The organism is Nocardia aurantia, from assembly GCF_009604425.1.
Lineage (GTDB): Bacteria > Actinomycetota > Actinomycetes > Mycobacteriales > Mycobacteriaceae > Nocardia > Nocardia aurantia.
This window is the reverse complement of record NZ_WEGI01000002.1, coordinates 55,741-112,434: the sequence shown is the minus strand read 5'-3', so window position 1 is coordinate 112,434 and position 56,694 is coordinate 55,741. Positions and strand designations below refer to the sequence as shown.

Here is a 56,694-nt window from a genome sequence, read left to right as displayed (position 1 = left end):
AGGCGATGCCGGAGGACTATCTGACCGCGGTGGCCGCGGCGGTGGCCGACCCCGAGGTCGACGCGCTGATCGTGATCTTCGCGCCGCCGGTGCCGACGGCCGTGCCCTCGTTCGCCGAGGCGATCCGATCCGGTGCGCAACCGGGAACCAAACCGGTGCTCACCACCTTCGTCGCCGGGCAGGGCATGTCGAACCTGTTGACCGCGCGCGGTTCCGGGGGCACCGTCGAGCACGGGTCGATCCCGTCCTATCCGGATCCGGAGCGTGCCGCCCGGGTACTGGCCCGGGTGCGGCGGTACGCCGATTGGCGCACCCGGCCGGTGTCGCCGGTGGTGCGACCGCCGGGAATGGAGACCCAGCGGGCCCGGGATCTGGTGGCGCGCTGGACGGATCGGGCGCCCGGTGGCGACTGGCTGGGCGATCTGGAGGCGGCGGAACTGCTGGGCTGCTACGGAATTCGGGTCGTGGAGTTCCGTGAGGTGCACGACGAGGAGTCCGCCGCCGCGGCGGCCGCCGAGCTCGGCTATCCGGTGGCGGCCAAGGCGACCGGCGAATTGTGGCGCAACCGGCCGGATCTCAACGGGGTGCGGCTGGATCTGTGGCGCCCCAGCGAGATTCAGCGGGCGTACACCGATCTGGCGAAGGTGTCCGGCAACGAGATCGTGCACATCCAGAAGATGGCGATCAAGGGCGTCGGCTGCGTGCTGCGCGTGCAGGACGATTTGTCGTTCGGTTCGGTGATCAGTTTCGGCCTGTCCGGCACGATCATCGACCTCCTCGGCGACCGGGTGTATCGCGCGCTGCCGCTGACCGAGATGGAGTCCGTGGAACTGATCGATGCCCCGCGCGCCGCTCCGCTGCTGGACGGCCGGACGAGCGCGGCGGGCCGGGTCATCGGCGAACCGGTCGACAAGCGTGCCCTCGCCGAACTCGCACAACGCATTTCGGCGCTGTGCGACGACCTGCCCGAGGTCCGCGAACTCTCGATCGAACCGGTCCTCGCCGCACCGCAGGGCGCCGCGATCCTCTACGCCCGGGTCCGCATCGGCCCCGAACCGAGCCGCTTCGACATCGGCCCCCGCCGCCTCGCCTGAACCCGGTCCGGAACGGCGCTCGAAATACTTGTCCCACAACGGGTTCGCGCGACGCTACCGGGCCCGAGCATCGGCGGCGTTCGAATCGCTTGCCGCACTACGGGTTCGACCGACCACAGCTCGGCCTGCCAGGACGGCATCGGTGCCGGGTGAGTCGTTGCGAGCCGAGCGTTTCGAAGTGCCGGGCGTTCCGGTCGGGCGAGGCAGTTCGGATCGTCCGCGAGCAGGGGCGCGGTGGCGCCCGGCTGGGAGGGGGAGGGGGCGAAGTCCGCCGGCGTCTCCGGCGAGGTCCACACGGTCATGGTGACGATGATGCGGCCGTCGCCGAAGGCGCGGATCGCGCTGGCGTCGCCGTCCTCGGTCTGCAGCCGCCAGACGAATCCGGGGGCGGAGTCGGCGAGGGCGTTGATCTCGTCGAGCGTGGCGACGAATCCGGCGAGACGGGCCGAGGTGAGCGGTTCGAGCGGGAGAGCGATGTCGATCTGAGCGAGCTGGTGGTCATTCACACGAGGAGCGAATTGAGCAGATCTTATCGTTTAGCCGGAATCGGTTGGTGTCAGATCGCGCGAGCGGTCGCGATGTGCCCGATACTGGGCGGTATGCGCGAAGATCAGATCGAGGCGGCGACCGCGCCCCTGCGCGACGACATCCGATTTCTCGGCGCGATCCTGGGTGAGACGATTCGCGATCACGAGGGAACGGAGGTGTTCGAACTCGTCGAACGGGTCCGGCGCGAGGCGTTCCGGGTGCGGCGGTCCGAGGTGGACCGCGGGGCCGTCGAGAACATGTTGCGCGGCATCGACATTCGCGTGGGCATCCCGTTGATCCGGGCGTTCAGCCACTTCCTGCTGCTGGCCAATCTGGCCGAGGATCTGCAACGCGACCGGCGCCGCGCGGCGCATCTGGCGGCGGGGGAGCCGCCGCAGGACTCCAGCCTGGCCGCGACCTATCGCAAACTCGACGCCGCCGGCCCGGACACGGCGGTCGTCGCCGATCTGCTCACCGACGCGCTGATCGCCCCGGTCATCACCGCGCATCCGACCGAGACCCGCCGCCGCACGGTGTTCGACGTCCAGACCGGCATCACCGATCTGATGCGCCGCCGCCAGCGGTACACGCCGAGCGAACCGGAGTACCCGGAATTCGAGAAGCAGATCCGCCGGCAGATCCTCACCCTGTGGCGCACCGCCCTGATCCGCTTGGCGCGCTTGCGCATTCAGGACGAGATCGAGGTCGGCCTGCGCTACTACGAGCGGACCCTGCTCGCGGTGATCCCGCGGATCAACACCGAGGTGCGCGCCGCGCTGCGCGACCGCTGGCCCGGCGCCGAACTGCTGCCCCGCCCGATCCTGCGGCCGGGCTCCTGGATCGGCGGTGACCGCGACGGCAATCCCAATGTCACCGGCGAGGTGGTGCACCGCGCGACGCACCGAGCCGGTGAAGTCGCCTTCGGGCACTATCTGGCCGAGTTGGAGGAGCTGGAGAAGTCCCTGTCGCAGTCCTCGCGGCTGGTGACGGTCTCACCGGAACTGGGCCGGCTCGCCGACGCCGGTCACGACGACTCCCCGCAGCGGGCCGACGAGCCCTATCGCCGGGCCGTCCGCAGCATCCGGGCCCGGCTGCACGCGACCGCGCAGCGCGCGCTGGCCGATGTGCCGTCGGTACCGGCCGCGTCGCCCGCGACCCGGGCCGGCACCGACAGCCTCGGCGGCGCGATCGCCGCCGACGGTGTGCGGCCCTACGCCGGCCCGGCGGAACTGCTCGCCGATCTGGACATCGTCGACGCCTCGATGCGGGCCACCGGCGACGATCTGCTCGCCGACGATCGGCTGGCCGCGCTGCGCGGCGCGGTGGAGACCTTCGGCTTCCATCTGCAGGGCCTCGACATGCGCCAGAACTCGGAGACCCACGAACAGGTGGTGGCCGAGCTGTTCGCCTGGGCCGGAGTGCATTCCGGCTACGCGAGCCTGTCCGAGCCGGAGCGGGTCGAACTGCTGGCCGCCGAACTCGCCACCCGCCGCCCGCTGCTGGCCCCCGCGGCCTACGATCCGGCGCCGGCCGGCGGCGCGGGCCTCAGCGAGGTGACGCTCCGGGAACTGGGTGTGCTGCGCGCGGCGAAGGTGGCGCTGGACAGCCTGGGCCCGGATGCCGTGCCGAACTACATCATCAGCATGTGCTCCTCGGTGAGCGACATGCTGGAGGCGGCGCTGCTGCTGAAGGAGGTCGGCATCCTCGACCCGGGCGACGGCACGGCAGGCCCGTCCGGGCCGGTCGGCGTGGTCCCGCTGTTCGAGACGATCGACGATCTGCGCCGGGGCGCCGACACCCTGGCCGCCACGCTGGCGGTCCCGGTCTACCACCGCCTGGTCGCCGCCCACGGCATGCGACAGGAGGTCATGCTCGGGTACTCGGATTCGAACAAGGACGGCGGCTATCTGGCCGCGAACTGGGCGCTGTACCGCGCCGAACTGGATCTGGTCGAGGTCGCCCGCCGCACCGGAATCCGGTTGCGGCTGTTCCACGGTCGCGGCGGCACGGTCGGTCGCGGCGGCGGCCGCAGCTACAACGCGATCCTCGCGCAGCCCGCGGGCGCGGTGCGCGGTTCGCTGCGCCTGACCGAACAGGGCGAGGTGATCTCCACCAAGTACGCCGATCCGAGCACCGCCTACCGCAATCTGGAGGCCCTGGTCGCGGGCACGCTGGAGTCGACGCTGCTCGACGTGGAGGGTCTCGGCGCCGACGCCGGGCCCGCCTACGAGGTCTTCGACGAGCTGGCCGGGTCGGCGCGCCGGGCCTACGCGCGGCTGGTGCACGACACCCCCGGATTCGTCGAGTACTTCCGGGCATCGACGCCGGTGGCCGAGGTGGCCGCGCTCAACCTCGGCAGCCGGCCGGCCTCCCGCAAACCCACCAGCTCGGTGCAGGATCTGCGGGCCATCCCGTGGGTGATGGCGTGGAGCCAGGCCCGGGTGATGCTGCCGGGCTGGTACGGCACCGGGACCGCCATCGAGGAGTGGGTCGGCGACGACCCGCGGCGACTGGCGACCCTGTCGGAGCTGTACCGGCGCTGGCCCTTCTTCCGGGACGTGATGTCGAACCTGGCCCAGGTGCTGGCCAAGGCCGATATGCACATCGCCGCCCGCTACGCCGAACTGGTGCCCGACGAGACGTTGCGCGACACCATCTTCGGCATGATCCGCGACGAATACGACCGCACCGTCCGGATGCACGCGGCCGTCACCGGATTCGACGAACTCCTCTCCGACAACCCGGCCCTCGCCGAGTCCATCCACAACCGCTTCCCCTACCTGGAACCGCTGAACGCGATGCAGGTGGATCTGCTGCGCCGCCGTCGCGCCGGCGACGAATCCGAACTGGTCGAGCGCGGCATCCTGCTCACGATGAACGGATTGGCCACGGCCCTGCGCAATTCGGGTTAGGGCACCCGGGTCAGGGCACCGACACCGGCACGATGGTGGCGTCGATCCGCTGGATCTCGCCATCGGTCACCACGAACGTCTCCGTGATGTCCACGGTGACGATCGGGACGCCCGCGATGCCGGATCCGAGCAGATAGCGCGCGGTGACCACGTCACCGGCGGTGCTCAGCCGCACATCGTGGATCGACTGCACCAGGTCGTACTGCGCGCCGTGCTCGAGGTCGGTGGTCAATTGCGGTCCGGAATAACCGGTCTGGATGCCCGCCTCCACCTGGGTGCAGTCCGGCGCGAACGGCACCCGGCTCGCGTCGTGGCTGACCAGCGCGTCGAGATAGCTGCGGGCGACCTCCTCGCGCGAGCCGTCCACCGCGGAAGTCGCTGCGGCGGTGGCGATTCCGCTACTCGTCAATGCCGCTGCGGACAACGCCACAATTGCAACCTGTTGCATTCTCATGACCGGATCGTAGAGGTTCCGCGCCTTGCCGGGCTACCGGTAGGACTTTTCCTACGTTTGACAGGTAGGAAAAGTCCTACCTATAGTCGGGGCATGGCACGCCGCGTCGAATCCACCACCACCGATCAGGTGTTCGCCGCGCTGGCGAATCCCACGCGGCGGGAGATCCTCGATCTGCTGCTCGCCGGGGAACGCACCGTACAAGCCATCGCCGAACGGTTCGACATGACCAGGCCGAGTGTCTCGGAGCATCTCCGGGTGCTGCTGGACGGCGGCCTGGTCGCCGAGGAGAAGCGCGGCCGCTACCGCTACTACCGGATCGAGCCCGAGCCGCTGCACGAATTGCAGACATGGCTGGGCCCGTTCGAACGGTTCTGGCGACAGCGGTTGCGCGCCTTGGGCGCGGTCCTCGACGGTATGCCCGACCCCGAGCCGCTCGCCGGCGAAACACTCCACGACAGAACGGAACCCGACCGATGACCGACGACCTCACCACCATCGAACTCGACCACTTCTACCCGCACCCGCCGGAGAAGGTGTGGCAGGCGCTGACCACCCCGGACCTGTTCGCGCGGTGGCTGATGCCGGCCACCGGTTTCGCACCGGTGCCGGGCACCGAATTCCGCATGCGGGCGCAACCGATGCCGGGGGTCGGATTCTCCGGTAAGGTACGGGGCATCGTGCTGGAGGCCATTGCGCCGAAGCGCTTGAGCATGACCTGGAACGACGCCGAGTCCGAGATCGAGACCGGCTGGGTCATCACCTGGCAACTGGAACCGGAGGGCACCGGTACCCGAGTGCTGTTCAGCCACAGCGGATTCGACCCCGACGACGAAGGCTCGCAACAGGTGCGGGCGATCATGTCCAAGGGCTGGGCGGGAATCGCCACCGGCCTGGGCGCGGTGGCCGGCGCGGTGTGACCCGATCGGCCGCGGTGTGACTCAGCTGGCGTAGGCGCGCAGCCGGTCGGCCCGCTCGCCCTTGCGCAGCTTCGACATCACCTCACGCTCGATCTGCCGCACCCGCTCCCGGGACAACCCGAACAGCTTGCCGATCTGGTCCAGGGTGCGCGGCTGGCCGTCGTCCAGGCCGTAGCGCAACCGGATGACCTGCTGCTCACGCTCGTCCAGCGTGGCGAGCACGCTGCGCACGTCGCGGTGCATGAGGCCGGCGATGACCGCACTCTCCGCGGAGGTGGCCTCGGAGTCCTCGATGAAGTCGCCGAGCGGCGCCTCCTCGTCGTTGCCGACCGGCATGTCGAGGCTCACCGGGTCGCGGCTGTGGTCGAGCAGATCGGCGATCTTGTCGACCGCGATACCCGACTCGCGGGCCAGCTCGTCGTCGGTGGCCTCGCGGCCGAGCTGCTGATGCAGTTCGCGCTTGATCCGGGCCAGCTTGTTGACCTGTTCGACCAGGTGGACGGGCAGCCGGATGGTGCGGCTCTGATCGGCCATACCGCGGGTGATGGCCTGCCGGATCCACCAGGTGGCGTAGGTCGAGAACTTGAAGCCCTTGGTGTAGTCGAACTTCTCCATCGCCCGGATCAGGCCCAGGTTGCCCTCCTGGATCAGGTCGAGCAGCGGCATCCCGCGGCCGGTGTAGCGCTTCGCCAGCGACACCACCAGTCGCAGGTTGGCCTCCAGCAGGTGCTGGCGGGCGGCCTGGCCGTCGCGCACGAGAATCGCGAGCTCGCGCTTGCGGGTCGCGGACAGCCGCTTCCCGGTCTCCAACAGGTTCTGCGCGTAGAGGCCCGCCTCGATGCGCTTGGCCAACTCCACCTCGTCTGCGGCCGTGAGCAGCGCCGTCTTGCCGATGCCGTTCAGGTAGACCCGGACCAGGTCGGCCGCGGGGCTCTGGGCGTCGAGGTCCGACGTATCGGTGGCGCGCACTTCGGTCGTGGCGGGGCTTGTCATGACTTGCCTCCTGTCGGTGGTGTCTCACTCCGGTCAACGGAACCGACATTCGAAAAGTTCCCCGGGTTCGCGCCGATAAACCCTTTCTGAGCTGCGCTTACCGGCGCCTACGGCTGAGAAGTTCCTAAGAACACACTTCTCGGGGAACCATGGGCGTTCCCTCGGGCCGAATCGCGCCGAATGGTGGCCGGATCGTGATCAACGCGGCTGAACCAGCCCGTGCCGCACCAGACCGGTCACCACGGTCAGCGCATCGGCCGCGAACTCGGAGGTGGCGGTCGCGCCGGTGTGGCCTACCGCCAGCAGGTCGACGAGTTCGTGCAGCGGCAGGCCGTCGGCGCGCATCCCGGCCAGCAGCGCCGCGGTGGTGTCGTCGACCTCGTGCTGCCAGCGCGGGCCGTCGCCGCGGTGCAGCCGGACGACCCGCTGGTCCCAGCCGTCGGCACCGGGCAGGAAGACCCGTTCCAGCGCCGTCGCCGGCTCCACGGTGTAGCGGGCGCTCCACGCCACCCCGGGATCGGCGGCCACCGCGCGCAGCCACGCGGATCGCTCGAAGTACGCGGTGGCCTCGGCGCCCAGCGGGTCGTCGAAGCCGTGCGTGAGATCCTCGGCGAGCAGTTCGGTGGGGCCGTCGACGGCGCGCAGATAGACGAAGCCGAAGCCGATGCCCTCGACGCCGGCGGTCTCGAACGCGTCCAGCCACGCCTCGGCCCGGTCCCGGGTCTCGGGATCGCGCTGATCCAGTCCCGCGTCGCGCAGCCAGGTGCCCACGTAGAGGGCCGGGTCGGCGACGTCGCGCTGCACGATCCAGGCGTCGATCCCGTGATCGGGCAGCCAGCGCGACACCCGGCCCCGCCAGTCCTCGTCCGCGCGGTGCACCCAGGAGGCCAGCATCGCGGCGGTGCCGCCCGGCGCCAGCAACTCGGGGGCGCCGGAGATCACCAGTTCGCTGGCGCCGTCGAGGGCCAGGCCGGAATCGCGATAGGTGTGCTCGACCCGGGCCGGTCCGACCACGAACGGGGGATTGGCGACCACCTGATCGAATCGCCGCCCGGCCACCGGCTCGAACCAGGAGCCCGGCAGCAGTTCGACATCCAGGCCGTTGAGCGCCGCGGTCGCCTCCGCCAGCCACAGCGCGCGCGGGTTGACGTCGGTGCCGGTGACCCGATCGGCGTACGCGGCCGCGTGGACCGCCTGCACACCGCAGCCGGTGCCGAGGTCCAGTACCGAGCCGACCCTCCGGGTCGGGGTGGCGCGCAGCAGCGACAGCGAGGCGTGCCCCACGCCGAGCACGTGGTCGGCGGACAGTCGCCGCCGCGTCCAGCCGGATCCGGGCCCGGACAGCGGCACCGTGTCGTCGAGGTCGGACAACACCCATCGGTTGCCGTCGCCGAGGTCCACCGGGCGCAGATCCAGGGCGGCCCGCACGAGGTCGCCGTCGCGTTCCAGCAGTCCGGCCGCCACCGCCGTCTCCGGGTCCACCGGGGCCAGGGCCGCGGCCACCTCGCGGACGGGCAGCGCGTCGCCGAGCAGCAGCAGCCGGACCAGGGTGCCGAGTTCCCCGGCGGTCCGGGCGACGCGGCGCACCGGTACCGGTTCCGCGCGGCTCAGTGCGGCCTGCCCGTCGTCGCCGAGCAGTTCGAGCAGCGTGTCGGCGTCGTAGCGCACGCGCCGGAGGGCGGTGCCCAGTTCGGGTGCGAGCGCGGCGAGCAGGGACGTGCTGGTCGGCTGTGTGGTCGGCATGGGACGAACTCTGCCACAACGGTTCCCCCCGACCCGGCTCCCGGCCCGCCCGCCCGGCGGCGGGACGCGAGCCGAGGGCGGGCCCGCGGACAGGGCCCCGGAAACCTCGTCGAATAGCAAATGTCTATGACCGCAAGCGAATTCGCGGCTCTGACCTGCGGAGAACCGCCCGGGAAATGTCCGATTTCCTGATAGGGTGATCTGGCTCACGAGGAGGTCGTACGTTGTCGAACGAACCCGAGGCCGCGGTGCCGGCCGGCGATTGGGCCGAGGCCTATCACAGTCCCGAATTCCAGCGTCTGCGAAGCAGGTTGCGCCGCTTCGTCTTCCCGATGACCGCGCTGTTCCTCGCCTGGTACGCGCTCTACGTGCTGCTGGCCGACTACGCGCACGGCTTCATGTCGCACCGGGTCGCCGGGAACATCACGGTCGGCCTGATCTTCGGTCTGCTGCAGTTCGTCTCGACCTTCGTCATCACCGGGGTGTACGTCCGCTACGCGGACCGTGAGCTGGATCCGCTCGCCGAGGAACTGCGCGACGGACTGGAAGGACCGACCCGATGACCGCCACCGTGCTCGCCGCCGCCGTCGAGGGCAGCCACCCCGGCCTCAACATCACCATCTTCGCGATCTTCGTCGCGATCACGCTCGTCATCGTGTTCCGGGCCAGCCGCGACACCCGTACCGCCGCACACTATTACGCCGCCGGCCGGGCGTTCTCCGGACCGCAGAACGGCATCGCGATCTCCGGCGACTACCTCTCGGCAGCGAGCTTCCTCGGCATCGCCGGATCCATCGCGATCAACGGGTACGACGGCTTCCTCTATTCCATCGGCTTCCTGGTGGCCTGGCTGGTCGCCCTGCTGCTGGTCGCCGAAATGCTGCGCAACACAGGCAAATTCACCCTCGGTGACGTGCTCGCCTTCCGGATGCGGCAGCGGCCGGTGCGGGCCGCGGCGGCCACCTCCACGCTGGTGGTCAGCCTGTTCTACCTGCTGGCGCAGATGGCCGGCGCGGGTGTGCTGGTCGCGCTGCTGCTCGGCGTCTCCGGCGACGCCGGGCAGAACCTGGTGATCGCCGTGGTCGGCGCGATCATGATCGTGTACGTGCTGGTCGGCGGCATGAAGGGCACCACCTGGGTGCAGATCGTGAAGGCGGTGCTGCTCATCGCCGCGGCCGCCGCCATGACGGTGTGGGTGCTCGCCGACTACAACCTCAACCTGTCCTCGCTGTTGCAGGACGCGGTGAACCACGGCGGCAAGACCGGCGCCAAACTGCTCGATCCGGGCGTCGCCTACGGCAAGACCGGCACCACGAAGCTCGACTTCCTCTCGCTCGCACTGGCTCTCGTGCTCGGCACCGCGGGCCTGCCGCATGTGCTGATGCGCTTCTACACGGTGCCCAGCGCCAAGGACGCGCGGCGCTCGGTGGTGTGGGCGATCGGGCTGATCGGGCTGTTCTACCTGTTCACCCTGGTGCTCGGCTACGGCGCCGGGGCGCTGGTCGGGCCGGAGAAGATCAGCAAGGCGCCCGGCGGCAGCAATGCGGCGGCCCCGCTGCTGGCGCTGGAACTGGGCGGCCCATGGTTGCTGGGATTCGTTGCGGCAGTGGCGTTCGCGACCATTCTCGCGGTCGTGGCGGGGCTCACCATCACCGCTTCGGCGTCGTTCGCGCACGATGTGTACGCGAACGTGCTGAAGCGCGGTGAGTCCGGGGACGATCGCAGCGGGGAGGTTCGGGTCGCCCGCATCACCGCGGTGGTGATCGGCGCGATCGCGATCGTCGGCGGCATCTTCGCCAAGAACCAGAACGTCGCCTTCCTCGTGGCCCTGGCCTTCGCCATCGCCGCCTCGGCCAATCTGCCGACCATTCTCTACACGCTGTTCTGGAAGCGGTTCAACACCACGGGCGCGTTGTGCAGCATCTACGGCGGGCTGATCATCACGATCGTGCTGATCGTGTTCTCGCCGGCGGTCTCGGGCGCCAAGACGTCGATGATCAAATCGGCCGACTTCCACTGGTTCCCGCTGTCCAATCCGGGCATCGTCTCGATTCCGCTGTCGTTCCTGCTCGGCTGGCTCGGCACGATGCTGTCCAAGGAGCACGACGAGGCGAAATGGGAAGAGATGCAGGTGCGTTCGCACACCGGCGCGGGCGCCGAGAAGGCGGGGTAGCGGGGCCCGGGTCGGCGGCGGCCACATTCATCCCGAGAGTGCGTGCCGCGCAACACTTCTGTACGTGACCCCGGCTGAGCGTCGCCGACCTCTCGAATTCAGCCCGCGCGGAAGGTTTTCCGGTATGCGAGTGGCGGGACGCCCAGCTCGGCGCGCACGTGGTGGCGCAGCGAGCCCGCGGTGCCGAGCCCGGCCGCGCGGGCGACCTCCTCGATCGGCAGATCGGTGGATTCGAGGAGATGACGGGCGTGGCGCAGGCGCTGCTGCAGCAGCCAGGCGCCCGGAGCGACACCGGTCTCGGCCTTGAACCGGCGGGTGAAGTTGCGGACGCTCATCCGCGCGTGCGCCGACAGCACGGTCAGATCGATGTCGGCGTCGAGGTGCCGCAACGCCCAGGCGCGGGTGGCGGCCGTACCGTCGGTGCCGTCCTCGGGGATGTGCCGGTCGATGAACTGCGACTGCCCGCCCTCGCGCCACGGCGGCACCACGCAGTAACGAGCGGTCCGATTCGCCACCTCGCTGCCGTGGTCGGTGCGGATCAGGTGCAGGCACAGGTCCAGCCCCGCCGCCAGACCGGCCGAGGTGTAGACGTTGTCATCGGCCACGAACAACAAGTTCTCGTCCAGCCGGACCTCGGGGAACCGGGCACGGAAGGACTCGGCGTGCGCCCAGTGCGTGGTGGCCCGCCGCCCGTCCAGCAGCCCGGCCGCGGCGAGCACGAACGCGCCGGTGCAGATCGACACCAGCCGTGCCTCGGGCCGGATCAGCGCCAGCGCGGCGCCGACCTCGGGCGGCAGCGCACCGTCGGTGCGCGGTCCCGACAGCCGGGTGCCGGGCACGATCACGGTGTCGGCGGTGGCGAGCAGTTCGGGCCCGGCCTGCGGCACGATCGCATAACCCATCGTCGATTCCACCGGCTCGGTGTCCAGCCCGCACACCCGCACGTCGTACAGCGGCCGACCCAGGGTGTCGGTGGCGTGACCCAGCACCAGCGGCGGGATCGTCATGTCGAATCCGACCACCAGCGGCAGGGCCAGAACCGCCACCCGATGCGGCACGATCGCCTCTCCGGTAAGCCCCCCGCCCCAACCCGGACCTTCGCCCCGCATCCGGCCCCCGCGACCCGACCCCCCGTTCCGGCCCGGTATCGAATCCCCGCCACCGGCCGCGCCGCCACCGAGCGCGCCGCCACCCGCCACGCCGCCGCTGGTCGCCGCGCCGCTGGTCGCCATGCCGCTGCTGGTCGCCACGCTGCTGGTGGTCGCCACGCCGCTGGTGGTCGCCGCGCCGCTGGTCGCCATGCTGCTGGTGGTCGCCGCGCTGCTGGTCGCCATGCTGCTGGTGGTCGCCGCGCTGCTGGTCGCCATGCTGCTGGTGGTCGCCGCGCTGCTGGTCGCCATGCTGCTGGTGGTCGCCGCGCTGCTGGTCGCCATGCCGCTGCTGGTGGCCGCGCCGCTGGTGGCCGCCACGCCATCGCCGGTCGCCACGCCGTCGCCGGTTGCCCGACCCGCCTCGGATGTGGTACCTCCGCCGGGTGTCGGTTCCGCGTCGGGTGCCGCACTGCCACCCGGCGCGGCGCCGGCGCCGGGTACCGGGCCGCCCGGCGCCGAACGTGGCTCGCGGTTCGCCGCACCGCTCATTCCGGCAGCCTTCCGGTGTGCGGATCGCGTGGTGTCAGGCAGTAGACCCCACCGGTGGGATCGTTCATGACGATCCAGTGCGCGCCCCGGGAAACCCTTCGGGCGCCGTGCTTTTCGTGCCAGGACGCGACGGCCTCGATGTCGCTGCAGGCGATGTCCGGGTGTGCGGCCGACGGTCGCTCTTCACCCAAGCGCTGCAACAACATTCGGAACGGCAGCCCGGAAGGCGGTACCAGGCGGACGAATTCGGGCTCTCCGGCGGCCTGGAGTTCCCAGCCGGTCAGGGCGGCCCAGAACGCCACCTCCCGGTCGTAGCCGCCGGGGGCGATGTCGAGGGTGAGCTGGTCGAGCCGGGCGAGTTCGCCGCCGGGCCCGGTGGCCGGTGGCGGAACCTCCCGGCCGTCCTCGGTGGTCAGGCAGAACGCCTGCCCCTGCGGTGAGCGCAGGTACGACCAGCCGTCGTGATCGGCCACGGTCACCGCGCCCAGGGCGTGGGCATGCCGCCGCGCGGTCGCGAGATCGTCGACGTCGAAGTCCGGATGCGCGCCGCCCGGGCCGCCGACCGCCTGGGCGCGCAGATACGGGTCGCCGGCCGGGGGGAGCAGGGTCGCGAATTCGCCTCGCGCGCCGCTGCGTTCGGACAGCCGCGTGCCGGTGACCGCGGGCCAGAAGGTGAACGCCGCCTCGAAGCGGTCGGCGGGACGGTCCAGGAAAATCCAGGCCCAGCGGATCATGCCCGATACCTCCGATCGACCGGTCGGGTTGGCCGAATCTTGATGGATTGTGGCATTCAGGCCACTCGCGCGGCAACCCACCCGTCCTGGACGATCTTCGAGTGACCGAGTTGCGGAACCCCGCCCCCATCGATGCGAGCACCCCCGTGCGCCGCCGGCTGCACCCGGCCTGGCTGGTCGCGGCCACCGCCTTCGTGGCACTGATCGGCGCGGCCGGTTTCCGGTCGGTGCCGAGCGTGCTGATCGACCCACTGCATCAGGAATTCGGCTGGTCGCACGCCACGATCGGCACCGCCGTGTCGCTGAACGTGCTGCTCTACGGCCTGATCTCGCCCTTCGCGGCGGCGCTGATGGATCGGTTCGGCATCCGCCGGGTGGTGGCCGTCGCGCTGGTGCTGATCGCCGCCGGCAGCGGGCTGACGGTGTTCATGACGCAGCCGTGGCAGCTGCTCGCCACCTGGGGCCTGCTGGTCGGCCTGGGGGTCGGCTCGATGTCGATGCCGTTCGTCGCCACCATCACCGGCCGCTGGTTCGTGCGGCAGCGCGGGCTCGTGACCGGTGTGCTGACCGCGGCCGGCGCCACCGGTCAGCTGGTGTTCCTGCCGCTGGTGTCGGCGCTGGCCCAGGCGCACGGCTGGCGGACGCCGTCGCTGGTGGTCGCGGCCACCGCGCTGGCGGTGGTGCCGCTGGTGCTGCTGTTCATCCGCGACTATCCCAGCGATGTCGACGAGTCGGCCTACGGCGCCGAGCCGGGGAGCCCGGCGGGTGTCCGGGTCCGCGTCACCGGCGGCGCGTCCCGGGCGCTCGCGGTGCTGTCGCGGGTCTCCTGGAAGCCGCAGTTCTGGCTGCTGGCCGCTGGGTTCGCGGTCTGCGGCGCGTCCACCAACGGCCTGGTCGGCACCCATTTCGTCAGCGCCGCCCACGATCACGGCATGCCGCCGACCACGGCCGCCGGGCTGCTGGCGACCGTCGGCGTGTTCGACGTGGTCGGCACCATCGCCTCGGGCTGGCTCACCGACCGCCTGGACTCGCGCTGGCTGCTCGTCGGTTACTACTCGCTGCGCGGCCTGTCGCTGATGGTCCTGCCGATGCTGTTCGCGCCGCACACCCAGCCCAGCATGTGGGTGTTCATCGTCTTCTACGGCCTGGACTGGATCGCGACCGTGCCGCCCACGGTGGCGTTGTGCCGGAAGTTCTTCGGCGAGGACGGCCCGATCGCGTTCGGCTGGGTGTTCGCGTCACACCAGATCGGCGCGGCGCTGGCCGCGACCGGCGCCGGGGCGATCCGGGACGCGCGCGGCAGCTACGACCTGGCCTGGTACCTCGCCGGCGGACTGTGCCTGGTGGCGGCGCTGATGTCGGCCGCGATCCGGGCTCGTACGCCGCGTCCCTCAGCCGTCGATGGCGCGGTGATGGCCTGATTCGAGTGCCGCCTTCGCCGCGCGCCGCTCGTCCCAGCGGCTGGGCTCGTCCTTGCGGCGCGGCGGCCGGTCATTGGCGACCAGCACCGCGATCCACGGCAGCGGGATCGAGACGCCGATGATCAGCAGCGAGATGAGCGCGTTGCTCCAGAAGCTGTAGGCGACCGCCGCCAGCACCAGGCACGGGATGCGGAACCCCATCAGCAGCGAGTACCGGCGCACCCGCGCCCGATGCTGCTGCTCCAGCGAGGGCGCGGCCTCGGTGATCAGCGCCGGATGCTTGCCCTCGCCGGGAAAGTAGCCCGCAGCGGGACGCGACGGGCGCGGCACGCTGCCCGGCGGGAGCGTCTCGAAGGCCGGGTGCGGGGTGTCGTCGCCCTCGATGTCGCGGGCCCGGGGATCGCCGGGCTGGAAATCGGGGGAATCGCCCTCACGCTGCATACCTTCGAGTCTTCCACCGGACGAGATCGAATGCACACCCCGCCGGGAGCGCGCGCATCCGCGAACGGCCCGCCCGGCGGCCCGTCGCACACGACCGCCGGCTGCCCGGCTGGCATCATGGACGGCGTGAGTACCGATACCCTGGTTCGCCCGGACAGCACGACCGACGAGTCGACCGACAACGACACTCCCAAGTACTTCCACTACGTGAAGAAGGACAAGATCGCCGAGAGCGCGGTCATGGGCACGCACGTGGTGGCGCTCTGCGGGGAGGTGTTCCCGGTCACCAAGTCGGCGAAGCCCGGTTCGCCGGTCTGCCCGGACTGCAAGCGCATCTACGAGACGCTACGCAAGGGCGACTAGCCCTCTCCCGTCGCGGCGGGCGCCAGGTCCGGCGGCGGAGCGTCGCACGCGGGCCGGTCCGGGCCGGGCGAGGCCACCGCGCCGGACTCGCGCTCCTCGGTCGATCCGTCCTCCGCGCCCGGCGCCCGGCCGCGACGCGTCCGTGCCCATCGGTAAGCCGACCGCGGCGCTCGCGCCACCCGGCGCATCGGTGAGCGGCTGCGGTGGGCCGGCCAGAACTCCTGCACGGCCGCGTTGAACTCCGCGCCGAGGACCACCGCGAAGCCGAGGAAATAGGTGAACAGCAGGAAGGCGATCGGCGCCGCGAGCGCGCCGTAGCTGACGCCGGTGCGGGCCACCCAGCCGAGATAGCGCCGCAGCCCGTCGCTGGCGACCATGAAGAACACGCCAGCGACCAGCGCACCGCCGAACAACCGGTGCCACGGCGGCGACCGGTGCAGGGCCAGCTTGTACAGCGTGGTGAGCGCCAGGATCAGCAGGAACGCGGTGCCCGGATAGTAGAAGGCGTCCACCAGGCGCAGCCCGGGTTCGCGCCACTGCCCCGGCAGGATCCGGCGCAACAGCACCGGCCCGAGCGCCACCACCGGCAGCACGAACACCGCCATCACCAGGAACAGCAGGTACAGCACCAGCGAGACGATGCGCTGCCACACCGGATGCCGCGCGTCCTGCTCATCGTGCGCGGCCACGATGGAATCCACGAAGGTGGCCATCGCCGACGAGCCCGCCCACAGCGAGAGCACGAAACCGACCGACACCACCGCGCCTCGGCCGCGCTGCAGGACGTCCCGCACGGTCGGCGCGATCAGATCGTCGACCACGGTGGCGGTGAACAGGTTCCGGCTGAAACTGATGATCTTGCCCTCGACGATGTGCACGGTGTCCGGCCCGAAGAACCAGCTGCCGACGTACCCGAGACTGCCCAGCACACCCAGCAGCAGCGGCGCCAGCGAGAGCGTCTGCCAGAACGCGGCGGCCGCGGATTTCGCGAAGATCGAGTCGCGCCACGCCTTCACCCCGACGCGGACGAGCAACTCCCACACCCGGCTCCACCCCGCCATGAGCAGGCGCGCGACCGCACGGACGGTGCGGCCGGTGGGCCGGCGGGAATCGGGAGGGCGGTGCGGAGTGTCCATTGTCACTACAGCATCGCCCACGCCGGGCCGAATTGCCGCCTCCACGTGTGCCGTACGGATGCGGCTCGCGGCAACCGGCCAGGGAACCAAGGCTTTCCGGCCGCTCGGCCGCACCGGATCCGCCCGCGGTGACGCGGCCCGGCGGCCCGGTTCGGCCGCGACACGGGGATGTGGATTGGGCACGTGTCGGTATCGCTCGCTAGTCTCTCTGGAGTGACTTCGGGTGGTGGTAGTTCGTTACGTGCATGGCAGCGCAGGGCTCTCACCAAGTATCTGACGTCGAAGCCACGCGATTTCCTGGCCGTGGCCACGCCCGGGGCCGGTAAGACCACGTTCGCGCTGCGGCTGGCCGCCGAACTGCTGGCCGATCGCACGGTCGACCAGATCACCGTGGTCGCCCCGACGGAGCACCTCAAACATCAGTGGGCCGCGGCGGCCGCGCGCTCCGGGATCCAGCTGGACTCCCACTTCTCCAACTCCACGGGTGCCACCTCCGGCGACTATCACGGAGTGGTGGTGACGTACGCGCAGGTCGCCTCGCACCCGTTCAAACACCGTGTGCGGACCGAGAATCGGCGCACTCTGGTGGTCCTCGACGAGATCCACCACGCCGGCGACGCGAAGAGCTGGGGCGAGGGCGTCGCGGAGGCGTTCGGCGACGCCACCCGGCGGCTGGCGCTGACCGGTACCCCGTTCCGCAGCGACGATTCGCCGATCCCGTTCGTCACCTACGAGCCCGACGAGTCCGGCTTCCAGCGCTCCCGGCCGGACTACTCCTACGGATATTCGGAAGCGCTGGCCGACAACGTGGTTCGCCCGGTGGTGTTCCTCGCCTACTCCGGCGAGGCGCACTGGCGCGACAGCGCCGGCGAGGAGTTCTCCGCCCGCCTGGGTGAGCCGCTGAGCGCCGAACAGACGGCTCGCGCCTGGCGGACCGCGCTGGACCCGGCCGGCGACTGGATGTCGAAGGTGCTGACCGCGGCCGACACCCGGCTGCGGCAACTGCGCGCCACCGGCCTGATCGACGCCGGCGGCCTGGTGATCGCCACCGATCAGGAGAAGGCGCGCGACTACGCCGAACTGCTGGAACACATCTCGGGCTCCAAACCGGCGGTGGTGCTGTCCGACGATCCCGGCTCCTCGAACCGGATCAGCGAGTTCGCCACGAGCACCGAACCGTGGATGGTGGCGGTGCGCATGGTGTCCGAGGGCGTCGACGTGCCCCGGCTCGCGGTGGGCGTGTACGCCACCAGCGCGTCGACGCCGCTGTACTTCGCGCAGGCGATCGGCCGGTTCGTGCGCGCCCGCCGGCCGGGGGAGACGGCGAGCGTGTTCCTGCCCTCGGTGCCGGTGCTGCTGGATCTGGCCGCACAGCTCGAGGTGCAGCGCGACCACGTGCTGGGCAAGCCGCACCGGGAGAAGAACGCGTTCGAGGACGAACTGCTCACCGACGCCAACCGGCAGAAGGACGAGCCCGGCGAGGAGGAGCGCAAGTTCGTCGCGCTGGCCGCGGACGCCGAACTGGATCAGGTGATCTACGACGGCGACTCGTTCGGCACCGCCACCTTCTCCGGCAGCGACGAGGAGGCCGACTATCTCGGCATCCCGGGCCTGCTGGACGCCGATCAGATGCGCGCGCTGCTGCGCGACCGGCAGTCCCGGCAGGTGGCCGAGCGCAGCACCGCGGCGAAGGTCGCCGAACTGGCCGGGCCCGGCCCCAGCGCCACGGCCGCGGCCGAGCGGGTCGCCACCGCCGACAAACTCGGTGAGTTGCGCCGCGAGCTGAACAGCCTGGTCGCCATGCACCACCATCGCACCGGTAAGCCGCACGGCGTGATCCACGGTGAACTGCGGCGGGAATGCGGCGGACCGCCCACCGCGCTGGCCACCGCCGATCAGCTGACCGACCGGATCGCGGCGCTGCGCCGGATGTGAGGTCCGCGCCCTCGGGCGCGGACGTGGGCACAGAAAACGGGCGGCCCGTGCGGGCCGCCCGTGGTCTTCTGTTGGAGGATTCTGTTGTGCTAGCGGACGGGGAAGGAGCTTTACAGCGCCGGCGCCGCCTCCGTGTCGATCACGGCCTCGAGCTCACGAAGGCGATCCATGTGCTCGTTGGCGTGATGCTGGCAGAAGAGCAACTCGCCACCACCGGGCAGGACTGCGCGGACCCGCGCGGCTGCACCGCAGCGGTCGCACCGGTCGACCGCCGTCAGTGGGGTGCTGGTCAGTGTTCCTGGCATGACTCCTCCGTCCTGGATCCCGGCGCAGAAGACCGTTCACCTGGTATCGGGCCCGCGGACCCTTCCGCGGGCTCACCCGCCGCTACTTCCCAGCAGTGGCCTATGACTACTTTCTCAGACGTTCGGCGCGGAGGGTTTGTTCCCGCAGATGTTTCTCTGTGTTTTCCCTTACATGACCAGGCATTTCGCTGTCAGCGAACATACAGGCCGGGGTACTCGGAAACGGTCGTGCGAACCACCGCGAATCACTGATCCAGTTGTCTAAGCGGAGACTACCCCGCCGCCCCGACACTCACACCCGGCTTATGGCAAACGGTCTGTTCAGCGGGCTGCGAGCGCGGATCGCGGCTACGCCGGATAGGGTCGGCCGATGGTCGACGAGACGGCGCACCTGCCGGAGGGGGTCCTGGTGCATCTGTGCACCGGGGCGGAATGGGACGAGGCGCGGGCCGCGGGCAGCCGCCGGGCGCCCTCGCTGGAGACCGAGGGATTCATCCATCTGTCGGCGCCGGCGCAGGTCCATCTGCCGGCGAACCGCCTGTTCGCCGGCCGGGCGGATCTGGTGCTGCTGTGGCTGGATCCGGGGCGGCTGGCGGCCCCCGTGCGCTGGGAGCCGGGTGTGCCCGGCGATCCGGCCGCCATGCTGTTCCCGCACCTCTACGGCCCGATCCCGGTGGCCGCGGTGGTCCGGGTGACCGGCTACCGGCCCGATCCGGACGGCAGCTTCCCGGAGCTGCCGGAGGGCTCGGATCCGGCCTGAGTCACCCGCGCGGAGCGGTCGCGCACGCGTTCCAGCTGCCGTGACACCGTCACCGCGAGCGCGGCGGAGACGAAGCCGACCGCGATCGCGGTCAGATGCCCGTAGTCGGTGAAGGTGCGCCCGGCCGCGGCGGCGTACCCGTACCAGCCGAGCAGGCCCACCGCCCACATCACCCGCGGGATGCCGCGCAGATGGAAGGTGAGGGCCGCGAGGACGCTGGAGAAGCCGTACGACGAACCGACGTCGGAGGCGACCGCGACCTTCAACGGGATCAGCCGATGGTCGACCGCGTAGGCGATGCCGGTGACGATCAGCAGGGTGGTGGCCACGTGCCCGGTCGCGAACACCATGATCCAGCGCAGCGTGCCGAGCCAGCGTTCCGCGAAGGCCATCAGGGTCAGGAAGCCGGCGATGGTGACCCACGGGAACCCGCCCTCGGTCCAGAACGCCGACGCCACCAGCACCTGCACCGGCTCGCGGCGCATGTTGTGCAGGTTCGTGGAGGCCGACAGGATCAGCCGGTGCCCGGCGAATTCGCTGATGCCGCGCAGCGTCCACCAGGTGATGAAGAGGGTGAACGAGTAGGCGCAGCTGGCGGGGGCCGCGGCGAGCAGGTCGCGGCCCGCGCGCAGCACCGCCGGGAGCCGTCCGGGGCGGCGCATCCCGGCCCGGAACGCCTGTAACTGCGCGTCGACGTCGATGGTCCGGGTCCAGGGCGAACGGTAGTGGGTCAAGACGGTGGCAGCCACGCCCGTCAGTCTGGCACGGGCGGTTAGCGCAACCCGCCCGTCTGGCCGCCCGCGCCGCCGGTGGCGGGAGCGATGCGCAGATCCTCGCCGTCGTTGTCGGTGAGGCCGACATTGATCAGCAGCATCATGGTCACGACGCTGACCCCGATCATCAGCGGCAGCAGCAACTGGACGCCGTCGGCGCCGGTCGGGGCCGGGGCGAGCTCCTGCGCGTGCGCCTGCATCGCGAGCATGCCGGTGTAGTGCATGCCGGTCACGGCGATGCCCATGATGACCGCCGCGCCGACGCTGACCAGCGTGCCGCGCACGTGCAGGGTGAACCACAGCGCGGCGGTGGACGCGACGACGGCGATCACCACCGACAACGCCACGATGCCCGGCGAGTACGTGATGCTCGCGTCGATCCGCATCGCGTACATGCCCGAGTAGTGCATGGCGGCGACCCCGAGGCCGGTGACCACGCCGCCGGTCAGCAGCGACCACGCGCTCCGGCCGGTCCGCTGCCCGCGGAACACGATGGTCAGCCCGATCCAGACGACCACGACGGCGATCACGGCGCTGGCCAGCGTCAGCGGGACGTTGTAGCGGATCGAGGCGCCGTCGACGGAGAAGCCGAGCATCGCCACGAAGTGCATGACCCAGATTCCGGTACCGCCGATGGCGATCGCGGCGGCGATCAGCCAGCCGCCGGCCCGATCGGAGGTCCGGGCCCGGCGTGCGCACTGCAGGCCGAGCAGGGATCCGACGAACGACATGACATAGGCGATCACGATGGTGATCCAGCCATAGGCGAAATGGTGTGTGTGCAACACGCGAAACTCCTCTGCGTGCACGGGCTTCTCTAAGGTTCCGCAATATTGCGGCGAGCGGAATCTACGGCACCCCGAACTCGCTGTCGATCCTTGCGAACTGCGTAGATGCTTTCGTGTACGAGGATGCGATTCGGGTCTTGCACGATGGAATCGAACACCGGCAATCGGTAGGCAACATTGTTGACCGCTATCGCAATCTGCGTGCGCCACAATCGGGAGCGGTGCCGCCGCGCATGCCGGCGCGGCCACGGGGACAGGAGGGCCGATGGCCGTTCATCATCAGCGCGTGGGCGGGACGACCTACACCTTCCGCGGTCCGGTGGAACTGCTCGCGAAGGCGACGCCGCGTCGCAGCGGCGACGAATTGGCCGGGTGCGCAGCACATTCCGATGCGGAGCGGGCTGCCGCGCAGTGGGCACTGGCGGAGTTGTCACTGTCGGACCTGCTGGCCGACCCGGTCGTGCCGTACGAAACGGACGAGGTCACGCGGTTGATCATCGACACCCACGATCGTGCGGCGTTCGGGCGCGTCGCGCACCTCACCGTGGGTGGTCTGCGGGATTGGTTGCTGGAGGTTGCTGCGGGGCCCGGCGCGGCCGCCACCCTGGCCGCCGTCGCGCCGGGGCTGACGCCGGAAATGGTTGCGGCTGTGAGCAAGATCATGCGAAATCAGGACCTGATCATGGTTTCGAAAGTGGCCAGCGTGGTTTCCGCGTTTCGGACGACCATCGGATCGCCGGGCACGCTGGCGACCCGGCTGCAGCCGAACCATCCCACGGACGATCCGCGTGGGATCGCCGCGGCGGTGCTGGACGGTCTGCTGCTCGGCTGTGGCGACGCGGTGATCGGCGTCAACCCGGCCACCGATTCACCGGCGGTGACCGCGGATCTGCTGCGACTGCTCGACGACGTGCGGCAGCGTTTCGACATCCCGATGCAGGCGTGTGTGCTGGCGCACGTCACCACCACCCTCGGGCTGATCGAGGCGGGCGCGCCGGTGGATCTGGTGTTCCAGTCGATCGCCGGAACCGAGGGCGCCAACGCCGGATTCGGGGTGACGCTGTCGCTGCTGCGCGAGGCGGCCGAGGCCGCCCGCGCGCTGGATCGCGGCACCGTCGGCGGCAACGTCATGTACTTCGAGACCGGGCAGGGTTCGGCGTTGAGCGCCGGCGCGCACCTGGGCACGGACGGCAAGCCGGTCGATCAGCAGACGCTGGAGGCCCGCGCCTACGCGGTGGCGCGCGCGCTGGATCCGCTGCTGGTGAATACGGTGGTCGGCTTCATCGGCCCCGAGTATCTGTACGACGGCCGGCAGATCGTGCGGGCGGGGCTCGAGGACCACTTCTGCGGCAAGCTGCTGGGCCTGCCGATGGGTGTCGACGTCTGCTACACCAACCACGCCGAGGCCGACGCCGACGACATGGACACGCTGCTCACCCTGCTGGCCGCCGCCGGGGTGGCGTTCGTGATCACCGTGCCCGGCGCCGACGACGTGATGCTCGGCTATCAGAGCCTGAGTTTCCACGACGCCCTCTACGCCCGGCGGGCGCTGGGCCTGCGGCCGGCGCCGGAATTCGCCGCCTGGCTGGACCGGCTGGGCATGCTCGACGAGACCGGCGGCATCCGCGCCGTCGCACCGCTGTCGTCCCCGCTGCGCGCGCTGGGGGCGCGATGACGACCGGGGATCCGACGGAAGGCGATGTCACCCAGGACTTCTGGGCGGTACTGCGGCGGAATACCCAGGCGCGCATAGGTTTGGGCCGAGCCGGTGACGCCCTGCCCACCGCGCGTGTGCTGGAACTGCGCGCGGCGCACGCCGCCGCCCGGGACGCGGTCCACACCCCCTTGAACACAACGGAATTCGCGGACCGGGTGCGGGTAATCGGGCTGGGGGAGCCGCTACTCGTGCGCAGCCGCGCCGCCGGCCGGTCGGAGTATCTGCGCCGCCCCGACCTCGGCCGGGTGCCGGAAACGACGCCGGGCGAGGGCTTCTCGGCGCTGCCGCGCACCGGCGCGGAGATCGGCGTGGTGCTCGCGGACGGCCTGTCGCCGCGGGCCCTCGCCGAACACGGCGCGGAGACCCTGCTCGCACTGAAAGATGAACTGGCGCAACAGTATCGGATAGCACCGCCGGTGATCGCGACCCAGGCCCGGGTCGCGCTCGGCGATCACATCGGCGCCGCGCTCGGCGTGACGACGGTACTGGTACTGATCGGTGAGCGTCCGGGACTGTCGGTGGCCGACAGCCTCGGCATCTATCTCACCCACCTGCCGCGGCCCGGCCGCACCGACGCCGAACGCAACTGCGTCTCGAACATCCATCCGCCGGACGGGCTCGGTTATGCCGCCGCCGCGGCGGTGGTCGCGGGGCTGATCGCCGGCGCGCGGCGGCTGGGGCGTTCCGGGATCGACCTCAAGGACACCTCGGACCGCGGACTCACCGGCGCCGCCCCGGCCGAACTCGACCGGCCCGGTCAGTAGCGGCGGGCCCGGTCCGCCGGCCGGTGCCGGCCCGGCTGGTCCCGGCTGGGCCAGTACCGGCTGGCGTACCGGCCCTCGATCCGGGTCAGGTCGGGCTCGTCGACATCGGTGATGCCGACCTGCAACAGCAGCACCATCGTCACCATGCTGACGCCGACGATCAGCGGGGTCAGCACCTGGTGGGCCTGCGCGCCGACCACCCGGTGCACGTGATCGGCCATCCGCGCGCTCATCGCGAACATGCCGGTGTAGTGCATCCCGCACACCGCCACGCCCATGATCGCCGCCGCGCCACCGGTGACGAAGAACCCCCGGACGTGCATCGCGAACCACAGCGCCGCGGTGGCCGCGACGACGGCGATGACGATCGACAACCCGACCAGCCACGGGTCGTACCGGACCCAGGCGTCGGTCTCCATCCCGTACATGCCGGCATAGTGCATGGCCGCCACCCCGAGCCCGGTGATCGCGCCGCCGATCGGCAGCGCCCACGGGTCACCCGGCCGCCGGACCACGATGGCCAGGCCGAGCCATACCACCGCCATCGCGATCAGCGCGCTGAGCAGGGTGATCGGCACGTTGTAGCGGATGGTCGCGTCGTGGACCGAGAACCCCAGCATGGCGATGAAGTGCATGACCCAGATTCCGGTGCCGCCCAGCGCGATCGCGGCGGCCACGATCCACCCGCCGCGTCCGGGATGGGTGCGGGCGCGGACCATGCACCGCAGCGCCAGCAACGATCCGGTGACGGACATGACGTAGGCCAGGGCGGGCGTCGGCCAGCCGTATGTGAATTGGTCTATTTCCAGCATTGCGGATTCCTTGCCAGGAGGGTTCTCGACGTTCACGGGCAGGCCTGTGCGCCGAACGTTAGCGCGGAATTCGCAGGCAGTAAATTTGTCGAAGGTAATTAATAGAAATTTGCTGGGGTTGCTGGACGGCGATTGCCCAGGTAGCCGATCCGCGGTGACGCCCGTGAGACGGATCACATCGTCCCCGGTCAGTGTTCAGCCCGCTTGACACATTCGGGCGGCGCGGACCGCCCGGTAGCGTCCCCCGGGCGAACATTGTTCCTACAACATCGGCCGCAGATCCAGTCGGCGCATCATCCGGTCGACGAGGGCCGGGGGCATGCCCGGCTGGCGACGGGCCGCCAGCGCCTCCGCCCGGCCCGCCTCGAGCACGTCCTCGCTGATCTTGCGGAACATGCCGGTGAACCGCATCATCCGGTCGAAGGACTTCGCCGGATCGGTGCTGTCGGCCGCATCCGGATCGGCACGGCTCAGCCGCCGCTCGATGTTCTCGCGCAACCGCTGGTAGATCTCGTCCGGCAGATCCTCGCTGTCGGCGATCTCCTCCAGCCGGGTCAGTTCGGCGCGCAGGATCTGCGTCCACAGCTGCCGTTCCAATTGCCGCTCGATCTCGGTGTCGGCCTGCACATGCGTCGCCCGTACCACCGCCGGTAGCGTCGGCCCCTGCAGCAGCAGGGTGAACAGCACCACCGCGAAGGCGGAGAACAGGATCTCGGTGCGACCCGGGAACGGGCCGTGCTCGGTGGTCAGCGGCACGGCCAGCGCCAGCGCGACGGTCACCACACCGCGCATGCCCGCCCACCAGGTGACCACGGTCTCGCGCCAGGTGTGCGGCTCGTCGGCCTCCCGGCGGGTCCCCTGCAACAGCACCATCGACAGCAACAGCCAGCCCAGCCGCAGCAGCACCACCACCGCGATGACCACCGCCGTCCCGGTGAGCAGCCGCGGCCAGCTCGGGCCCGTGGCCGCCAGCACGGTGGTCAGCTCCAGCCCGATCAGCCCGAACGCGAGCCCGGTCACGAGCAGATCGATGACCTCCCAGAAGGATTCACCGACGATCCGATACGCGGCGTCGCTGAAATCGGTTGCGGCGTCGGTCAGATACAGCGCACACACCAGCACCGCGAGCACGGCCGACCCGTGCCAGGCATCGGCCAGCGCGTAGGCCGCGAACGGCAGCAGCAGGCCCAGCGCCACCTGCCAGGCGGCCTCGTCGAGCCGGCGCATCAGCCGGCTGCCCAGCCAGCCCAGTACGAGCCCGACCCCGATCGCCACCAGCGCCGACAGCAGGAAGTCGAGCGCGGTGTGCCAGGCCGAGAACCGCCCGGTCACCACGGCCTGCACCGCGACGTCGTAGATGACCACCGCGGTGACGTCGTTGAACAGCCCCTCGCCGTCCAGCACGGACAGCAGGCGGCGCGGCAGCCCGAGCCGCCCGGCCATCGCGCTCACCGCGACCGGATCCGGCGGGGCGACCACCGCGCCGAGTACCAGCGCCGAGGCCACCGGCACCGCCGGATACCAGAGATGGAAGACCACCGCCACGGCGACGGCCGTCGCCACCACCAGACCGACGGCCCGCAGCAGGATCGGGCCGGCGTCGGCGGCGAACTGCTGCCAGGAGGTGCGCCGCGCGGCCGCGTAGAGCAGCGGCGGCAATACCAGCGGCAGGATCAGCTCGGGATTGATGTCGACATTCGGCACGAACGGCAACAGCGCGAGCACCAGCCCGAACACCGTCATCAGCACCGCCGGCGGCAATCCGGTGCGACGCCCCACCGGCTGCGCCAGAATCGTCGCGAACGCCAGGATGAACACCAGCGACAACTGCTCCACGCAAGGAGTCTGCTGGGACCGGCCGGGATTGTCATCCCGATCCGTCCGGCGCGTCGCTCACGCCGAACGAGCACCGGCCCGGACGCCGAGGGCATCCGGGCCGGTTCGTGCGCTACCTAGTCCAGGTAGTCGCGCAGGACCTGCGAGCGGCTGGGGTGCCGCAGCTTGCTCATCGTCTTCGATTCGATCTGGCGGATGCGCTCCCGGGTGACCCCGTACACCTGGCCGATCTCGTCGAGCGTGCGCGGCTGGCCGTCGGTGAGGCCGAAGCGCAGCCGGACCACGCCGGCCTCGCGCTCGGACAGCGTCTCCAGCACCGACTGCAGCTGATCCTGCAGCAGCGTGAAGCTCACCGCGTCGACCGCGACGACCGCCTCGGAATCCTCGATGAAGTCGCCGAGCTGGGAATCGCCCTCGTCGCCGATGGTCTGGTCCAGCGAGATGGGCTCCCGGGCGTACTGCTGGATCTCCAGCACCTTCTCCGGGGTGATGTCCATTTCCTTGGCCAGTTCCTCCGGGGTGGGCTCGCGGCCCAGGTCCTGGAGCAGTTCGCGCTGGATGCGGCCGAGCTTGTTGATGACCTCGACCATGTGCACCGGGATACGGATGGTGCGGGCCTGGTCGGCCATCGCGCGGGTGATGGCCTGCCGGATCCACCAGGTGGCGTACGTGGAGAACTTGTAGCCCTTGGTGTAGTCGAACTTCTCGACCGCGCGGATCAGGCCCAGGTTGCCTTCCTGAATGAGATCCAGGAACGCCATGCCGCGGCCGGTGTAGCGCTTGGCCAGCGAGACCACGAGGCGGAGGTTGGCCTCCAGCAGATGGTTCTTGGCGCGGTTGCCGTCGCGCATGATCCACTGGAGGTCGCGGCGCACCGCCACCGCCAGCTTCTCACCCTTCTCGGTGAGCTCACGGAACTTCTCGGTGGCGTAGAGACCGGCCTCGATCCGCTTGGCGAGTTCGACCTCCTCCTCCGCGTTGAGCAGCGCGACCTTGCCGATCTGCTTCAGATACGCGCGCACGGAGTCGGCGGAGGCGGTGAGCTCGGCGTCCTTGCGGGCCTGCCGCAGCGCCTCGGACTCCTCCTCGTCCCAGACGAAGTCGCCGGAGGCCTTGTCCTTCTCGGACGGCTCCTCGGCTTCCTCCTCGTCGGCCTCGACGGCCGGCGCGGCGGGGACGGCGGCGGTGGGGGTGGCCTCCTCCTCGTCCTCGTCGACCTCGTCGACGATCTCGTCCTCGTCGGGCAGGTCGTCGTCGGAGACGTCCAGATCGTCGAGGTCGTCGATATCGATCGACTCCTCGTCGGTCAGGGTCTCATCGATCTCGCCGTCGGGGCCGGGGGTGCCCTTCTTCGCGGGAGCCTTCTTCGCCGGCGCTTTCTTGGCGCCGACGGCCTTCTTCGCCGGCGCCTTCTTCGCTACGGCCTTCTTGGCGGGCGCCTTCTTCGCGGCAGCCTTCCGGACCGGCCGTGCGGCGGCGATGTCTGCGGAGTCGGCGGCTTCGGCCGATTCGGCGGTCTGTCGGGTATTCGTGGCTACCACGTACGCCCTTTCGTGACGGTCTCGTGCGGCGTCACGCCAGAGTGATCTTCCGGCGGAGCGGTTCTGTCGGGATAATCCGGCTCGGGCCGGGGTGGTTTCTCCGGCTCACCGCCGGGCATTCTCCATTGTAACGATCGAACCGGGGTGCTCATGGCGCGATACCGGCATCCACCGCCATCGCGGCGCCCACGATGCCGGCGGTGTTCTTCAGATGCGCGGCCACCACGGGAGTCCGATTGCCGAGCAAGGGGATCCAGTGCTCGGCGTCCCGGCTGATCCCGCCGCCGGCCACGAAAACGTTGGGCCAGAACAGATTTTCCAGTGTCACCAGCACCTTGGTGACCTCCCCGGCCCACGCCTTGTACGACAGATTCTTTCGTTCCTTGACCGAGGACGCGGCCCGGTGCTCGGCCTCCTTGCCGCCCACCTGAAGATGCCCCAACTCGGTATTCGGCACCAGCGTGCCGTGGTACAGCAGCGCCGAACCGATGCCGGTGCCGAAGGTGAGGAGCATGACCAGCCCGTCGGTGTTGCGGGCCGCGCCGTAGCGATCCTCGGCCATCCCCGCGGCGTCCGCGTCGTTGAGGACCACCACCTCGCGCCCGCCGAGCGCCAGCGAGAACAGGCTGCGGGCGTCGGTGTCGATCCACGCCTTGTCGATGTTGGCCGCGGTCCGGGCGATGCCGTTGACGACCACGCTCGGCAGCGTGAGCCCGACCGGGCCGTCCCAGTCGGCCTGCGACACGAGTTTCGCGACGGTCTCGGCGACGGCGTTCGGGGTCGACGGATGCGGGGTGGCGATCTTGATGCGGTCGTGCGCGAGCTCGCCGGTGGCCAGATCGACCACCGCGCCCTTGACACCGCTACCACCGATATCGATCCCGAATGCAAGCCCGCGAGCGGACATCGACGACTCTCCTCGTTCCTGTCGTACCGAACGGAAATTCTGTGCTGACGGCATAGAACCCGTGCGCGCGCACCTTACCCGGTCATCGGGGGAACAGCCGCGCGAACGGTCCTCGCTGTGTCGTCCCCGACACGCCTGATGCGCGAGAGGCCGGGTCTGTGTTCCGATGGATGCCGTGCCCGAGACGAACTCCCGCATGACCGTCACCGTCCCCGCCGAGCCCCCCGCCGCCACCCCAGCCGAGATCACCGAGCTGCGACGAGTAGCCGTCGACCTGGCCCGGACCGCCGCCGATCACGTACGTGCGCGCCGCCCGGAGGTCTTCGCGGCCGGTGCGCAGCGCGACCCGGTGCGCAGCGGCGTGGTGCAGAGCAAGAGCACCCCGACCGATCCGGTCACCGTCGTGGACACCGAATCCGAGGAGCTGATCCGCACCCTGCTGAGCCGTTCGCGCCCCGCCGACCGGGTGCTCGGTGAAGAGGGCGGCGGCAGCCTCGCCCCCGATCCGGCCGCCACCGTCTGGGTCGTCGACCCGATCGACGGCACCGTGAACTTCATGTACGGCATCCCCGCCTACGCCGTGTCGGTCGCCGCGATGCGCGACGGCCGCTCCCTGGCCGGCGCGGTAGTCGACGTGGTCGGCGGAATCACTTACAGCGCCGCCCTGGGCGCGGGCGCCACCGCCACCGCCCCCGACGGCACCGAGATCCCCCTGCGCTGCACCGACGTCGATTCACTGGAGATGACGCTGCTGGCCACCGGTTTCGGCTACGGCGCCGCCCGCCGGGCCCGCCAGGGCCGGCTGATCGCCGAAGTCCTGCCCCACGTGCGCGACATCCGGCGCATCGGCTCCGCCGCCCTGGATCTCTGCATGGTGGCCGCCGGCCGGGTGGACGCCCACTACGAACACGGCCTCAACACCTGGGACTGGGCCGCCGGCGGCCTGATCGCCGCCGAGGCCGGCGCCCACCTCGTGCTACCCCCGGCGGGCTCGGTGGCCCGCACCGGCGAACTGGTGGTCGCCACCGCCCCCGGCATCGCCGCCGACCTCCTGGACCTGTTCGACCGCCTGGGCCTCTCCGCCCCCATCCCCGACTAATTCGACCCGGTCCCCGGAGCGCCACATTCGGCCCCCTGGAAGCGCCGCATCCTGGCGCCCCCAGGCGGCAACAGCAGCCAAACCCCGTCGTCCGCGGGCACGTCCCGATCCTGAGCAGCCGAACCCCGTACTGGCCGAGCCCCCGTAGCAGCCGAACCCGGTAGTGGCAACCCGGTAGTGGCCGAACCCGGTAGCAGCCGAACCCGGTAGTGGCCGACCCCCGTCGTTCGCGGCCCGTCTCGGTCCTGGACTGACCGGAGGAGGGAAGGACCGAGACTAGGGGGGCCGCGAACCCGCCGAAGCGAAGCGAAGGCCAAATTTCAGCATTTGGCCTTGCGGGCCGCTTCCAGCAGGCTCGAGTCGATCGACGGGCCGCCGGGGGCCGGATTCTTCAGCGACTTGAGGACCTCCTCGGCGTCGGTGCTCGGCCGCAGGTCGTTGCCGAACAGCGAGCCCAGCGCCAGATCCACCAGATCATCACCGCGATGATCCTCGATCAGCTCGGCGCAGGGCGCGACCAGCTGTACGGCGGCCGCGGCGGGCCGGCCGTTGACGCCGAACCGGATCTGGCCGTTGCACTCCAGATCCCCGCTGACGTACACCGGGTCGTTGGCGAACGGCGGTGCGGGCGGACCGGCGAATCCGTAGTCGCTGAGCCGGGAGGCGATGTGCTCGGCCAGGCCGCGCTGGCCGGAGGCGTTGTAGACGCGCACCTTGGATTGCGCCAGCGGCGCCGGCTCGACATCGCGCAGGCGGGACGCTCCGACGCGCTGTCCGAGGCCCTCGGGCTTCGGCGCGTTCGGGTCGGCCGCCGCGGACGGCGTGTTGCAGGTCATGGCGGCCCGGCTGTGCTGTTCCGTCGTCGCCGCCTTGATCCAGACGATCACGCAGACCAGTGCCAGGATCGACACCAGGGCGACCCAGGGTTGATAACGTCGGCGGGGGAACGGCCGGCCCCGTTTGTCGGTGGCGCGGCCCTCGGTGATCAGTGAAACCACGAGCACACCTTACGAGTTCGCGCCGACGTTCGCGCACGCCGCCGTTGGTGACCGCATGTCGGACGGATAACGGGAAGTCCTCCGTTCGCCCTGAGCGAACCCGCGAATGCGGGTACCTGCGCACGCCGATCTCGGCCCGGTAACGGTTCGCTGCAGGTCCGGACACGAAAACAGGGCGCCGGATGGGTTCGATCCCCGGTGGCGTGACGATTGCCCCTCAGTTTCGGCAGCGCTGTGTTTTGATTGCGACTTTTCCCGTCGGGTCCGCTATTGTCTGGCGGCCCGACTCGAATCGAAGGATGTGAATCACGAGGTGAGATTCGGGAACAACCAGGGCATGTCCTGCGTTGACCGAGCGCGATCCGGTACGGGTTTTACAGATCCGGCCCGGTCGGCGACCGGTGTGCACGTGATGTACACCACCGGCGGGACGGCACTCGCCGAACCGATTCCCCTACGGGATCGGAGGCGGTGAGTCCGGTTCCGGGATATACGGAGTAAGGACGAGGGGAAGACGACATGGCAACCGACTATGACGCACCGAGGCGCAGTGAATCCGACGACGTGTCGGAGGACTCCCTGGAGGAGCTGAAGGCTCGTCGTAACGAGGCCGCGTCCGCCGTCGTGGATATCGACGAATCCGATACCGCGGAGTCGTTCGAGCTTCCCGGCGCGGACCTGTCCGAGGAAGTGCTCTCGGTTCGGGTGATCCCGAAACAGGCCGACGAGTTCACCTGCGCCAGCTGTTTCCTGGTGCACCACCGCAGCCGACTGGCAAGCGAGTCCGGTGGTCAGTTGATCTGCATGGACTGCGCAGCCTGACGGACTGCATTCCAAGGAAATATTCGCCGCGACGGTTCAGCTCGCGCTCGGTACGCCGAGCGCGGCTAGGACCTGTTCGGGTTTGCGAGTACTGACGAGCCAGTACGGCACGGGATCGTCGGCGTCGTCGAGCACGAGCAACACCAGCGGACCGATCCAGGGCCGATGCTGCACGAATGCGGCGGGGTCGAGCTGGCGGCCCAGTGCTGCGCTTTTGGCGCTGGTCGGCACCGCGGCCGCCCGGGCCACATACGTTACCGGTAGGTGGGCGCGATCCGCGCGCAATTCGAGAGTTCCGCTGGGTGTTCCGTCCGGATTCGCGACCGGGGCCACCTCGACCCGATGCCGGCTCATCCACAACAGCGCCCAGATCGGCACCGGCAGCAGCAGGACGTACGGCAGCCAGGCGCGGATTCCCGGTGCGCCCATGTGGATCTCGGCCGCGAGCAGACCGGTGACGAACAGCCCCACCGGCCACCACCACAGCGGCACCCACAACCGCTCGGAATACACCGGCACGGGCGGGGTCCGGGGCGGCGAGAGGGGGTCTGTCACTGCGGGCGGCTGGTCGGACACGACTTCAGCCTAGCGGCTGGCGATCGGCCCCCCGCCGAGCGCGTAGGCTCGCTGGACGTGACCGGTATTCCACCCATCCCCCTGCTGCGGCTCGACCCCGGTATTCCCGTGCCCACACGCGCTCATCCGGGCGACGCCGGCGTGGATCTCTGTACCACCGAGGACGTCGTCCTGGAGCCGGGCGAGCGGGCGCTGGTCGGCACCGGCATCGCCGTGGCCCTGCCGCACGGCACGGTCGGGCTGATCCATCCGCGGTCGGGCCTGGCCGCCAGGGCCGGGCTGTCGATCGTCAACACTCCCGGCACGGTCGACGCCGGCTATCGCGGCGAGATCAAGGTCTGCCTGATCAACCACGATCCGCGTACGCCGATCGAGCTGCGCCGCGGTGACCGCATCGCCCAATTGCTGGTGCAGCGGGTCGAACTCGCCGACTTCGTGGCGGTGGACCAGCTGGACGAGACCGCCCGGGGCGTGGGCGGTTACGGGTCCAGCGGCGGGCATGCGAGCCTGGAGACGGAGCCCGTCGGGGTGGGCACTGTCGGCGAGGAGGCCTGAGATGTTCGGACGGAAGAAGAAGCGCGACGAGTCGCAGTACGACGACTACGCCTACGACGACGTCTACGAGGAATACCCGGCCGAAACCTACGACGAGCAGTACGACACCTATCCCACCGACCCCGGCCTCCGGGAGGTGCCGCCCCGCCACGGTGCGGCTCATGACGATGGCCGCGGTGCGGCGTACGACAACGGCCGCGGCCCGGCGTACGACAACGGCCGGGGCCCGGCGTACGACAACGGCCGCGGCGCGGCCCATGGTGCGGCATACGACGAGAGCGGCGCCGGATACGAGGACCGTGGCGTGGCGTACCGGGACGAGTACGCGGACGACGCCGCCTACGCCGCACCGGAATACGAACAGCCCGCCTTCGAACCGGCGGCCGAACGCGCGGACGAACCCGTGCGCGACCGTCCGTCCGGCGGTCCGTACGACTACGAGGATGTCGCGCATCTCCTCGAAGACGCGGACGAAGGCCGCCTGGATCTGGGTTCGGTGCTCGTCCCGGTGCCGCCCGGCGGTCAGCTGCAAGTGGAGATGACCCCCGACGGCACCCCGCAGGCGGTGCATCTGGCGACCCAGTACGGCCGGCTCACGGTCGCCGCCTACGCCGCCCCCAAGTCGCCCGGACAGTGGCGCACGGTGGCGACCGATCTCGCGGAATCGCTGCGCGCCGACGGCGCCCGGGTCTCGGTGCAGGACGGCCCGTGGGGCCGGGAACTGCACGCCGTCACCGAGGGTGCGGACCTGCGCTTCATCGGCGTCGACGGATACCGGTGGATGGTGCGGCTGGTCGCGGCCGGACCGTCGGGCGCGGTCGACGACGGGCAACCACTGGTCGAGGCCGCGCGGGCCGTCCTGGGCGAGACCGTGGTGCGGCGTGGCGACGAGCCGCTGCCGGTGCGCGAGCCGCTGCCGGTGGTTCTGCCACAGGAGTTGGCCCAGCAGTTGCTGGCCGCCCATCAGCAGCAGGTGGCCGCCCAGCAGGAGGCCGCCGCCGCTCAGACCGCCGCCGCCCAGGCCGCGGCGACCGGCGGTTTCCCGGCCGTGTCGCCCGAGCCACCGCAGCCGCGGCGCGGCAGCGAGGGCTCGGCGATGCAGCAACTCGGCCGCGGCTGACGCCGTGCGCGCGGACTCCGGCCCGGTGTGGAGCGCGCTCCCGGGCGGGTCGTTCACGGTCGTCGGCATGCCCGGCACCGGATCCGACGCCGATTTCGCCCGGCGCGCCTTCGGCCCGGCCTGCGCGGCCCGGGGCGTGGCGTTCGTCGCCGTCGAACCCGATCCCCGCGCGGTGGTGGCGAGCTATCGCGCCGCCCTCGACGCCGCGGCCCGGACCGGGCCGGTGCTGGCCGCCGGGATCTCGCTGGGCGCGGCGGTCGCCGTCGAGTGGGTGATCGACAACCCGGACACGGCGGTCGGGGTGATCGCGGCCCTGCCGGCCTGGACCGGCGCCGACACCGCCGGGTGCCCGGCCACGCTGAGCGCCGCCGTCACCGCCGCGGCGCTGCGGGCCGAGGGGCTCGATCCGGTGCTCGCCCGGATGCGCGCGGGCAGTCCGGCCTGGCTGGCCGAGGCGCTCACGCAATCCTGGACCGCCTTGTGGCCCGATCTGCCCGCCGCGCTGGAGGAGGTCGCGGGCTATGCCTGGCCGAGCCCGGAAACCCTTGCGGCGCTGCGGGTACCGGCAACCGTCGTGACCGCCGTCGACGATCCGGTGCATCCGCACACCGTCGCCGGCGACTGGGCCGCCCGCATCCCGGACTGCGTCGTGCACCGCATCACGCTCGCGGAACTCGGCAGCGACCCGAGCGTGCTCGGAGAACGGGGATTCAGCCGGTCGGGAAGTGGGTATCCGCAGGTGGAGGAGGCCGGAAAGCGCAAAAGGGCCTCCGCGTAGCCGCACCGGCGAGCGGCATCTACAGTGGCGGTATACGGCCACCAGCCGGTCGTTCCGGTAAGACCCCGACGGCGTGCGAACCCACGCCGTCCGCAGTCCAGGAAGTGTTGCGACATGCCGTTCACGGGCGGAAGAAACGCGGACTCCGAGTCCGCGGGACAGACGCGTTCCGGCGCCGGGCTCAAGGCCGGGCCGGACAGCGGGTATTTCCGTCGCCTCGGCCGGCGACTCACGGCCGATCTGGGCGAACTCGACGCCGATGAGCTGGTCGAGCAGGCCGCGCAGGAAACGGGGGCGTGTCGCGCCGCCGAATGCCGCCGCGGCGAGGAGGTCACCATGGTGGGCCGACTGCGCAGTGTGCAGTCCTGCCCGCAATCGGTCGCCGCGCCGTTGGAGGCGGAATTCTTCGACGGAACCGACGCGATCACCCTGGTGTGGATCGGCCGTCGCCGCATCCCCGGAATCGAGTCGGGCCGACGTATCCTGGTCCGCGGCCGCATCGGCGACCGCGATGGCGCCAAGGTGATGTACAACCCCTACTACGAACTACGCGGGAATTCCTGACGCATGCCGATACCCAGTAACGACGAGTTCGCCGAATACTCCGAACTCGCCGATCCCGACCGTACCGCCGTACTCCCGGTGGTCTCGCCCGAGACCGAGCGCGCCGCCGAGACGGCGCTCGCCGAGGAGCGCGAGGAGGAGGCCGAGCAGTCCTTGCTCGAGCAGCTCGGCGGGATCAGCGGTCTGGTGTACTCCACGCTGCCGGTGGTGGTCTTCGTGCCCGCCAACACGCTGTGGGGGCTCACGACGGCGATCTGGTCGGCGCTGGGTGTCGCGGCCGCGATCCTGGTGTGGCGACTGATCCGGCGCAGTCCGGTGCAGCCGGCCATCTCCGGCTTCCTCGGTGTGGGGATCTGCGCGCTGATCGCGTATCGGACGGGCGCGGCGAAGGGGTTCTTCCTCTTCGGCATCTACGCCAGCCTGGTGTACGCGGGGGCGTTCCTGCTGTCGCTGCTGGTTCGCTGGCCGCTGGCGGGGGTCATCTGGGGCGTGCTGAACGGGCACGGCACCGGGTGGCGCTCCGATCGCCGGGTGGTGCGTCTCTACGACATCGCGACGGTGGTGTGGGTGCTGGTGTTCGGCGCCCGGTACCTGGTCCAGTCGCATTTCTACGACACGGACAGCACGGGCCTGCTCGCGGTCACCCGCATCGCGATGGGCTGGCCGCTGACCGCGCTGGCCCTGCTGGTCACCGTGTGGGCGGTCCGGCGGGCGGATCATCAGCCCGCCCGGCACAGCGCCTGAGCTGCTCCTCTTCGTTCTCGACCCACCGCCCGGGGGTGGTGAAGTCCCATCCAGGTGGGGGTGAACCCACCCCTGGGGTACCTATTTCGGCGGTCCGGTTCATCGGACGATCGTTTATGTCATCGAACGATCGGGGAGAGGACCACCAGTGGCCACCGAGAACAAAGCGGGCGTTTCGCAGAGCCGCATCATTGCCGCCGAACTGGACCGCCTGATCGGACCCGCCGCGAACGGCGACCAGCGCGCGGTCACCGAGGTGATCCGGATCGTCCACCCGCTGGTGCGGCGCTACTGCGCGGCCCGGCTGGGCTCCGGCGGCAACGCCTACCTGACCGTGGACGACGTCGCGCAGGAGATCCTGATGGCGACGGTCCAGGCGCTGCCGCGCTACCGCGATCAGGGAAAGTCGTTCCTGGCCTTCGTGTACGGCATCTCCGCCAACAAGATCGCCGACGCCTTCCGCCGGGCTCACTCGCACCGGGACTGCGCGGTGGCGGATTTCCCGGACGAGGCGTCCACCGCCGCCGGGCCGGAGGAGCTGGCCCTGGCCTCCGAGCGCAGCCGGGAGACCCGGCAGCTGATGGAGATCCTGGCGCCCGCGCATCGCGAGGTGCTGGTGATGCGGATCGTGCTGGGCTGGTCCGCCGCCGAGACCGCAGAGGCGATCGGCACCAGCGCCGGTGTGGTGCGGGTGATGCAGCACCGCGCGCTGAACAAGCTGCGCGCCGAACTGGCCCGCACCGCCGCCTGAGATCCGGCCGCCCTACCGTGGGCCCGATCGCCGGCCGCTCATTCGGGTCGGTCGCCGGAATCGCCGAGGCCCAGCACTTTTCGCAATTCCTCTTCGGCCTCGCGCGAGACCACGAACAGCAGTTCGTCCTCGCCCTCGATCGGATCGTCGGCCTGCGGCACGATCACCCGGCCGCCGCGCAGGATGGTCACCAGGGCGGCGTCGCGGGGGAGGGTCAGCGAACGCACCGCGCGGCCGGCCAGCGGGGTGTCGGCGGGCAGCGTGATCTCGACCAGATCGGCCTGGCCCTGGCGCAGCGTCATCAGCCGGACCAGATCGCCGATCTGCACCGCCTCCTCGGCCAGCGAGGCCAGCAGCCGCGGCGTCGAGACCGCGACGTCCACGCCCCAGCCCTCGTCGAACAGCCATTCGTTGCGCGGATCGTTCACCCGGGCGACCACCCGGCGGATCCCGAACTCGGTCTTGGCGAGCAGGCTGAACACCAGGTTGACCTTGTCGTCGCCGGTGGCGGCGATGACCACCTCGTAGTCCTGCAGCCCGGTCTCCTCCAGCAGTTCCAGCTCGCAGGCGTCGCCGTGCAGCCAGGTCGCCGCCGGCGCGGAGCTGGTGTCGATGTGGTCGAGCCGGCGCTCCAGCAGCGTGACCTCGTGGCCGCTGCGCAGCAGTTCCTGGGCGATGGAGCGGCCGACGGCACCGGCCCCGGCAATCGCTACTTTCACTATTGGTCCTCGGTCGATGGAGCGGCGGCGGCCAGCGCGGCGGCCGCGCCGACGGTGCCGGAGATGGCGGCCACGTAGACGGTGTCGTCGGCCTGCAGCACGGTCTTGGCCGTGGGCAGCGCGCCCCGCCCGAATCGGAGCAGGAAGGCGACCCGGACACCGGTCGCGGCCTCCAGATCGTGCACGGTTCGCCCGTACCAGTCCTCGTGCAGGGCCAGCTCGGTCACCGAGACCGTGCCGGTCGGATCGCGCCAGCTGGTGCTCTTCTCGTCGCCGATCAGGGTCCGCAGGAACCGGTCGGTGGTCCACGGCACGGTGGCGATGGTCGGGATGCCGAGCCGTTCGTACACCGCGGCCCGTTTGGCGTCGTAGATCCGGGCGACCACCCGCTGCACCCCGAAGGTCTCGCGGGCCACCCGGGCGGAGATGATGTTGGAGTTGTCGCCGGAGGACACCGCGGCGAACGCGCCGGCCCGCTCGATCCCGGCCCGTTGCAGCACATCGCGATCGAAGCCGACCCCGGTCACCTGACTGCCGCTGAAGCTCTTGCCGAGGCGCAGGAAGGCGCCGGCGTCCTGATCGATCACGGCGACCTCGTGCCCCACCCGGACCAGGGCGCGGGCCAGCGACGACCCGACGCGCCCGCACCCCATGATCACTACGTACACCGTGCCAACCCCAATTCCGAAACCGTGGTGTGCGGTTTGTGCTGCTGTCCGGGGGAACGGTACCCGTCATCCCGCCCCCCAACTCTTTCCCCCTCCAGATCTCGGCCAAACGGACATCGCCGGTGGTGACGGGTATCACGCGCGGTCGCCCGAGCCGTTCGAGCGGGGCGTTTCCGAATATTCGAAATGCACCGACGTAGACATACGCATCCGAACATGTATGCCGGTCAAGCCGCCGGGCGCGAGCGATCGCGGGCTCCGGTGCGAGAACCGCCAGGACGGCCACGGCGGCCGGGAGCGGTGCGCGCGTCGCAGTCGGCGAGGGGCGCGGTCGGGGGTCGGCTCCGAGGCGGTTCGCGCGCGGCTCGGGCGAGCCCGGCGGACGGGTCGGAGGGCGGGGTTCCTATGCTGGGCCCAATGTCCTCGTCGACCACCTCGCACGTCCGTTCGGGCGTCGATCCCGCCGGATTCCGCGCGGGATTCCGGGTTCGTGCCGCACGCTTCGAGCAGGGGGAACGTTGAGTAGCGGGAACAGTTGGGCCGGAAGGGTTTTCGAGGTCCGGCTGGGTCCGCCGGGGCACGGCGGGTTCTGTGTGGCACGGCACGAGGGACGGGTGCTGTTCGTGCGGCACGGGCTGCCCGGGGAACTGGTCCGGGCCGAGGTGACCGAGGATCGCGGTGGCTCGTTCTGCCGCGCGGAGGCGGTCGAGATCCTGGAAGCGTCCCCGGATCGGGTGCCCGCGACCTGTCCGGTGTCGGGGCCGGGTGGCGCCGGATGCTGCGATTTCTCGTTCGCCACCCCGGCGGCCCAGCGCGCGCTGAAGGCCGCGGTGGTCTCGGAGCAGTTGCGCCGCCTCGCCGGCTGGGAGACGGAGATCGAGGTCGAGCCCATTGCGGACGTCGCCTCGGCGCGGGTCTTCCGGCGGGCGGGGTCGCCGCTGTCGCAAGGGGCCGCGATGGCGTCGCGGGGACGCTCCATCCGCGGTGACGACGGCCTCGATGCCGGGCGGTCGCGGACCGGATCGGGCCTCGCAGAGGGTGCGGATACGGGCCGATCCGCCGACACGGCCGCCGAAATCGGTTGGCGCACACGGGTGCGGCTGGCCGTGGACGATGCGGGCCGGGCCGGGGTGCATCGGTACCGCAGCACCGATGTGATCGCGGATCTGCGCTGCCCGCAGCCGGTGGCGGGCGCGATGACCGGGATCGGCGAAAGCCGTTGGACGCCGGGGGCGGAACTCGTGATCGCCGTCGACGGCGACGGCCACCGGCACATCGTCGAGATCGCCCCGCCCGCGGAGTCCGGGCGCGGCCGGCCGGGGCAGCGGGGTGACCGGCGGCACACCGCCGCTCGGCGGGCGGCGGTGCATTCGGCGCGTGAGCAGCGCGTGGTCGAGGGGACCGGCCGGGCCGTGCAGTATGTGGCCGGGCGCCGCTGGGAGGTCGCGGCGACCGGGTTCTGGCAGCCGCATCGCGCTGCGGCACTGTGTTATTCGGATGTGATCGCCGACTGGTCGGACGCAGGCGACGGCGCGGTGGCATGGGATCTCTACGCCGGCGCGGGGGTGTTCGCGGCGCGGCTGGCCGAACAGGTCGGTCCGTCGGGGGCGGTGGCGGCGGTGGAGTCGTCCCGGCCGGCGGTGGCCGACGGTGTGGCGGCGCTGCGCGATCTGCCCTGGATCGAGCCGATCACGGCCCGGGTGGAGCGGTGGGTGGCCGAATACGGCGGCGCCGCACCGGAGGTGGTGGTCCTGGATCCGCCGCGCACGGGCGCGGGGAAGGACGTGATCGCCGCGCTGGCGGCGGCCGGACCCGCGCGCATCGTGCACGTGGGATGCGATCCGGCGGCCTTCGCACGGGATGTCGGGCTGTACCGGGAAGCCGGTTACCGACCGGCGCGGATGCGCGCGTTCGACGCGTTTCCCGCGACACACCATGTGGAGTGTCTCGCCCTGCTGGAACCGGCTTCGGGCCGCTCGGGTGCGCGGTAGTCTGGGGAATCCGAGAGCCCGGTCTATGTTCCACCTCACACCGGTGCGGCGACGGCGCAGGTGACGATCGCTCCCGTGATCGGCACCCGGTACACCTCCGTAGACTGTTCGAGATCGACGAGCATCAGAGGGAGCGAGAGCGGTGGGATTCCTTTCCCGGGTCGAGACGCCCGAGGACCTGCGTCGGCTGACCGTGCCGGAACTGGGTGTACTGGCCGAGGAGATCCGCGAGTTCCTGGTCCGCAAGGTGGCAGTTACCGGCGGGCACCTGGGCCCGAACCTCGGTGTGGTGGAGTTGACCATCGCCCTGCACCGGATCTTCGACTCCCCGGCCGATCCGCTGATCTTCGACACCGGGCACCAGTCGTACGTGCACAAGATCCTCACCGGGCGCAAGGACGGTTTCGACACCCTGCGCAGAGACGGTGGTCTGTCGGGATATCCGTGCCGCTCCGAGAGCCCGCACGACTGGGTGGAGTCCTCGCACGCCTCGGCGGCGCTGTCCTACGCCGACGGTCTGGCCAAGGCGTTCGCGCTGACGAAGCAGCGCCGGCACGTGGTCGCGGTCGTCGGTGACGGCGCGCTCACCGGCGGCATGTGCTGGGAGGCGTTGAACAACATCGCCGCCGGGCCGGACCGGTCGGTGATCATCGTGGTGAACGACAACGGCCGGTCCTATTCGCCGACCATCGGCGGGCTGGCCGATCGGCTCACCGCCCTGCGCATGCAGCCCGGCTACGAGCAGGCGCTGGACGCGACGAAGCGGTTCGTGCAGGGCATTCCGGGCGTCGGCGGTTCGGCGTACTCGATGCTGCACGCGCTCAAGACGGGTATCAAGGACGCGGTCGCGCCGCAGGAGCTGTTCTCCGATCTGGGCCTGAAGTACGTCGGCCCGGTGGACGGGCACGATCTGGTGGCGCTGGAGGCGGCGCTGCGGCGGGCGAAGGATTTCGGCGGCCCGGTGATCGTGCACACCGTCACCCAGAAGGGCCGCGGCTACCGGCACGCCGAGGACCACGAGGCCGACCAGATGCACTCGATCGGCGCGATCGACCCGGTCACGGGCAAGCCGACCGCCGGGAAGACCGTCGGCTGGACGTCGGTGTTCTCCGAGGAGCTGATCCGGCAGGCCGAACAGCGCGACGACATCGTCGCCATCACCGCGGCCATGCCGGGTCCGACCGGGCTGACCCCGTTCGGGAAACGCTTCCCGGAGCGGATGTTCGACGTCGGCATCGCCGAACAGCACGCGATGACCTCGGCGGCCGGGCTCGCGCTCGGCGGGATGCATCCGGTCGTCGCGATCTACTCGACCTTCCTCAACCGCGCCTTCGATCAGCTGCTGATGGATGTGGCGCTGCTGCAACTGCCGGTCACGCTGGTGCTCGACCGCGCCGGTGTCACCGGCGAGGACGGCGCCAGCCACAACGGCATGTGGGACCTGTCGGTGCTGGGTATCGTGCCCGGGATCCGGGTCGCCGCCCCGCGCGACGCCGCCACGCTGCGCGAGGAGTTCGCCGAGGCGCTGGCCACCGGCGACGGTCCCACCGCGCTGCGTTTCCCGAAAGGCACGATCGCCGAGGACATCTCGGCGGTCGAGCGGATCGACGGGGTGGACGTGCTGCGGATGCCGCAGGGCGATTCGGCCCGTGCCGTGCGCGGCGACGTGCTGCTGGTCGCGGTCGGCGCGTTCGCGCACACCGCGGTGGAGGTCGCGGATCTGCTTGCCGCCGAGGGCGTCACGGTCACCGTGGTGGATCCGCGCTGGGTGCTGCCGGTCTCGGACACCGTGGTGAAGCTGGCCGAGAACTACCGCCTGGTGGTCACGGTGGAGGACAGCGGCGTACAGGGCGGTATCGGGTCGACGGTGTCGGCCAAGCTGCGCGCCGCCGGGCTCGACGTGCCGACCCGCGATCTCGGTGTGCCACAACACTTCCTGGACCACGCCTCGCGAGCCCAGATCCACCGCGAGCTGGGCCTGGTCCCGGCCGACATCGCGCGGCGCATCACCGGCTGGCTCGGCGACGCCTGACCTGTCGGCCGCCCGGTGCGGTCCGCGAGCCTCGAGGCGAGGGTCGGGTGATCCGGGGCGAAATGCCTTCGCCGGGCACGGGATACGAGTACTTCTAGAACTGGTTACAGTTCTGGCCCGTGGCCGGTGAGGAGTTCCGTATGTCGTTCGTACTGGTCGAGAAGCCGCGTCCGCAGGTCGCGCTGGTCACCATGAATCGCCCGGAGCGGATGAACGCCATGGCGTTCGACGTGATGATCCCGCTGCGGGAGACGCTGGAGCGGATCGCGGCGGACAACGAGGTGCGGGTGGTGGTGCTGACCGGCGCCGGGCCGGGTTTCTCCTCGGGCGCCGATCTCCAGGGCGCCGGTGCGGTGCCCAACATCGGCGGGCTGACCCGCACGACCGTGGCGCGCCGGTCGATGGATCTGCTCAACGACGTGATGCGCGCGCTGCGGCGGATGCATCAGCCGGTGATCGCCGCGATCAACGGCGCCGCGATCGGCGGGGGTTTCTGCCTGAGCCTCGGCGCGGACATCCGGGTCGCCGCCGAGCCCGCCTACTTCCGGGCAGCGGGCATCAACAACGGCCTCACCTCCACCGAACTCGGCATGAGTTATCTGCTGCCGCGAGCGGTCGGCGCGTCGCGGGCGTTCGAGATCATGCTGTCCGGGCGCGACGTCGACGCCGCCGAGGCCGAACGGATCGGGCTGGTCTCGCGGACCGTGCCCGCCGCGGACCTGCTCGACGCCTGCTACGGGATGGCCGAGCGGATCCTCGGATACAGCCGCGTCGGCGTCGAACTCACCAAGCGGATGCTGTGGAGCGGGCTGGAGGCGAACAGCTTCGAGGCCCACATGGAACACGAGGGGACGGCCCAGCTGTACGTGCGACTGACCACGGAGAACTTCGACGAGGCGATCCGGGCCCGGCGCGACCGGCGGCCACCGGTCTTCGAGGACTGATCCGCGGTACCCGGTCCGATCGCACCGGACGACCGAAGGCGGCTCAGGCCGGTGCGGCGGGGAACAGCGCGGCCGCCAGCGGCGGCACCGTGAGGTCGCGCTGCCAGGGCCGGGCGCCGCCGTTCTTCAGGAAACCGTCGACCGCGCCCTCGGGATCGCGGGAGGTGGCGCCGGACCGGAACTCCGGCAGCCCGTCCCAGCACAGCCGGCGCAGCAGGTCGGGGGTGAGCAGGTTCTCCACCGGCACCGCGTAGTTCTGCGAGAGCGCCGCCATCGCGGCGCGGGCGGCGGTGAGCCGGGCCGAGGCCGCCGGGTCGCGGCGCTCCCAGCGGTTCACCGGCGGCGGGCCGTCGTACGGCTGGGCCATCGGGGGCAGTTCCGAATCCGGCAGGGCGCGTGCGCGTTCCACCGCGCCCAGCCATTCGCGGGAGTAGCGGCGCTGCCGCGGGCCGCCGAACACCGGCAGGGCCCGCAACTGCCCGATGGATTTCGGATCGGCGACCGCGGCCGCGACGATCGCGGAATCCGGCAGGATGCGGGCCGGCGCGATGTCGCGCTCCCGGGCCAGCCGGTCGCGGGCGATCCACAGTTCGCGCACCGTCGCCAGCTGGCGGGCGCGGCGGAGGGTGTGGATGCCGGAGGTGCGCCGCCAGCGGTCGGCCTTCGGCGGGGACGGATCGAGGGTGCGGACGTGCTCGAATTCCTGTGCCGCCCATTCGGTCTTGTGTTGTTCGTCGAGGGTCACGGCGACCTCGTCGCGCAGTTCCAGCAGCAGTTCCACGTCGAGGGCCGCGTAGTTCAGCCAGTCGTCGGGGAGCGGGCGGGTGGACCAGTCGGCGGCGCCGTGGCCCTTGCGTAACTCGCGCCCCAATAGTCGCTCGACCATCGCGGCCAGGCCGACCCGCTCCAGACCGGCCAGCCGGCCACCCAGTTCGGTGTCGAACAGCCGCTCCGGCCGCAGCCCGAGTTCGGCGAGGCCGGGCAGATCCTGGTCCGCGGAGTGCAACACCCATTCCAGGCCGTTGATCGCCGCCGCCAGCGGGGCGAGCGCGGCTGCCGGATCCGGGCCGAGCGGAATCGGGTCGATCAGAATGGTGCCGGAACCGTTGCGGCGCAACTGGATCAGATAGGCGCGATTCGAATATCGGAAACCGGAGGCGCGCTCGGCGTCGACGGCCAGCGACCCGGTACCCGCGGCCAGGCGTGTCGCGGCGTGGGCGATATCGTCGGCGGTGGCGAGCACCGGGGGCACGCCGTCGGCAGGCGCGAGCAGCGGAATCGCTGCCGATTGTTCGGACTCGTCGGCTACCGGCATAGCCCAGAACTTTACGTGTCGGTCAGAACTGGTCGTCGGCAATCCGGGGACGCGGCCGCAAATCCGTGATTCCGGCAGGCGGTAATCCGGCTGTCGAGGCCAGAACTTCGCAGAATGCTTCGACGTGCGGTCCGAGCCGGGTGGTGCCGACCGTCCAGGACGCGCGTAGTTCCAGCTGGTACGCGTGTGGTGGTCCGGCGATGTCGCCGTAGCGGACCGAACTGGTGGAAGTGACCGTGCCACCCAACGCCGTGAACGGTTCACCCCGCGATTCCAGGGCGTCCTCCAGCCAGCTCCACGCCACCTCGGGCAGCAGCGGATCCCCGGCCAGAGCCGCGTCGATATCGGCCTGGATATAGGCGACCAGCCGGAACACGCCGTGCCACGCCTCCTGGCCGTCCGGGTCGTGGAGCAGGATCAACCGGCCGAAGGCGTCCCCCTCCGAATCGACCGGCACCACGTTGGCCTCGGGGTGTTTGACCTCGGCGCCGATGGCGTACGAAAAGGGGGCCAGCCGTTGCGGCGGCCGGATCGGGGCGAGCTCGATCCGGGGATGCACTGATGCGGTGCCCATCGCCTCGACCGCGGCGCGAAACTGGGCGGGTTCGCCGACAGGTCCCGGGGTCGGTGCGGCGCCGTCGCGGAAGTCGAGCGGTGTCACGAATGTGAACCGTAATCCCGAACCCTCGCCGCCGAGGGTAGGCGCGCTGGAATTCAAATTTTTCATTGTGCCGGGAAGCAAGCCGAGGCCCGCGATTTCGGTACGGGAACGCCACCGGCAGAATGATCCCCGTGAGCACTTCAACTCGCCGTCGGCTGTCCGAAGCGCCCCTGCTCGTCGCCGCCACCGGCGGTGTACCGAGCCGGCGTCCCGTCTGGTTCATGCGGCAGGCCGGGCGGTCGCTGCCGGAGTACCGGGAGGTGCGGGCCGGGGTGGGGATGCTGGCGTCCTGCTTCGACCCGGAACTCCTCTGCGAGATCACGATGCAGCCGGTCCGGCGGCATCGCGTCGACGCGGCGATCCTGTTCTCCGACATCGTGGTTCCGCTGAAGGCTGCGGGCATCGACCTCGACATCGTGTCGGGCGTCGGCCCGGTGGTGGCGAATCCGGTGCGCGGCCGCGCCGATGTGCGCGCGCTGCCGCGGCTGCGGCGCGAGGAGGTCGGCGCGATCGTCGACGGGGTGCGGCTGCTGCTGGACGCCCTGGGGGAGACCCCCCTGATCGGTTTCGCGGGCGCCCCGTTCACCCTCGCCTCCTACCTGGTGGAGGGCGGCCCGAGCCGCCACCACGAGCGCACCAAGGCGATGATGCTCGGCGATCCGGAATCGTGGCACGAACTGCTCGGTGTGCTCACCGACATCACCGTGGAATTCCTGCGCGCGCAACTCTCGGCCGGGGTCGACGCCGTGCAGCTGTTCGATTCCTGGGCGGGCGCGCTGTCGCTGGCCCAGTATCGGGAATTCGTGCTGCCGCATTCGGAACGGGTTTTCGCGGAGATCGCCGACGCCGGCGTGCCGCGCATCCACTTCGGTGTCGGCACCGGCGAACTGCTGGGCGCGATGGCCGAGGCGGGCGCCGACGTGGTCGGCGTCGACTGGCGGGTGCCGCTGACGGCCGCGGTGCGCCGCGTCGGCCCCGGAAAAGCGCTGCAGGGCAACCTGGATCCCGCCGTCCTGTTCGCGGGCCCCGACGTGATCGACCGCGAGGTCCGGCGCATCGCCCGCGAGGCCGACGAGGCGATCACCCTCGGCGCCACCGGCCACATCTTCAACCTCGGCCACGGCGTCGTCCCCGACACCGACCCCGGCGTCCTCACCGCCACCGTCGAACTGATCCACAGCCTGCCGACCCCGTTGTGAACCCGAGTGCCGCGCGGCTCCGGACCGGCCGCAGCGCTGGGAGGTGAGCGTCCGGGCCGGTCGCCGGGTGCGGCGTTGGCTGAGGTGCGCGGCTGCTCGGCACTGGGCGCGGGGCAGGGAGCTCGAGCGTCCGGATGTGCGGGGTGCGGCTGATTGCTGACGTGTGCGCGGCTGCTCGGCGCTGGGCGCGGGGAGCTCGAGCGTCCGGGTGTGCGGGGTGCGGCTGATTGCTGACGTGTGCGCGGGTTGCTCCGCCATGCGCAGCCTGGAGCAGCGCGGGGGTGCTCGGTGCGCGTCTCCCCCCGGGAGGTGCGGCCGCGACCGTCGTGGAGCAGCCCGCCAGGGCGGTGCGTGCCGAGCGCTTCCGGCCAGCGGCCGTGCTGATCACCTCCATCCCCGCGCCGTTGTCAACTCAGGCGCCGGGCACCACCGGATCGAGCGCAGGGCAGGGAGTGCGACTGTCCGGGCCGAGCGCAGGGCAAAGTGTGTGACTGTCCGGGCCGGTTGCCGGGGTGCGGCGGCTCGGTGGCCCTTGCTCGGATCCTCTGCCATAGACAGTCGGGCGGCTCGGTGGCCCGGTGCCGACTCAGCGGAGAGGCGCGGCTGCGGCAGTCGTGGACCGTTGGCGCGGGTGGTGCGCGTCGGACACTTCAGCCAGTGGCTGTGCCGATCACCTCCGTCACGGTGGGGGCAGGAGTGGGCCCCGACCGTCACGGTGGGGCAGGAGTGGGCCCCGCCGGTCGCGGATTGTCGTGCGGCGGGCCGGAGGGCGATGGCGCCGGGGGAGGCCGCGGAGTGGGCGGGTCTCGGTGCGGGGTAGGTTCGCCGGAGGTGGTCCGGTCGGACGGAGGTGTGCCCGTGGTGCGGGTTGCGGTGGTCGGCGGCGGTATCAGTGGTTTGGTGGCCGGGTATCGGCTGCGGGCCGCGCTCGGGCCGGATCTCGAACTGGTGCTGGTGGATCCGCGTGAGCGCATCGGCGGGACGCTGTTCACCGGTGAGCTCGCGGGCGGGCCGATGGACCTCGGGGCGGAGGCGTTCGTGGGGCGGCGGCCGGAAATCCCGGCGCTGCTCGAGGAATTGGGGCTCGCGGACCAACTGGTGCATCCGGCCGGGAAGCGGCCGCTGATCTGGGCCGGTGGGTCGGCGCACCCGATGCCGGAGCGGACCCTGATGGGTATTCCGGCGGATGCGGACGCCGTCGCGGGTCTCGTGGACGCGGAGACCGTGGCGCGGATCGCCGACGAACCGAATCGGCCGCTGCGCTGGGAACCCGGCACGGATATGCCGGTGGCCGAGTTGGTCGGCGAGCGGTACGGGGAGCAGGTGGTGCGGCGCAGCGTCGACCCGCTGCTCGGCGGCGTGTACGCGGGCCTGGCCGGGACCATCGGGGTGCGGGCGGCACTGCCGACCTTGGCGATGGCGCTCGACGCGGGGGCGGGCAGCCTCTCCCGCGCTGTCGCTCGCGCCCTGCCACCGCCGTCGACGGTCCCGGTGTTCGGTGGCATCCGCGACGGCTATCGGGTGCTGCTCGACGCGCTGTCCACCGCGGCCGCCCCGAAACTGGAAACCGGCACGGCGGCAACAGCTCTGACGCGGATCGAGGGGGGCTGGCGGCTGGATCCCATCGGGGATTTCGAGGCTGTGATCCTCGCGTGTCCCGCTCCGGTGACCGCGGCGCTGCTGTCGTCCGCCGCCCCCGAGGCGGCGCGCGCGGCCACGGATATCGACCTGTCGTCGTCCGCGGTGGTGGCGCTGGCGCTGCCCGGCGACACCGCGCTGCCCGACAATTCCGGGGTCCTGATCGCCACCGGAGAAGCGTTGCGCGCCAAGGCATTCACGTTGTCCAGCCGGAAGTGGCCGCATCTGGCGGAGCGCGACGTCGCGCTGGTCCGCGCGTCCTTCGGCCGCTTCGGCGACGAAACGCCGCTGCTGTGGCCGGATTCGACCCTGATCGCCGTCGCGACCGCCGACCTGGAAATGGTCACCGGTGTCCCGATCCGCCCGGTCGAGGCGATCGTCCAGCGCTGGCGTGACGGGCTGCCGCAATACGCCCCCGGTCATCTCGAGCGGGTCGCCGCGATCGAATCCGGTGTCGCGCCCCTGCCGGGCCTCGCCGTGGCCGGTGCCTACCTGCACGGGGTCGGAGTCCCGGCCTGCGCCGCCACCGGTACCGCCGCCGCCGAGCGTATCCGCACCCACCTCGGCCACTGACCGGCGGCCGCGGGGCGCCGCCATGATCGCGCACCGACCTCGCGGTCGCCCGTCTTCGGTGCGAGCGCCGAACCCGGTGTGCCGAACCGTGTTTCCGGCAGTGCGACGGTGCTGCGAACATCGTTGCCGCCGAGCACTTTCCATTGCGGCCGCGCAACTCCGCGGGCCCGCTCGCAGCGGCCGTGTTCCCGCGATTCGGCCGTTCTGGTGGTGGGCTGAACATTGTTGCTGTCGAACGGTTTTCGGTAATCGGGGCGGTACGGGTGGCGGCCGGGCGCTGCTGGTGTGGGCTGTGCCGATGGCGCGCGGAGTTTCGACGGTCGACAGCGGGGTGGGTGCGGGTGGTGGGGGAGGGCCGGGGTGGCACGATGGGGGCATGGCGCGACTCGATTATCAGGCTCTCAACTCGACCATTCGGTACCTGATGTTCTCGGTGTTCCAGGTGGAGCCGGGAGTGCTGGGAGAGGATCGGGAGGCGGCGATCAAGGAGACCCGGTCGTTCTTCGACGGGCTGGCCGAGCGCGGGGTGGTGGTGCGCGGGCTGTACGACGTCGCGGGGATGCGGGCCGATGCCGATTTCATGATCTGGTGGCATGCCGAGCGGATCGAGGAACTGCAGGCCGCGTACGCCGACTTCCGGCGGACCACCGAACTCGGGCAGGCCAGCAACCCGGTGTGGAGCAACGCCGCGCTGCATCGGCCGGCCGAGTTCAACAAGAGCCACATCCCGGCGTTCCTGGCCGGTGAGGAGCCGGGCAACTACATCTGCGTGTACCCGTTCGTCCGGTCGTACGAGTGGTATCTGCTGCCGGACGCGGATCGGCGGAAAATGCTCGCCGACCACGGCAAACAGGCTCGCGAATTCCCGGATGTGCGGGCGAACACCGTCGCGTCGTTCGCGCTCGGCGACTACGAGTGGATCCTCGCGTTCGAGGCGCCGGAACTGCATCGCATCGTCGACCTGATGCGCGAGCTGCGGGCCACCGAGGCCCGGTTGCACGTCCGGGAGGAGATCCCGTTCTTCACCGGGCCGCGGGTCGAGGTCGAGCAGCTGGTCGCCGCCCTGCCCTGAGCGGCCGGAGCCGGATCACGCCCCGGTAATTCGGGGCGTGCGCTGCTCGCGGGCGGGTCGTACGGTGTGGCGGTCCGCTCAGTGCGCGGCGCTGTCCGAGGGGTGCAGTCGCAGCGAGATCGAGTTGATGCAGTACCGCTTGTCGGTCGGGGTCGCGTACCCTTCGCCCTCGAAGACGTGTCCGAGGTGGCTGTGGCAGTTCGCGCACAGCACCTCGACGCGGCGCATCCCCAGCGTGTCGTCGGCTCGCAGGATCACCGCGTCGGACTTCGCCGGATCGAAGAACGACGGCCAGCCACAGTGCGAATGGAACTTCTCGGTGCTGCGGAACAATTCGGCGCCGCAGGCCCGGCATTCGTAGACGCCCTCGGTCTCGGTGTCGGTGTATTCACCGGTGTAGGCGCGCTCGGTGCCGGCCTCCCGCAGAACCGCGTACTCGTTCGGAGTGAGCCGCGTCCGCCACTCCTGCGGGGTGAGCTGGATCTTCGGGGCGGGGATCGAGGTGTCGGAGTCGGAACTCATTGCATCGATTCTAGTGGCGTCGCCGCCGTCCGGCAGGTGACCTGGGCGACGCCCGGTCAGGCCCGGGCGCCCTCCATGACGGAGACCTGTTCCGGGGCCGTGACGCCGTTCGCGGGCGCGTCCGGGCGCGGGGCCTTGGCCGGGACCTCCGGGTCGGCGCCCGGCAGCAGGAAGGCCGGGTCGATGCCGGAATCCAGACGGCCCTCGCGGCGCGCGGCCAGGTACCGGTCACCGAGCACACAGAACACCACGACCAGCAGCAGACCCCAGCCGAACGTCACCCGCAGGTACTCGAGCGCCCGGCCGGTGCTCTGCCAGTGGTCCAGCAGCCACTTGTCGTAGGTCATGAAGCCGAAGATGGCCAGCCACGCGGGCCAGTTGCGCAACACCGAATTGCGCAGCGCCACCGACATCAGGAACGGGAACACCAGCATCGAGTAGTACTGCTGGCCCAGCGACGGCAGCAGCCAGGACGCGATGAGCAACACCCCGGACATTGTGGTGACGAAGAACAGCTCGTCGCTGCGGTAGTACCGGTACAGCAACCACAGCGAGATGAGCACCAGCACGCCCATCACGATCCGCATCGACCAGGTCAGCCAGACCGGCAGTCCGTAGTAGCCGGCGTTGCCGACGATCGCGCTGTTGAAATAGTCGCGCGAGGCGAAGATGTACGGCACGGTCCGGTGCACGAAGTCCATCGGATCCTTGATCAGCGGCCAGGCGGCGGCCATCAGGACCGCGGGCACGCCGAGCGCGGTGATGAACACCTTCCACTGCCCGCGCAGCAGCGGGATCAGCAGCAGCGGCGCCAGCGTCGGTTTCACCGCGATCGTGAGTCCCATCGCGACACCGGCCCACAGGTCACGCCGCCGCAGCACCAGCATCAGGAAGATCACCTCGGCGGCCAGCAGGCAGCCGTTCACATTGCCGAAAGCCAGTGTGTTGATGACCGTTTCGGACGAGAACATCAGCACCAGCAGCAGGGGCGCGGCCACCGACTTGATGCTGAGCCGGAACAGCCGCAGCAACAGGTACCAGGCCAGCACGAGCGCGAGCGCGTTGAGCGCGACGAAGCACCACTTCGACTTCTCAGGATCGAGCAACGCCAGCGGGGCGATCATCAGCGTGCCGCTCGGCGGATACAGGTAGTGCGGGTCGACGAGATCGAAGTTCTCGTTGTAGATCGCGCGCCCGTTGAGGAACGCCAGCGAAGCCTTGTACACCGGCGCGAAATCGTCGGTGATGTTGAAATTGGTCCCCTTGACCAGGACTGTGCGCAGCACGGTGAAAACCGCGAACGGCCACAGTGCGAAGTTCAGAACCTCGGAAGTGGTGCGCGCGGTGCGCGGCTCGAGCTGACTGAGGAACACTGGGGCAACGTACACCGGAAACGCCCCGCTGTGTAACTGGGTCTTTGGCCTCCGCTTCGCTACGGCGGGTTCTGTGTTTCCGGCCTCCGCTTCGCTACGGCGGGTTCGCGGCCCCCCTAGTCTCGATCCTTCCCTCCTCCGGTCAGTCGCTGCGCTCCCTCCCTCCGTCAGTCCAGGATCGAGACGGGCCGCGAACGGGGTTGTCCGCCTTTTTGCGGGTGACCGGGAACGGGTTCGGCTGTCGATAGGACGGACATGCGCTGTCGGGATCGGGTGGACACCCGCTGTGGGGATCGGGGCGGGCGACACGACACGCTGGGTGGAGGTCCGAGCCGGGGACTTCGGTCGCAACGATTTCAATCGGAACATGGCGGGCTGTCGGTAGGGCCGAGCATGGCCGGATGTTTGTCAAGGGTGCGGTCGGTTGCCGGAATGCGCGGGTCTGCGGGGGACACGCCGGATGGCGGTCCCGGCGCGTTTCGAGGGCGGGCCATGCCGGTCGTCGGTTGCGCGGGCCTCACCGCCGTCCACCAGCGGGCGCGGGTGCGGTCGGCGGTGGCCGCTGGGTGGCCGGCGGTGTCCGGCCGAGACCGTCGCGGGCTTGCGGGCCGCACCCGAGGGCCGCACCCGAGAGCCGCACCCGCGGGTGCGGCCCGCGGCCAGCGCTGCTGGCCGCGGCGGCGGCCGAGGGCCGCACCCGCGGGCCCGCGACGGTGGCCGCGGGGCCTGCGGGCCTGGGCCGCAACGCAGCCGGGCTGCGGTCGTCCCGGCCGCGTTGCGTGCGCCTCGCCGCAGATCCGGCGCACCCCGCTTATGCCGGCGCACCCCGCTTATGCGGGGCAGGCGGAGCCGTCTGCGGGGAGGGTGGCGTCGTTCAGGTAGGCGGTCAGGTTGTCCTGGATGCAGGCGGAGTGGGTGAACACCGGGTGGCCCCAGCCTTCCCAGGTGGCGGTGGCGGTGCGGGCGCCGGCCACGCCCAGGGCGCCGGTCACCGAGGGGCGGGCGTCGGGGCCGATGACCGGGTCGGCGGTGTTGCCGAGGACCAGGACCGGCAGGTCGAGGGTGGCGGGGACCGGGGGCGGGGTGGGGACGGGCCAGGCCGTGCACGTCATGAGGCGGGCCGCGGCCACTCGGCCGAAGACCGGATACTGTGTGCCCCACGTGTTTTCGAGATCCTTGGCGCGGGCGGGGGTGGCCGGCTGCTGACTGTCGCTGCATCGGGTGACGAATTGGCCGTCCGAGGCGACGGCCGCCGTTTCGCGGGCGGTGAGCTGGGTCAGGGGTCCGCGGTCGCCGCGACCGGCGGAGGCGAGCGCGTCGGCGAGGTCGGTGACGTGTGCGGTCTGGTCGGCGCGCGGGTCGCCGAGGAAGCCCGAGATCGTGGTGAGCAGGGCTCCCGCGGACAGGTCGCCCAGTTGGCCTGCGGTGGCCTTGCCGACCAGATCGGTGATCGCGGCGCGCGGATCGGGTCCCAGGGCACAGTTCACCGCGACACAACGCTGGGCGAAGGCCGTGAGCGCGGCCTCGGCGCCCTTCAGACGCTGTTCGGTGCGGGTAGCGGCGTCGGTGTTGACCGCCTCGGGCGAATCGAGGACCAGACGGGCCAGGTGGGGCCCGTACTTCGTGGCATAGGCGAGGGCGACCCGGGCGCCGTTGCCGGTGCCCAGGAGCGCGATCTTGTCGATCTGCCACTGCTTGCGCAGGGCGTCGATGTCGTCGGCGGCGTGGGCGGCGTCGAAGGTGCTCTGATAGGGCTGCAGGAAGTCCTGGCAGGCGATGGTGGCGTCCTGGCTGAGCTTGGCCATCGCGTCGACCGGATCGGCGCCGCCGGGCACGAACTGGCCCGCGTCCGCGATCCGGTGCCGGATGTCGGCGGGCAGGCAGTCGATCGGCTGCGAGCCGCCGAGACCGCGGCGATCGACCGCGACGATGGGGTGCGCGGCCAGGGCGGCGGGAGCGGGCCCGGCGACCAGACCGGCGAGGGTGGCGACGGCGGAGCGGTCGCTGCCGGAGGTGAGGACCAGCGGCGCGGCGCCCGCCGGGGTCTGCTGGACCCGAGCGCGGGCGACGGCCGTGCGGAAGGTGCCCATGATCGCACCGCCGGAGTCGATCGGCGTCGCGTACTCGGAGCATTCGAAGATCACCCCGGCCGGGGCGGCGCCGAGCCCGAGCTGATCGAATGTCGTTGTAGCGCAGTCGTGCCAGGCCAGATCGTGTTTCGGCACCTGCGGGGCAGGCACGGCGGGTGCGGCCGGGGCGGTGGTGGCGGGCACGCCGCCGGAGTGCGGATGCTCGACCGCGACGCCCGGACGCAGCGAGGGCCCCGCGCCGCAAGCGGTGGCGAGCAACCCGGTCGCCAGCAGCAGCGACAACCCCAGCGCCCGGCGCCGCCGTGGTATCAGATCACGGCTCCGCCGTCGTGTCCCACGCATGCGCTACAGCCTGCCACAGAGGAAGGCCGACCCCCCCGTTCGCGGCCCGTCTCGGTCCTGGACTGACGGAGGGAGGGAGCGCAGCGACTGACCGGAGGAGGGAAGGACCGAGACTAGGGGGGCCGCGAACCCGCCGGAGCGAAGCGGAGGCCGAGAACACAGAACCCGCCGGAGCGAAGCGGAGGCCGAGAACACAGAACCCGCCGTAGCGAAGCGGAGGCCGAAAACTCAACCGCGTTCCCAGCGGGTCAGTACCGAGCCGTCGTCGTCGAGCAGGGCGTGCCGCATGACCATCGGGGTGGGGGAGGCGGTGGGCGCCATGGCGATTCGGGTCGAGGAGCCGCCGACCAGCATCGGGGACACGGTCAGGCACAGCTCGTCGACGAGTCCGGCGGCGATCAGATCGCCGAACAGCGACGGCCCGCCCTCGAACAGCACCCGCAGCATCCCGCGCTCGGCCAGCGCGGCGCTGATCGCGGCCGGGGTCACGGTGGTTTCCCCGGCCTCGATCACCTCGGCCCCGGCGGCGGAGAGAGCCCGTTTACGACCGGCGTCGGCGGCCGTGGTGGTGAGGATCAGTGGTGGCCGGTCGGTGTCGGTGAGCAGCCGTCCGGCCGGGTCGATGTCGGCGCGGGCGGTGACGACCGCGATCGGTGGCGGGGTTCCGGCCGGATCGCCGCCGAGGCCGTGATGATGCAGCCGGATCCGGCGATGGGCGTCGGTGCGGGCGCCGCCGTAGTTCTCCGCGCGGGCGGTGCCGCCGCCGACGAGGACCACATCGGCGAGGTCGCGCAGGGTCGAGAACACCGTCCGATCCGCGGGACCGCCGAGCGCGCCGGAGCGGCCGTCAATCGTCGTGGCGCCATCGATGCTGGCGATGAAGTTGACGCGGATCCACGGTGAATCCGGGTGCGCCGGATACGCGTACAGCCGTACCAGGTCGTCCGAGCCGAGCGTTGTGAACTGGATCGCATTGGGCACAAGGTGCATGATCTCCGATCCCACCACCTCAGTAGGCTACGTTTGTGCAACAACGCCTCGTCGATCGTCATCCGGAAGTCCCGGCCGACCAGCTCATCGCCCAGATGGTGCCGCCGCCCACGTTCGACGAAGTGAGCTTCGCCACCTACATTCCGGATCCGAACGAGCCCTCCCAGGCCGCCGCCGTGCGCAAGGCGGAGGAGTTCGCGCAGCAGGTCGGCAAGATCTACGCCGCGAACCACAAGAAGGGCCTGTTCGGCAGGAAGAAGCACGTCTCCGGTGCGGGCCTGTATCTGGACGGCGGTTTCGGCGTGGGCAAGACCCACCTGCTGGCGTCGATCTACCACGCCGCGCGGGCGATCCCGGACGGTGGCTCCGCGGACTCCGCTCCGGCATCCTTCGGCACGTTCGGCGAACTGACCAATCTGGTCGGCGCGCTGGGTTTCACCAGCGCCCTGGATCGCCTGTCCGGCAACAGCGTGTTGTGCATCGACGAATTCGAACTCGACGATCCGGGCGACACCATGCTGGTGTCTCGGCTGCTCACGGAGCTCACCGCGCGCGGCGTGTCGGTCGCGGCCACGTCGAACACGCTGCCCGGTCAGCTCGGCGAGGGCCGATTCGCCGCACAGGATTTCCTGCGCGAGATCAAGAAGCTCGGCGCGCTGTTCGACCCGGTCCGCGTCGACGGCCCGGACTACCGCCACCGCGATCTGCCGCCCGCGCCGGATCCGACCGCTCCCGAGCTGCTGGCCGAGAAGGCCGCGGCCACACCGGGTTCCACTCTCGACGACTTCGACGAGCTGGTCCGGCACCTGAGCACCCTGCACCCGTCGCGGTACGGCGCGCTGATCGCCGGTGTGAGCGCGGTCTACATCGGTAACGTGCACACGGTGACCGATCAGGCGGTGGCGTTGCGCATCGTGGTGCTCGCCGACCGGCTCTACGATGCCGGTGTCCCGGTGACGGTTTCCGGTGCCGCGCTCGATCGGATCTTCTCCGAGGAGATGCTCGGCGGCGGATATCGGAAGAAGTATTTGCGTGCGATTTCCCGGTTGTTGGCGCTCTCGCGTTTCGAGGCTCCCGCCGGTGCCGCATAATCTCGATCCCGCGATCGTCGCGGGTGTGGAAGGAGTTCGACCGTGACCCGTACTCGCCTGTTCGGCGCCGCGCTGGTGCTGTCCGCCGCCGTATCCTCCGGCGCCGGCCTGCTGCTGCCCGCGTCGGCCGCCGCGACCGAGCCGCCCGCCGCGACCGGTTCGGTGCTGACCGGTGTCGATGATCGGTCGCTGCACCTCGACGGCGTCGTCAACGCGCGCGACCTGGGCGGCTACCGTACCGCCGACGGCCGTATCGTGCGCTCCGGCAAGGTGTTCCGGACCGCGGAGCTGGGCAGGGCCACCGACGCCGACCTGAACGCGCTGACCGGCCACGACGTGCGGGTGGTCGACGACCTGCGCACCTCCTTCGAGCGTGCCGCCAGTGCCGACCGGGTGCCCGCCGGGGCCACCGCGAACTGGGACGACATCATCGGCGGCGATCCGGCGATCGTGCTGAAGTCGTTCAGCGCCGGCCCGGACCTGTACCGCGCGTTCATCACCGAGGCCGGTGCGAACGCGGGTTTCGCGAGCGTGCTGCGTGATGTCGTCGACACCGACGGCGCGGTGCTGTACCACTGCTCGGCCGGTAAGGATCGCACCGGCTGGATGTCGGCGGTGCTGCTGACGCTGCTGGGCGTCGACCGCGACACCGTGAACTACGACTTCCTGCTGTCGAACTTCTACCGCAACGCCCCCGCGGGCGACGCGGTCAACGGCGTCACCCAGCCCGAACTGGATGCCGCCTTCGACCAGGTCGATCGCAGCTACGGCAGTTTC

At 70.7% G+C, this 56,694-nt stretch carries 54 protein-coding genes (2 of these 54 cut by a window edge); 29 read left to right on the top strand and 25 right to left on the bottom strand.

From position 1 onward, the window contains the following. A protein-coding gene (locus NRB56_RS03940) for a GNAT family N-acetyltransferase (protein WP_319942524.1) crosses the window boundary here: on the top strand, positions 1 to 1,094 show its 3' end. Its footprint begins 1,597 nt before the window's first position; only the last 1,094 of its 2,691 coding nucleotides appear in the window; its start codon lies beyond the left edge, outside the window; it ends in the stop codon at positions 1,092 to 1,094. Here NRB56_RS03940 and NRB56_RS38690 read toward each other — a convergent pair. Then, complete coding sequence (locus NRB56_RS38690; protein ID WP_319942523.1) at positions 1,028 to 1,600, bottom strand: DUF3291 domain-containing protein; 573 nt, start codon at positions 1,598 to 1,600, stop codon at positions 1,028 to 1,030. The two genes, NRB56_RS03940 and NRB56_RS38690, sit on opposite strands and share 67 nt — an antisense overlap. 93 nt (positions 1,601 to 1,693) lie before the next feature. On the opposite strand from NRB56_RS38690, the gene ppc reads away from it, so the two are divergent. Continuing rightward, positions 1,694 to 4,534: a phosphoenolpyruvate carboxylase gene (ppc, locus tag NRB56_RS03930; RefSeq protein ID WP_194290717.1), complete on the top strand. Its 2,841-nt coding sequence runs from the start codon at positions 1,694 to 1,696 to the stop codon at positions 4,532 to 4,534. A gap of 10 nt (positions 4,535 to 4,544) precedes the next feature. On the opposite strand, the gene NRB56_RS03925 is transcribed toward ppc, so the two are convergent. After that, positions 4,545 to 4,988 carry a hypothetical protein gene (locus tag NRB56_RS03925; RefSeq protein WP_153339145.1) on the bottom strand — a complete coding sequence of 148 codons (444 nt, stop codon included), beginning with the start codon at positions 4,986 to 4,988 and terminating at the stop codon, positions 4,545 to 4,547. A 93-nt stretch (positions 4,989 to 5,081) separates the two neighbouring features. Between NRB56_RS03925 and NRB56_RS03920 the strand changes: the two genes are divergently transcribed. Next, positions 5,082 to 5,468: an ArsR/SmtB family transcription factor gene (locus tag NRB56_RS03920; RefSeq protein WP_153339144.1), complete on the top strand. Its 387-nt coding sequence runs from the start codon at positions 5,082 to 5,084 to the stop codon at positions 5,466 to 5,468. Beyond that, entirely contained in the window at positions 5,465 to 5,908 is a 444-nt protein-coding gene (locus NRB56_RS03915) for an SRPBCC family protein (protein ID WP_153339143.1), read from the top strand. The genes NRB56_RS03920 and NRB56_RS03915 overlap by 4 nt, the downstream gene beginning before the upstream one ends. 21 nt (positions 5,909 to 5,929) lie before the next feature. Here the strand turns inward: NRB56_RS03915 and NRB56_RS03910 are convergent, their stop codons facing one another. After that, positions 5,930 to 6,901: a sigma-70 family RNA polymerase sigma factor gene (locus NRB56_RS03910; RefSeq protein WP_153339142.1), complete on the bottom strand. Its 972-nt coding sequence runs from the start codon at positions 6,899 to 6,901 to the stop codon at positions 5,930 to 5,932. 198 nt (positions 6,902 to 7,099) lie between these two features. Continuing rightward, positions 7,100 to 8,644 carry a DUF7782 domain-containing protein gene (locus NRB56_RS03905; RefSeq protein ID WP_153339141.1) on the bottom strand — a complete coding sequence of 515 codons (1,545 nt, stop codon included), beginning with the start codon at positions 8,642 to 8,644 and terminating at the stop codon, positions 7,100 to 7,102. Positions 8,645 to 8,868: 224 nt separating this feature from the next. On the opposite strand from NRB56_RS03905, the gene NRB56_RS03900 reads away from it, so the two are divergent. Continuing rightward, a complete protein-coding gene (locus NRB56_RS03900; RefSeq protein WP_153339140.1) occupies positions 8,869 to 9,207 on the top strand; it encodes a DUF485 domain-containing protein in 339 nt (112 codons plus the stop codon). Then, positions 9,204 to 10,817, top strand: coding sequence for a solute symporter family protein (locus NRB56_RS03895; RefSeq protein WP_153339139.1), 1,614 nt, complete (start codon positions 9,204 to 9,206; stop codon positions 10,815 to 10,817). Before NRB56_RS03900 ends, NRB56_RS03895 begins: the two co-directional genes overlap by 4 nt. Before the next feature lie 98 nt (positions 10,818 to 10,915). Here the strand turns inward: NRB56_RS03895 and NRB56_RS03890 are convergent, their stop codons facing one another. Then, positions 10,916 to 11,926: a GlxA family transcriptional regulator gene (locus NRB56_RS03890; RefSeq protein WP_153339527.1), complete on the bottom strand. Its 1,011-nt coding sequence runs from the start codon at positions 11,924 to 11,926 to the stop codon at positions 10,916 to 10,918. 121 nt (positions 11,927 to 12,047) lie between these two features. Here NRB56_RS03890 and NRB56_RS03885 point away from each other — a divergent pair, with 121 nt between their 5' ends. Next, positions 12,048 to 12,527 carry a hypothetical protein gene (locus tag NRB56_RS03885; protein WP_153339138.1) on the top strand — a complete coding sequence of 160 codons (480 nt, stop codon included), beginning with the start codon at positions 12,048 to 12,050 and terminating at the stop codon, positions 12,525 to 12,527. On the opposite strand, the gene NRB56_RS03880 is transcribed toward NRB56_RS03885, so the two are convergent. Next, the gene (locus tag NRB56_RS03880; RefSeq protein ID WP_153339137.1) at positions 12,454 to 13,191 is read right to left on the bottom strand and encodes a VOC family protein; all 738 of its coding nucleotides are present in this window, start codon (positions 13,189 to 13,191) and stop codon (positions 12,454 to 12,456) included. The genes NRB56_RS03885 and NRB56_RS03880 overlap by 74 nt on opposite strands. 101 nt (positions 13,192 to 13,292) lie before the next feature. Between NRB56_RS03880 and NRB56_RS03875 the strand changes: the two genes are divergently transcribed. Continuing rightward, a complete protein-coding gene (locus NRB56_RS03875; protein ID WP_319942522.1) occupies positions 13,293 to 14,612 on the top strand; it encodes an MFS transporter in 1,320 nt (439 codons plus the stop codon). On the opposite strand, the gene NRB56_RS38685 is transcribed toward NRB56_RS03875, so the two are convergent. Next, positions 14,583 to 14,942 (bottom strand): DUF3099 domain-containing protein, encoded by a 360-nt coding sequence (locus NRB56_RS38685; RefSeq protein ID WP_319942638.1) that lies wholly within the window; start codon positions 14,940 to 14,942, stop codon positions 14,583 to 14,585. The genes NRB56_RS03875 and NRB56_RS38685 overlap by 30 nt on opposite strands. A 237-nt stretch (positions 14,943 to 15,179) precedes the next feature. Here NRB56_RS38685 and NRB56_RS03865 point away from each other — a divergent pair, with 237 nt between their 5' ends. Beyond that, entirely contained in the window at positions 15,180 to 15,416 is a 237-nt protein-coding gene (locus tag NRB56_RS03865) for a DUF3039 domain-containing protein (protein ID WP_026343056.1), read from the top strand. On the opposite strand, the gene NRB56_RS03860 is transcribed toward NRB56_RS03865, so the two are convergent. After that, on the bottom strand, positions 15,413 to 16,477 hold the full coding sequence (locus tag NRB56_RS03860; RefSeq protein ID WP_153339525.1) for a YihY/virulence factor BrkB family protein: 1,065 nt from the start codon (positions 16,475 to 16,477) through the stop codon (positions 15,413 to 15,415). The two genes, NRB56_RS03865 and NRB56_RS03860, sit on opposite strands and share 4 nt — an antisense overlap. A gap of 288 nt (positions 16,478 to 16,765) precedes the next feature. On the opposite strand from NRB56_RS03860, the gene NRB56_RS03855 reads away from it, so the two are divergent. Beyond that, a complete protein-coding gene (locus tag NRB56_RS03855) occupies positions 16,766 to 18,487 on the top strand; it encodes a DEAD/DEAH box helicase (protein WP_319942521.1) in 1,722 nt (573 codons plus the stop codon). 110 nt (positions 18,488 to 18,597) lie between these two features. On the opposite strand, the gene NRB56_RS03850 is transcribed toward NRB56_RS03855, so the two are convergent. Continuing rightward, the gene (locus NRB56_RS03850; protein WP_153339133.1) at positions 18,598 to 18,792 is read right to left on the bottom strand and encodes a DUF7455 domain-containing protein; all 195 of its coding nucleotides are present in this window, start codon (positions 18,790 to 18,792) and stop codon (positions 18,598 to 18,600) included. A 370-nt stretch (positions 18,793 to 19,162) separates the two neighbouring features. Here NRB56_RS03850 and NRB56_RS03845 point away from each other — a divergent pair, with 370 nt between their 5' ends. Further along, on the top strand, positions 19,163 to 19,552 hold the full coding sequence (locus NRB56_RS03845; RefSeq protein ID WP_153339132.1) for a DUF952 domain-containing protein: 390 nt from the start codon (positions 19,163 to 19,165) through the stop codon (positions 19,550 to 19,552). On the opposite strand, the gene NRB56_RS03840 is transcribed toward NRB56_RS03845, so the two are convergent. Both NRB56_RS03840 and NRB56_RS03835 read right to left on the bottom strand, forming a co-directional pair. Beyond that, entirely contained in the window at positions 19,492 to 20,301 is an 810-nt protein-coding gene (locus NRB56_RS03840; RefSeq protein WP_319942520.1) for a rhomboid-like protein, read from the bottom strand. The genes NRB56_RS03845 and NRB56_RS03840 overlap by 61 nt on opposite strands. A 23-nt stretch (positions 20,302 to 20,324) precedes the next feature. Further along, positions 20,325 to 21,113: an MHYT domain-containing protein gene (locus tag NRB56_RS03835; RefSeq protein WP_319942519.1), complete on the bottom strand. Its 789-nt coding sequence runs from the start codon at positions 21,111 to 21,113 to the stop codon at positions 20,325 to 20,327. Between the two features lie 265 nt (positions 21,114 to 21,378). On the opposite strand from NRB56_RS03835, the gene NRB56_RS03830 reads away from it, so the two are divergent. Both NRB56_RS03830 and eutC read left to right on the top strand, forming a co-directional pair. Further along, positions 21,379 to 22,788 (top strand): ethanolamine ammonia-lyase subunit EutB, encoded by a 1,410-nt coding sequence (locus NRB56_RS03830; protein WP_153339131.1) that lies wholly within the window; start codon positions 21,379 to 21,381, stop codon positions 22,786 to 22,788. After that, positions 22,785 to 23,594, top strand: coding sequence for an ethanolamine ammonia-lyase subunit EutC (gene eutC, locus NRB56_RS03825; protein ID WP_153339130.1), 810 nt, complete (start codon positions 22,785 to 22,787; stop codon positions 23,592 to 23,594). The genes NRB56_RS03830 and eutC overlap by 4 nt, the downstream gene beginning before the upstream one ends. Here eutC and NRB56_RS03820 read toward each other — a convergent pair. The 4 genes from NRB56_RS03820 to ppgK all read right to left on the bottom strand — a co-directional run bounded on the left by NRB56_RS03820 (position 23,588) and on the right by ppgK (position 28,690). Further along, positions 23,588 to 24,406 carry an MHYT domain-containing protein gene (locus NRB56_RS03820; protein WP_153339129.1) on the bottom strand — a complete coding sequence of 273 codons (819 nt, stop codon included), beginning with the start codon at positions 24,404 to 24,406 and terminating at the stop codon, positions 23,588 to 23,590. The genes eutC and NRB56_RS03820 overlap by 7 nt on opposite strands. 261 nt (positions 24,407 to 24,667) lie before the next feature. Then, entirely contained in the window at positions 24,668 to 26,242 is a 1,575-nt protein-coding gene (locus tag NRB56_RS03815; RefSeq protein WP_319942518.1) for a Na+/H+ antiporter, read from the bottom strand. A 116-nt stretch (positions 26,243 to 26,358) separates the two neighbouring features. After that, on the bottom strand, positions 26,359 to 27,783 hold the full coding sequence (locus NRB56_RS03810) for an RNA polymerase sigma factor (RefSeq protein WP_319942517.1): 1,425 nt from the start codon (positions 27,781 to 27,783) through the stop codon (positions 26,359 to 26,361). 148 nt (positions 27,784 to 27,931) lie between these two features. Then, entirely contained in the window at positions 27,932 to 28,690 is a 759-nt protein-coding gene (ppgK, locus tag NRB56_RS03805; protein WP_153339128.1) for a polyphosphate--glucose phosphotransferase, read from the bottom strand. A 196-nt stretch (positions 28,691 to 28,886) separates the two neighbouring features. On the opposite strand from ppgK, the gene NRB56_RS03800 reads away from it, so the two are divergent. After that, on the top strand, positions 28,887 to 29,789 hold the full coding sequence (locus tag NRB56_RS03800) for an inositol monophosphatase family protein (RefSeq protein ID WP_153339521.1): 903 nt from the start codon (positions 28,887 to 28,889) through the stop codon (positions 29,787 to 29,789). A gap of 320 nt (positions 29,790 to 30,109) precedes the next feature. On the opposite strand, the gene cei is transcribed toward NRB56_RS03800, so the two are convergent. Then, on the bottom strand, positions 30,110 to 30,787 hold the full coding sequence (cei, locus tag NRB56_RS03795; RefSeq protein WP_319942516.1) for an envelope integrity protein Cei: 678 nt from the start codon (positions 30,785 to 30,787) through the stop codon (positions 30,110 to 30,112). A gap of 519 nt (positions 30,788 to 31,306) precedes the next feature. Between cei and NRB56_RS03790 the strand changes: the two genes are divergently transcribed. Next, a complete protein-coding gene (locus NRB56_RS03790; protein ID WP_019927906.1) occupies positions 31,307 to 31,609 on the top strand; it encodes a DUF4193 domain-containing protein in 303 nt (100 codons plus the stop codon). 36 nt (positions 31,610 to 31,645) lie between these two features. Here the strand turns inward: NRB56_RS03790 and NRB56_RS03785 are convergent, their stop codons facing one another. Then, the gene (locus NRB56_RS03785) at positions 31,646 to 32,164 is read right to left on the bottom strand and encodes a DUF3093 domain-containing protein (protein WP_319942637.1); all 519 of its coding nucleotides are present in this window, start codon (positions 32,162 to 32,164) and stop codon (positions 31,646 to 31,648) included. A 78-nt stretch (positions 32,165 to 32,242) separates the two neighbouring features. On the opposite strand from NRB56_RS03785, the gene dut reads away from it, so the two are divergent. From dut to shbA, 6 genes are all read left to right on the top strand, one after another. Continuing rightward, positions 32,243 to 32,740 (top strand): dUTP diphosphatase, encoded by a 498-nt coding sequence (gene dut, locus NRB56_RS03780; protein ID WP_319942515.1) that lies wholly within the window; start codon positions 32,243 to 32,245, stop codon positions 32,738 to 32,740. Between the two features lie 304 nt (positions 32,741 to 33,044). Further along, positions 33,045 to 33,860 carry a DUF3710 domain-containing protein gene (locus tag NRB56_RS38680; RefSeq protein WP_319942636.1) on the top strand — a complete coding sequence of 272 codons (816 nt, stop codon included), beginning with the start codon at positions 33,045 to 33,047 and terminating at the stop codon, positions 33,858 to 33,860. 67 nt (positions 33,861 to 33,927) lie between these two features. After that, entirely contained in the window at positions 33,928 to 34,638 is a 711-nt protein-coding gene (locus tag NRB56_RS03770; protein ID WP_153339125.1) for an alpha/beta fold hydrolase, read from the top strand. Positions 34,639 to 34,752: 114 nt separating this feature from the next. Further along, a complete protein-coding gene (locus NRB56_RS03765; RefSeq protein ID WP_227837167.1) occupies positions 34,753 to 35,202 on the top strand; it encodes an OB-fold nucleic acid binding domain-containing protein in 450 nt (149 codons plus the stop codon). 3 nt (positions 35,203 to 35,205) lie between these two features. Beyond that, positions 35,206 to 35,946, top strand: coding sequence for a DUF3159 domain-containing protein (locus tag NRB56_RS03760; protein ID WP_227837165.1), 741 nt, complete (start codon positions 35,206 to 35,208; stop codon positions 35,944 to 35,946). Positions 35,947 to 36,094: 148 nt separating this feature from the next. After that, positions 36,095 to 36,697 (top strand): RNA polymerase sigma factor ShbA, encoded by a 603-nt coding sequence (shbA, locus tag NRB56_RS03755; protein WP_319942514.1) that lies wholly within the window; start codon positions 36,095 to 36,097, stop codon positions 36,695 to 36,697. Between the two features lie 38 nt (positions 36,698 to 36,735). Here shbA and NRB56_RS03750 read toward each other — a convergent pair whose 3' ends face one another. After that, a complete protein-coding gene (locus NRB56_RS03750; RefSeq protein WP_319942513.1) occupies positions 36,736 to 37,416 on the bottom strand; it encodes a potassium channel family protein in 681 nt (226 codons plus the stop codon). Next, positions 37,416 to 38,084, bottom strand: coding sequence for a potassium channel family protein (locus NRB56_RS03745; protein WP_319942512.1), 669 nt, complete (start codon positions 38,082 to 38,084; stop codon positions 37,416 to 37,418). The genes NRB56_RS03750 and NRB56_RS03745 overlap by 1 nt, the downstream gene beginning before the upstream one ends. A gap of 518 nt (positions 38,085 to 38,602) precedes the next feature. Here NRB56_RS03745 and NRB56_RS03740 point away from each other — a divergent pair. From NRB56_RS03740 to NRB56_RS03730, 3 genes are all read left to right on the top strand, one after another. Beyond that, complete coding sequence (locus NRB56_RS03740) at positions 38,603 to 40,075, top strand: class I SAM-dependent RNA methyltransferase (RefSeq protein WP_194290716.1); 1,473 nt, start codon at positions 38,603 to 38,605, stop codon at positions 40,073 to 40,075. Between the two features lie 142 nt (positions 40,076 to 40,217). Next, positions 40,218 to 42,107: a 1-deoxy-D-xylulose-5-phosphate synthase gene (gene dxs / locus NRB56_RS03735; protein ID WP_319942511.1), complete on the top strand. Its 1,890-nt coding sequence runs from the start codon at positions 40,218 to 40,220 to the stop codon at positions 42,105 to 42,107. A 140-nt stretch (positions 42,108 to 42,247) separates the two neighbouring features. Next, positions 42,248 to 43,051 (top strand): enoyl-CoA hydratase, encoded by an 804-nt coding sequence (locus tag NRB56_RS03730; protein ID WP_153339124.1) that lies wholly within the window; start codon positions 42,248 to 42,250, stop codon positions 43,049 to 43,051. A 43-nt stretch (positions 43,052 to 43,094) separates the two neighbouring features. Here the strand turns inward: NRB56_RS03730 and NRB56_RS03725 are convergent, their stop codons facing one another. Together NRB56_RS03725 and NRB56_RS03720 are read right to left on the bottom strand one after the other, a co-directional pair. Then, complete coding sequence (locus NRB56_RS03725; RefSeq protein ID WP_153339123.1) at positions 43,095 to 44,366, bottom strand: ribonuclease D; 1,272 nt, start codon at positions 44,364 to 44,366, stop codon at positions 43,095 to 43,097. 22 nt (positions 44,367 to 44,388) lie between these two features. Next, positions 44,389 to 44,940: a DUF3000 domain-containing protein gene (locus NRB56_RS03720; protein WP_227837216.1), complete on the bottom strand. Its 552-nt coding sequence runs from the start codon at positions 44,938 to 44,940 to the stop codon at positions 44,389 to 44,391. 209 nt (positions 44,941 to 45,149) lie between these two features. Here NRB56_RS03720 and hemE point away from each other — a divergent pair, with 209 nt between their 5' ends. The 3 genes from hemE (at position 45,150) to hemQ (ending at position 49,509) form a co-directional block, all read left to right on the top strand. Beyond that, positions 45,150 to 46,226: a uroporphyrinogen decarboxylase gene (gene hemE, locus NRB56_RS03715; RefSeq protein ID WP_153339121.1), complete on the top strand. Its 1,077-nt coding sequence runs from the start codon at positions 45,150 to 45,152 to the stop codon at positions 46,224 to 46,226. 858 nt (positions 46,227 to 47,084) lie between these two features. After that, a complete protein-coding gene (locus tag NRB56_RS03710) occupies positions 47,085 to 48,437 on the top strand; it encodes a protoporphyrinogen oxidase (protein WP_319942509.1) in 1,353 nt (450 codons plus the stop codon). 376 nt (positions 48,438 to 48,813) lie between these two features. After that, complete coding sequence (hemQ, locus tag NRB56_RS03705; protein ID WP_153339120.1) at positions 48,814 to 49,509, top strand: hydrogen peroxide-dependent heme synthase; 696 nt, start codon at positions 48,814 to 48,816, stop codon at positions 49,507 to 49,509. A 78-nt stretch (positions 49,510 to 49,587) separates the two neighbouring features. Here hemQ and msrB read toward each other — a convergent pair whose 3' ends face one another. The 4 genes from msrB to NRB56_RS03685 all read right to left on the bottom strand — a co-directional run bounded on the left by msrB (position 49,588) and on the right by NRB56_RS03685 (position 54,826). Beyond that, the gene (gene msrB / locus NRB56_RS03700; RefSeq protein WP_153339119.1) at positions 49,588 to 50,031 is read right to left on the bottom strand and encodes a peptide-methionine (R)-S-oxide reductase MsrB; all 444 of its coding nucleotides are present in this window, start codon (positions 50,029 to 50,031) and stop codon (positions 49,588 to 49,590) included. A 56-nt stretch (positions 50,032 to 50,087) separates the two neighbouring features. Next, complete coding sequence (locus tag NRB56_RS03695; protein WP_319942508.1) at positions 50,088 to 51,404, bottom strand: glycosyltransferase family 87 protein; 1,317 nt, start codon at positions 51,402 to 51,404, stop codon at positions 50,088 to 50,090. 830 nt (positions 51,405 to 52,234) lie between these two features. Beyond that, a complete protein-coding gene (locus NRB56_RS03690) occupies positions 52,235 to 53,836 on the bottom strand; it encodes an alpha/beta fold hydrolase (protein ID WP_153339118.1) in 1,602 nt (533 codons plus the stop codon). Between the two features lie 228 nt (positions 53,837 to 54,064). Next, positions 54,065 to 54,826 carry a pyrimidine reductase family protein gene (locus NRB56_RS03685; RefSeq protein WP_153339510.1) on the bottom strand — a complete coding sequence of 254 codons (762 nt, stop codon included), beginning with the start codon at positions 54,824 to 54,826 and terminating at the stop codon, positions 54,065 to 54,067. Positions 54,827 to 54,861: 35 nt separating this feature from the next. Here NRB56_RS03685 and zapE point away from each other — a divergent pair, with 35 nt between their 5' ends. Both zapE and NRB56_RS03675 read left to right on the top strand, forming a co-directional pair. Continuing rightward, a complete protein-coding gene (gene zapE / locus NRB56_RS03680) occupies positions 54,862 to 55,917 on the top strand; it encodes a cell division protein ZapE (RefSeq protein WP_319942506.1) in 1,056 nt (351 codons plus the stop codon). 42 nt (positions 55,918 to 55,959) lie between these two features. Further along, positions 55,960 to 56,694 carry the 5' portion of a tyrosine-protein phosphatase gene (locus NRB56_RS03675; RefSeq protein WP_319942505.1) on the top strand. Its footprint extends 75 nt past the window's final position, so 735 of the gene's 810 nt are visible here — the first part of the coding sequence; it begins with the start codon at positions 55,960 to 55,962; its stop codon lies off the right edge, out of view.

Excerpts from the sequence above, each read along its gene's own strand:
- ppc (WP_194290717.1), top strand. The coding sequence starts at position 1,694 with ATGCGCGAAGATCAGATCGAGGCGGCGACCGCGCCCCTGCGCGACGAC.
- NRB56_RS03925 (WP_153339145.1), bottom strand. The coding sequence starts at position 4,988 with ATGAGAATGCAACAGGTTGCAATTGTGGCGTTGTCCGCAGCGGCATTG.
- NRB56_RS03920 (WP_153339144.1), top strand. The coding sequence starts at position 5,082 with ATGGCACGCCGCGTCGAATCCACCACCACCGATCAGGTGTTCGCCGCG.
- NRB56_RS03915 (WP_153339143.1), top strand. The coding sequence starts at position 5,465 with ATGACCGACGACCTCACCACCATCGAACTCGACCACTTCTACCCGCAC.
- NRB56_RS03910 (WP_153339142.1), bottom strand. The coding sequence starts at position 6,901 with ATGACAAGCCCCGCCACGACCGAAGTGCGCGCCACCGATACGTCGGAC.
- NRB56_RS03905 (WP_153339141.1), bottom strand. The coding sequence starts at position 8,644 with ATGCCGACCACACAGCCGACCAGCACGTCCCTGCTCGCCGCGCTCGCA.
- NRB56_RS03895 (WP_153339139.1), top strand. The coding sequence starts at position 9,204 with ATGACCGCCACCGTGCTCGCCGCCGCCGTCGAGGGCAGCCACCCCGGC.
- NRB56_RS03890 (WP_153339527.1), bottom strand. The coding sequence starts at position 11,926 with ATGCGGGGCGAAGGTCCGGGTTGGGGCGGGGGGCTTACCGGAGAGGCG.
- NRB56_RS03885 (WP_153339138.1), top strand. The coding sequence starts at position 12,048 with ATGCCGCTGCTGGTCGCCACGCTGCTGGTGGTCGCCACGCCGCTGGTG.
- NRB56_RS03880 (WP_153339137.1), bottom strand. The coding sequence starts at position 13,191 with ATGATCCGCTGGGCCTGGATTTTCCTGGACCGTCCCGCCGACCGCTTC.
- NRB56_RS03860 (WP_153339525.1), bottom strand. The coding sequence starts at position 16,477 with ATGGCGGGGTGGAGCCGGGTGTGGGAGTTGCTCGTCCGCGTCGGGGTG.
- NRB56_RS03850 (WP_153339133.1), bottom strand. The coding sequence starts at position 18,792 with ATGCCAGGAACACTGACCAGCACCCCACTGACGGCGGTCGACCGGTGC.
- NRB56_RS03845 (WP_153339132.1), top strand. The coding sequence starts at position 19,163 with ATGGTCGACGAGACGGCGCACCTGCCGGAGGGGGTCCTGGTGCATCTG.
- NRB56_RS03830 (WP_153339131.1), top strand. The coding sequence starts at position 21,379 with ATGGCCGTTCATCATCAGCGCGTGGGCGGGACGACCTACACCTTCCGC.
- eutC (WP_153339130.1), top strand. The coding sequence starts at position 22,785 with ATGACGACCGGGGATCCGACGGAAGGCGATGTCACCCAGGACTTCTGG.
- NRB56_RS03820 (WP_153339129.1), bottom strand. The coding sequence starts at position 24,406 with ATGCTGGAAATAGACCAATTCACATACGGCTGGCCGACGCCCGCCCTG.
- ppgK (WP_153339128.1), bottom strand. The coding sequence starts at position 28,690 with ATGTCCGCTCGCGGGCTTGCATTCGGGATCGATATCGGTGGTAGCGGT.
- NRB56_RS03800 (WP_153339521.1), top strand. The coding sequence starts at position 28,887 with ATGACCGTCACCGTCCCCGCCGAGCCCCCCGCCGCCACCCCAGCCGAG.
- NRB56_RS03790 (WP_019927906.1), top strand. The coding sequence starts at position 31,307 with ATGGCAACCGACTATGACGCACCGAGGCGCAGTGAATCCGACGACGTG.
- NRB56_RS03770 (WP_153339125.1), top strand. The coding sequence starts at position 33,928 with ATGCCCGGCACCGGATCCGACGCCGATTTCGCCCGGCGCGCCTTCGGC.
- NRB56_RS03765 (WP_227837167.1), top strand. The coding sequence starts at position 34,753 with ATGCCGTTCACGGGCGGAAGAAACGCGGACTCCGAGTCCGCGGGACAG.
- NRB56_RS03760 (WP_227837165.1), top strand. The coding sequence starts at position 35,206 with ATGCCGATACCCAGTAACGACGAGTTCGCCGAATACTCCGAACTCGCC.
- NRB56_RS03730 (WP_153339124.1), top strand. The coding sequence starts at position 42,248 with ATGTCGTTCGTACTGGTCGAGAAGCCGCGTCCGCAGGTCGCGCTGGTC.
- NRB56_RS03725 (WP_153339123.1), bottom strand. The coding sequence starts at position 44,366 with ATGCCGGTAGCCGACGAGTCCGAACAATCGGCAGCGATTCCGCTGCTC.
- NRB56_RS03720 (WP_227837216.1), bottom strand. The coding sequence starts at position 44,940 with ATGGGCACCGCATCAGTGCATCCCCGGATCGAGCTCGCCCCGATCCGG.
- hemE (WP_153339121.1), top strand. The coding sequence starts at position 45,150 with ATGATCCCCGTGAGCACTTCAACTCGCCGTCGGCTGTCCGAAGCGCCC.
- hemQ (WP_153339120.1), top strand. The coding sequence starts at position 48,814 with ATGGCGCGACTCGATTATCAGGCTCTCAACTCGACCATTCGGTACCTG.
- msrB (WP_153339119.1), bottom strand. The coding sequence starts at position 50,031 with ATGAGTTCCGACTCCGACACCTCGATCCCCGCCCCGAAGATCCAGCTC.
- NRB56_RS03690 (WP_153339118.1), bottom strand. The coding sequence starts at position 53,836 with ATGCGTGGGACACGACGGCGGAGCCGTGATCTGATACCACGGCGGCGC.
- NRB56_RS03685 (WP_153339510.1), bottom strand. The coding sequence starts at position 54,826 with ATGCACCTTGTGCCCAATGCGATCCAGTTCACAACGCTCGGCTCGGAC.